We start from the raw sequence: 44,078 nt of genomic DNA, 5'->3' as shown, positions 1-44,078 counted from the left end.
GCAACCGGGCGGTCAGGATCACCGGCGCGCAGACCGGGCTCGACACCGTGGCGATCAGGTGGTTCAGGCCGCGGACACCGTTATAGGCGAAACCGCTGCCCTGTTTGGCATGCCCGTAGGTTTCCTTGATCTTGGCGTCGATATCGATGAACGCCAGCCCCTCCACACCGGCCAGCAACGACGGAACCCGCCGCGCCAGCCGGACCACCGCCTCAGCCGCCACCGACGCGAGCTGACCGGCATGACCATGGGTGAACCCCCGCAGCCACGACCCGCACGTCGAGGGCGCCCGAAGACCCGTGAACAACCGGCGCATCCCGCCATGCCGGACCACATCCAGACCCTCGATCGAGCCTGCCCCGGCCACCATGCCCGCCACGACCGACAATGAGGTTCCCCCCAAACCGTGGAGGCATGGACTTAGAGGATCATGAGTTGTGCCTGAGAAGCGAAGGAAGTTCGATGCGGAGTTCCGTGAGGGAGCGGTCCGGATCGTGCGGGAGACGGGGAAGTCGGTTCCCGAGGTAGCTCGTGACCTGGGGATTGTCGAGCAGACCCTGCGGAACTGGGTCAATAAGGACAAGGTCGAGCGGGGCGAGGCCGAAGGGGTGACCGGCGACGAGCGCGCGGAGCTGGCGCGGTTGCGGGCGGAGAACGCCGAGCTCCGGATGGAGCGTGATGTGCTCAAGCGATCCGTGGTCCTGTGGGTGAAGGAGGCGACGCGGTGAGCCTGGCCGCGTTCATCGCCGACCAGAGGACCAGTCATCGTGTGCCGCACGCGGTCGCCTGCCGGGCTCTGGAGGTGTCGGAGTCGTGGTTCTACAAGTGGAACCACCGCGAGCCCACGGTGGCCCAGCGGCGCCGCGCCGAGGTGGACGAGGCGGTCAAGGCCGCCTTCGACGCCTCGGGTGGTCTCTATGGTTCGCCCCGGGTGCACGCCGAATTACGCGACGACGGATGGGAGGTGAGCGAGAAAACGGTTGCCAAGTCGATGACGGAACAAGGCTTGATCGCGCGCGGCAAGAAACGGCGGAAGAACCTCACCCGCCAGGATAAATCGAAGATTCCGTTCCCGGATCTGGTGCGACGTGACTTCACCGCGGACGCGCCGGACCAGAAATGGGTCGGGGATATGACCGAGATCCCCACCGATGAGGGGAAACTGTATCTGGCGACGGTGATTGACCTGTACTCCCGACGATTGCTCGGTTACCCCACCAGTGCGCATCCGGACGCCGAACTCGCTGGTCAGGCTATCAAGATGGCCGTCGCCACCCGCGGTGGCGACGTCGCGGGAGTCATCTTCCACACCGACCGCGGCTCCACATACACCGCGACGAGTTTCACCAAGCTGTGCACGAAGATCGATATCCAGCAATCCATGGGACGAGTCGGATCGTGCTTCGACAACGCCGCCGCGGAATCATTCTTTTCCACGCTCGAGCACGAGGTGCTCTCGCGACACCACTTTAGCACGCGCACGGAAGCGAAAACTGTGGTTGTGAAATGGATCGTCGACTTCTATAATGGGAAACGGCGACACAGTCGATGTGGACTGATATCCCCGATCGACTACGAAAACACCGCCACCAACCCCGAACAGCAAGCAGCATAGTGGAGTCCTCCACGCTACGGGGGGGGAAAGCTCACAACGCTTTCGCGTCCGGGTTCGCGCCGACAGGAATCCCCAGGTCAACCCGCTGATCAATCAACTCACCCAGGCCAACGTCCTCGGCCAGCCGCAGCACCGGCACCAGCCCCGCGCACGACACGAGACCCTCATCATCGAACCTCACTGACACCGATCCGGCAGTATGAGATGATCGCATCCAGCAGATGCCCTCTCGCTCCGTGGATTTTGTTCCGTCGCAAGAACAATCATCCCAAGCCAGAGGGCATTTGCGTGCCCGGACACACCCCAAACACCCACATCACACCGGTGGATCCAGGTTGAGTGTCCCAAATCCTTCATAGACGACCCCTCCGGCAGACGGCCCTGCCCGCGTCTGCGGTCGACCCTCCTGCGGTATGTCGAGCGGAACGAGGACACGGACTACTACGTTTGCGGGTGGCTCGACCAGAGTGAGCAGGAGGCCGCCAGTGGACACCGTCGCGCGACTCGCCCGGGACGAACGGGCGGACTTCGCCGCCTTCCTGCGAACGCTGTCCCCCGAGCACTGGGACGCACCCACGTTGTGTTCGGAGTGGACGGTCCGGCAGGTGGTCGCCCACGTTGTCGACTACGACGCCCAGCGGTTCCGTGATCTGCTCGGCCAGGCCGTCCGCGGCGGGCTGCGGCTGAACCGGATGAACGCGCTGGGTGTCGCACGGAAACCCGGCCGGACCCCGGACGAGCTGATCGCGTGGTTCGAGGAGCACCTCGAACCACGCGGCCTCACCTCGGCGTTCGGCGGACGGGTGGCGCTGCTCGACGGCCTCCTCCATCACCAGGACATCCGGCGCCCGCTGGGGTTTCCCCGCGAGGTGCCGCCGGAACGGCTGCGGCACGCCCTGGCTTTCGCCCGCTACGCCCCGCCGATCAAGGCGCGCAAGCGGGCGCGCGGGCTCCGGCTCGTCGCCACGGATCTCGGCTGGTCGGCCGGATCCGGACCGGAGGTCCGCGGCCCCGGTGAGGCGCTCCTGCTGTCGATCGCCGGCCGGGCCGTGGCACTGGACGAACTTTCCGGGCCCGGCGCGGCGATCCTCGCGTCCAGAGTGGACGGTCGTTGAGGCCGAAGGCTCAGAGCGCGGTGGAACGGCTCAAGGACTCCCAAGCAGCCAACTCCGCCGCCCTGGCCTCGTGCACGGCTCGCAACCCGTCGACAGCGTCGTCGCCGAGCGCGAGCCGGAGCGGCGGGGCATCGCTTTCGAGCACCTTCAAGATCGCCGCCGCGGCCTTCGCCGGGTCCCCGGGCTGCGAGCCGTCCATCCCCTCGACGAAGTCCCGGATCGCGCCGGTCGATTCGCGGTACGCCTCGATCACCCGCGAGCGCTGCAACCGGCTACCGCCGAACGCGGTCCGGAAGGCGCCAGGCTCCACGATCAGCACTTTCACGCCGAACGGCGCGACCTCGGCGGCCAAGGACTCCGACATCGCCTCCAGGGCGAACTTCGCCGAGCAGTAGGCCCCGAAGCCGGGCGGGCTCTGCTGCCCGCCCATCGAACTCATCTGCACGATGGCTCCGCTCCTCTGTTCACGCAGGTGCGGCAGGACGGCCTTCGTCACCTCGACGGCGCCGAAGAACATCACGTCCATCAGCGATCGCAGGTCGGGCATGGTCAGTTCTTCGACCGCACCGACCGAACCATGCCCGGCGTTGTTGACCACGACGTCGATCCGGCCGAACTCGGCGAGAGTCGCCTGCACGGCGGCTTCGACCTGCGCCGGATCGGTGACGTCGAGCGCCGCGGTGCGCACCCGGCCCTGGCCGAACTCTTCCAGATCGGCCAGTGTCTCCGGACGGCGTGCCGTGGCCATCACGCGGTCACCGGCGTCGAGCGCGGCCAGGGCGAGGTACCTGCCGAATCCGGACGAGCAGCCCGTGATCAGCCAGACGCGGCCCTCGGTTTCCTTCATCATTCCTGTTTCCTCCAGTGAAGTTCCTGGGGTCCATCGTGCGAAGACCGCGCCTGGGCCGCCAACACCGGCTTCCTGGTGCGGCTACAGTCAGAGCCTGTGACCCCCGAGTCGCGGCAGTTGCGCTATTTCGTCGCCGTCGCCGAGGACGCGAGCTTCACCAAGGCGGCGCGGCGCCTGCACATCGCCCAGCAGTCCCTTTCGCAGCAGATCACCGTGCTGGAACGGGTCCTCGGCGCGAAGTTGCTGCAGCGTGACACCCGCGGGACCCGGCTCACCGAAGTCGGTTCACTGTTCCTGCCGGAGGCCCGCGCCGTCCTGGCGCGCAACGACGAGGCGCTGTCGGTGCTTAGCCGGGCGGTTCGCGGCGAAATCGGCACACTGCACCTCGGTTTCCTCACCACCACGGCCAACTACCTGCTCCCCCCGGTGGTGCGCGCGGTCCGTGAGCGGCTCCCCGACCTCACCCTCACCACGGACGACACCCAGATCGCGTCCCTCGTCGACGGGCTCACCGGCGGACGTTACGACCTGATCTTCACCCGGCCTCCGCTCGTCGACGGGTTCGAGACCCGCACCCTGATCACCGAGGAGGTCTGCGCCGTCCTGCCGGAGGGTCATCGGCTCGCGGCCGCGACCGAACTGAAGCTCGCGGATCTGGCCGACGAATCTTGGGTGCTCACCCCGCGAAGCTCGTGGGAGCCCTGGCATCGCCACTATGACGACGAATTCGAGGCGGCCGGCTTCACGCCGCGGGTCGTCCAGCGGGCGGCGACCGTCCAAGGCCTGCTCGGTCTGGTCGCCGCCGGCGTCGGGGTCACGAGACTCGCCAGGTCTTCGCACAGCCTGCGCCGGAGCGGCGTGGTGTTCGTGCCTCTGGCGGGCGACACCGCCCGGACGGTGGTGGCCTGGTCGCCGGCGAACGGCAAGCCCACGCTGCCCGGCGTGCTCGAAATCGTGACAGAACTGGCAGCTGGAACGGATCTGACGGAGGCGGGCTGACCGGACATCGCGACCGTCACACCGCCATGATCACCCTGTCGGGCCGCGGTTCCGTAGAATCCGGTGACGATGCGACGTTTCCGGTGGTGGTGGGGTGCTCTGGCGCTCACGTTCGTGGTGGTTCTCGTCGGGTTCATTGCCTTTACCGGGTCGGAAAGCCGCCCAGGGCAGCCGTCCCCGCGCCAAGGCCCACCGGGGACGGGGCCGCTGACGGTCGTCTCCATCGGCGACAGCACCGTGTCCGGTGAGGGCGCGGGCGACTACACGCCCACGACCAACGGGCAGGGCGGCAATTGGTGCCACCGCTCCCCCAACGCCTTCGTCGAGCAGATCAAGATCCCCGACGTCACCGCGCGCGTGAACCTCGCGTGTTCGGGGGCGCCCTCGGAGCAGATCGCCCTCGGCGACGCCAAGCAGTGGACCGAGCCGTCACAGGCTCAACAGCTCGCGAACCTGATCAAGGACCATCGGGTCGCGGCGGTGGTGATCGCGATCGGCGCGAACGACGAGCCCAAGTTCTCGGCTCAGGTCAACGAATGCTTCAAGGCTTGGTTCTCCCCGCAGAACCCGCCGTGCAGCGTGGCTCTCCGCACCACTTGGAAGTCCAAAGTGGACGCCATGGTGCCGAAGGTGACCAACGCCGTCGCCGACGTGAAGAAGGTGCTCGCGCAGGCCGGTTACGTCCCGGCGGACTATCAGCTCGTGCTGATGTCGTACGCCTCGCCTGTCGGCCCCCAGATCCCGGAGGCCCTGCGCAGCCTCAATGGCTGCCCGTTCCGCACCGAGGACCTGGAGTGGATGCGCCGCGACGGCGTCTCCGTTCTGTCGGACGGGCTCAAGCAGGCGTCGAGGGCGACCAGCGCACGGTTCCTGGACCTTTCGCGGGCGGGCGCCGGGCACGAGGCATGTAGCAGCGACCCGGCGAACGAGTGGTTCAGCAGGCTGACGCTGCAGCTGCGTGACCTCGGCCAGGTGGACCGCGCGAGCCACGCGTTGCAGGAGTCGTTCCATCCCAACGCGAACGGCCACGCGCAGATCGCGAACTGCCTCAACGAGTTCCTCGCGGCCCGCGGGGGCAACGCGTCGTGTCTCTCCGGCCCCGACGGCAAACTGCACGCCGCGCCCGAGGTGATCGCGCGTTAGAGGTCGAGTGCGGCGCGCAACGCGATGTCGATGCGCTCCTGGACCTCTTGGTCGATCTCCGCGATCTTCTCGTCGAACCACGGCCGGTACAGGCGCGTGAGGTTCAGCGTGGAGACCCAGTACCGCGCGTCGACGGCGACGCCGAGGATGTCCTGCGGATCACGGTCCAGCAGTTCGGTGCCGAGCAGCCACGGCCGCTCGGATTCGTTCACCCCGTCCGAGGACAGCAGGACGACGGTGCGCTGCCGTGCCGGTTCGGTCGGGGGGTGGTACGTCCAGACTTCACCCCTGTGCACGCAGATCCTTCTCCGCGGCGGTCAGCTCGGCCTCGTCCGATTCGGCGGACGGTTCGACCGGGGCGCGCTGCGGGGTGTATCCGGTGCGGACGGCCTCCCTGCGGGCCGCTTTGGACAACCACGACGAGACCGAGATCCCGTGTGCCTTCGCGGCCCGCTCGGCGAACTCGAGCGCACCACTGTCGAGTGAGAGAGTGACCTTACGTGTTGCCATACCTTTTATCGTACCAGCGTCGCGCAAGCCCACCCGTTTTCCCGTTTCACAGGGTGGGCGAACGGCCCTCGAACGGCGTCGACAGCACCACCGTGGTCCTGGTCGAGACCTTGGCGGACTCCCGGATCCGGCGGAGCAGATCCTCCAGGCCGAGCGGCGAAGCCACCCGGACCAGGAGGATGTACGACTCGTCCCCCGCGACCGAGTAGCAGGACTCGATCTCCTTGATGTGCTCGAGACGCTGCGGGTAGTCGTCCGGCGCGGCCGGATCGTTCGGCGTCAGCGAGATCAGCGCCGTGAGCGGCAGCCCGATCTGCTCGCCGTCGAGCCGCGCGGTGTACCCGAGGATGACCCCGCGCTGCTCCAGGCGGCGCACCCGCTGGTGCACCGCCGACACCGAAAGCCCGACCCGCTCCGCCAGATCGGTGAAACTGCGCCGTCCGTCCGCGGCCAGTTCCTGCACGATGGCCTGATCCAGCGGCTCCAGGGAACCCGTCATGCGTCGAGCACGATCAGGTCGTGCGGGCGCTGGTTGACCGACTCGACGCCGTCCTCGGTGACCACGACGATGTCCTCGATGCGGGCGCCCCAGCGGCCGGGCTGGTAGATGCCGGGCTCGACGCTGAAGGCCATGCCCGGTTCGAGCGGCAGCGCGTTGCCCTTGATGATGTAGGGCTCCTCGTGCACGTCGAGGCCGATGCCGTGGCCGGTGCGGTGGATGAAGTACTCGCCGTACCCCGCCTCGGCGATGATGTCGCGCGCGGCGGCGTCGATCGACTCGGCGGTGACACCCGGACGGACGGCGTCGACGGCGGCCTTCTGCGCCCGCTGCAGGACGGCGTAGGTCTCGGCGACGTCGGCGTCACGCGGCTCGCCCACCGCGTACGTGCGGGTGGAGTCGGAGTTGTAGCCCTCGGCGATCGGGCCGCCGATGTCGACCACGACGACGTCGCCGCGCTCGATGACCCGGTCGGAGACGTCGTGGTGCGGGCTGGCGCCGTTGGGGCCCGAGCCGACGATCACGAAGTCGGCGTGGGTGTGGCCCTCTTCGACGATCGCGGCGGTGATGTCCGCGCCGACCTCGGCCTCGGTGCGGCCGGGGCGCAGCCATTCGTGCACGCGGGCGTGTACGCGGTCGATGGCGGCACCCGCGTCGCGCAGCGCCTGGATCTCGGCCGCGTCCTTGCGCATCCGCAGTTCGCGCACGATCGGCCCGGCGAGCGTCTGCTCCGCGTCGCCGAGCGCGCCGCGGAAGGCGAGCACGTGCAGCGCCGGGGTGAAGTCGCTGACCGCCACGCGGCCGGGCTTGCCCAGCCGGTCGGCGACCAGTTCGTAGGCGTTGTCGCCGTCGACCCAGGTGACGATCTCGATGCCGAGTTCGTCGGCGGGGACGTCGGCGTAGCCGGGGGCTTCCAGCTTCGGCAGGACCAGCGCCGGGACGCCGTCGGCCGGGATCACCAGCGTGGTCAGCCGTTCGAAGGAGCCCCCGGCCTGGCCGATGAGGTAGCGCAGGTCCGAGCCGGGTGCGATCAGCAGGGCGTCGGTGTCGGCGGCGGCCGCGGCGGCGCGCGCCCGGTCGAGGCGGGCGCGGAGGCTGGCGGCGTCGGGGGCTGGGTTGTGAAGGGAACGGCGCGACATGATGGCGAGCCTAGTCGGTCCGCGCCCCTTGGCTCACCGGCCGGTCACCCCCGATCGGAGCGGGATCGTCGAGTCCGCGCCAGACCCGGAAGATCGCCGGGAAGGTGCCGGCGATCAGGTACAGAGCGCCGAACACGGCGAGCGCGCCGACGAGGCCGATCCCGTCCAGCAGCAACCCTGCCGCCATCGAGCCGAGCGGCATCGCGGCGAGCACCCCGCCCACGAGAAGGCTGAGCACGCGGCCGCGGACGGCTTCGGGAACCCGTTCGTAGACCGCCGGGAGCACGATCGGATTCAGCGCGCCCGCCCCGATCCCGGCGACCACGAGCCCGGCGAGCAGGACCGGCGGTGCGGGTTCCAGCGCGAGCAAGGCGAAGCGTGGCGCGCCTTCGATCGCGACGGCGACGAGGATCGCCGTCCGCCGGGAGAACCGGTGGCCGATCCAGCCGTAGATCGCCGAACCGAGCAGCGCGCCCGCCGCGACCGCGGTGATCATCGCGCCGATGAGCGCGGTGCTGTGCAGGACCTGGTCGCCGTACGCCGGGTACAGGACGCCGAGCAGCCCGAAATCGAGGCTGTTGGTGAGCATCAGCATGCCGACCACCGCGCGCAGTACCGCGTCACGCTTGACGTATCCGAGCCCTTCGCGCAGTTGCCTGAGGTATCCGCCCGACGGCGGCCTCGGCGGACCGGCCGCGGCCGGGATCAGCGCGAACACCAGCGCCGAGGACAGCAGCAACGCGCCCGCGTCGACGAACAGCACCGGCATCGGGCCGATCAGCGCGATCAGCGCGCCGGCGGCGGGCCCGCCCACCATCCGGCCGGTTCTCATCGCCGCTTCGACGGCGCTCGCCGCCCGGCTCAAGCGGACACCGCCGAGTTCGGCGACGCCGGGGAGCAGCACCTGCTTGGCCGTGTCCGCGGGCCCCCGGGAAACCCCCATCACGAACGACAGCACGATCAGCCCGGGCAGGCTGAGCCCTGTCGTGCCCATCGCGAGCGGGATGAGGAGCACCGTGACGGTGGTCAGCAGGTCCGCACCGACGCTCGCCCGGCGTGTGCCGACGCGGTCCACGATCGGCCCGCCCAGCAGCGCCGCGACCATCAGTCCCAGCACCTCGGCCGCGGTGACGAGACCGGTCTTGGTGCCGCTGCCCGTGCTCTGCAGCACGAACCAGGGAATCGCGAGCAACGTCATCATCACCCCGGCCGAGGAGATCCCCGAAGCCACGACCAGAGCCCCCAGTGGCATCCGGCTCATGGCGTCTCCGGCCGGGACTTCCTCGGGAAGGCCGCCCAGTGCACACGGACCTGGGTGTCGCCGTCCTTCTCCGGACGGCGGTACCGGCCGATCACCTCGAGGATTTCGTCGCTCAACGCGGCGGCCTCGTCCGGTGTCAGCGACAGCGGCGAATCGTGGAAGCTGACCTTGTCGATCCACTCGTCGGCCCAGTCCCGCACTTCGGCGACGAACTGCGCTTCGGCCGCGTAGCGCCGCTCGATCATCGTGTGGGCGTAGGCGTTGAAGGGACCCGCGAGGTCGGGATCGTCGATGAAGTCCTTGGCGCGCATCTGGTCCCCCTCGTGCACCGCCCTCCACCACCGGTCGCGCCTGCTGCCGCGCTCGGTGTCCTCCGTGATCAGCCCGGATTCGGCCAGCTGACGCAGATGCCAGCTCGTGGTCCCGGAACTCTCCCCCACCCGTTTCGCCAGTCCGGACGCCGTCGCCGGTCCGTCCTCCCGCAGCAACTCCAGGATCTTGACGCGCAGTGGATGCGACAGCGCCCGCAGGATGCGGCCGTCGACCCGCGCGAGATACCTCTCGCCCTCCCCCATGTGCTCCACCCTACGACCGCAGAGAGTTCTTTGCAAAGAGTTCTCTGCGAATGACTCTTGAAGTGAGACCATTCTGGAGTTTGACTTCAAGTTAAGTGCAGGTTTTACGGTCTTGGGCATGACAACGAACTCGCCTTACCAACTCGCCGTCGTGATCAGCAGCGTCCGCGAGGGCCGCTTCGCTCCCGTCGTCGCGAACTGGTTCCTCGACCGCGCCAAGCAGCGCGACGACGTCACCCTGTCCGTCATCGACCTGGCCGAAGCCCCCGGTGATCTCTCCCCCGGCGTCGCCGCCGCGGACGCCGTCGTCGTGATCGTCCCCGAGTACAACCACAGCTACCCCGGCCCGCTCAAGACCGCGCTCGACGCCACCGGCCCCGAATGGCACGGGAAACCGGTCGCCTTCGTTTCCTACGGCGGTATCTCGGGCGGCCTGCGCGCGGTGGAGCACCTGCGTCCGGTCTTCGCCGAACTCCACGCCGCGACGATCCGCGAGACCGTGAGCTTCCCCTACGCCTGGAACCACTTCGGCCCGGACGGTGAGCACGACGACTTCGAAGGCGCCTCCGCCGCGGCCACCACGCTGCTGAATCAGCTGAACTGGTGGGCCAACGCCCTCCGCGACGCGCGCCGGGTGCGGCCCTACGCGGCCTGACGTGTCCGTGGAGGACCCGGCTGGGGGTCGGGTCCTTCACGGACATCCGGGGCGGGACATGGCAGGCTGTCCGCGTGACCGGACCACTCGCTCTCCTCGATTCCGCGAGCCTCTACTTCCGCTCGTTCTACGCACTGCCCGATTCGATGACCGCCCCCGACGGGACACCGGTCAACGCGGTGCGCGGGTTCACCGACACCGTCGCGCGGATCCTCGTCGACCGGCGGCCTTCCCGGCTCGTGGCGTGCCTCGACGCGGACTGGCGGCCGAAGTTCCGCACCGACCTGCTGCCCAGCTACAAGGCGCACCGGGTGGCCGAAGAGGTCCCGGAAGGCAGCGATGTCGAAGAGGTGCCGGACACCCTGACGCCCCAGGTGCCGATCATCCTGGAACTGCTGGGGGCCTTCGGGATCGCGACGGCCGAGGCGGCCGGGTACGAGGCCGACGACGTCATCGGCGCGCTCGCGATCCGCGAGCAGGTGTCACCCGTCGAGGTCATCACCGGCGACCGCGACCTTTTCCAGCTGGTCCGCCATGAACCGACGCCCACGGTCGTCATCTACGTCGGCAAGGGCTGGAACAAGGCCGAAGTCCTCGGCCCGGACGAGATCGCGGAGAAGTACGGGATCCCGGCCGGGAACGCCGGGCCCGGCTACGCCGACATGGCGGCGCTGCGCGGAGACCCCTCGGACGGGCTGCCCGGCGTCGCCGGGATCGGCGAGAAGACGGCGGCGAAGCTGATCACCCAGTTCGGTTCGCTGCAGGAGCTGATCGAGGCGTCCGACGCAGGCGACTCGCGCGTGCCGCTCAAGACCCGGCTCCGGCTGACCGACGCCGCCGACTACCTCGCGGTCGCCCCGACCGTCGTCCGGGTCGCCGCCGACGCACCGGTCGAACAGTCCCGTCCGGACGTCGTCCCGTCCGAGCCCGCCGACCCGGACAAGGTCGCGGAACTCGCGGAACGCTGGAATCTCGGCCGTTCGGTGGAGCGTCTGCTGGCCGCGCTCCCCAAGCCGTGAGCAACACCGAGGCCGACCCGGCCGAGCTGCGGTGCCGGGAAAGGCCGGGCGAAGGCGTCACCGTGCTGACCCCGCGCGACGTCCCGCTCGGCGGTCCGCGCGCCATCCGGGTCCGGCGGACACTCCCGCAGCGCCAACGGTCCCTGATCGGTGCCTGGTGTTTCGCCGACCACTACGGCCCGCAGGACGTTTCGGAGTCCGGCGGGATGGACGTCGCGCCGCATCCGCACACCGGATTGCAGACCGCGAGCTGGCTGTTCAGCGGCGAGATCGAGCACCGCGACAGCATCGGCACCCGGGCCATGGTGCGGCCCGGCGAGCTCAACCTGATGACCGCCGGGCACGGCATCGCGCATTCCGAAGTGTCCACACCGGACACCTCGACGCTGCACGGCGTCCAGCTCTGGATCGCGCTGCCGGACGAACATCGCGACACCGCTCGGGACTTCCGGCACTACGCGCCGCCACTGCTCGACCTGCCCGGCGCGACCGCCCGGGTCTTTCTCGGGAGTCTCGCCGGGACCACGTCACCGGTCCCGGCGTTCACTCCCCTGCTGGGCGCCGAACTCACGGTGGAGCCCGGAGCGACCCTGGCGCTCGATGTCGACCCGGCCTTCGAGCACGGTGTCCTCCAGGACATCGGCTCCGTCACGGTCGCCGGAGTGGCGCTGGGAACCGGGGAACTCGCCTACCTCGCACCGGGCGCGGAGCGGCTGGAACTGAAGAACTCCGGTGGCGAACCGGCTCGGGTGCTCCTGCTCGGCGGGACTCCGTTCACCGAGGAACTCGTCATGTGGTGGAACTTCGTGGGCCGGAGTCACGAGGAGATCGCCGGGTACCGCGAGGCGTGGCAGGCACAGGCCGACCGATTCGGTCGGGTGGAGGGCTATCAGGGCACCACCGCGTGGCTGCCCGCGCCAACGCTGCCGCAGGTGCGGATCAAACCTCGCCGTAACCCGGCTTAGCAGCGCGGCCTCGGGGCCGCTAGGGATGGACTGAAGTCCGTGAAGGGCCCCTTCACTACCTTCAGGGTAGGCAAGGAGGCCCTCACGGACACACGATCGCCCTGCGGGCAACCCGACTTAGAAGAACGTTCCGCACCAAGGCGTGCGCGCGGTGTGGAACAGCGCGTCGGCACGGGCGGCCGCTGCCTCGTCCAGTACCTCGACCCGGCCGGACAAGGCCAGATCGCCGAACAGGCCGTGGCCGAGGTACAGCGACGACAACGTGGCGACGTCCAGCCGCAGATCGGCCTCGGCGGTCGTGCGTTCCACGCCGTCCGGGCCGACGACGTAACGGCCGTTGTTGTCCGGAAGCTGCTTGTCGTGCACTTCGAGTACCACGGGATCGGCGGTGCCGTAGGAGCGTGCCCGCAGCGCCGCGAGGACGTCGACGAGGCGCAGCCACAGGTCGTCGATGACTTCGGTGATGTTCACCGCGCGCGGGTCGGTGAGCAGTTCGGCGAGCGGCTCGTCCAGCGGGCGGCCACGACCGGCGACGGCCGAGACGAGGTCGATCGACAGCAGGAAGCGCCACAGGCCCGCCCAGGCCTGTGGCGTGGCGGCATGAAGTTCACGGATGTCCAGGAGCGCGCCACGCTCCGGCGCCTGCCGGTCGCGAGTGTCGATGGTCTGGTAGACGACGAAACCGTCGTCGCCGTCCGGTCCACTGTGGACGGCGACGCGATACCCGTCGTCCCCGGTGACCACTCGTTCGAAGAAGCCCGGCCACCAGTTGGCCGGCCGGGTCACGAAACCCGGCCGCGTTCCCTCGAATCGGCTGTACAGCGCGGGAACACGCTCGACCGCTTCGGCCGGGGTGACGAACCTGACCACGCCGTCCCGCCCCACGCCGTCGCGAAGCCGGGCGCGGGGGCGTTCGACGGAAACACCTCTGCAGAAAGTGGCCGCGCCGTAACCGAAGCGACCGTAGATCACCGCTTCCGACGCGTGCAGCGCGGCGAGCGGGACGCCGCGCGCCGCGAGGTCTTCCAGCTGTACGGCCATCATCGCGGTGAGGATCCCGCGGCGGGTCCAGTCTGCGCGAACGCCGACACCGTCGACGGCGGCCGTGACGAGCTTCCGTCCACCCGGGACGGTCAGCTCCACCTCGAAGGAACTGGCGATGCCGACCGGGGTGCCGTGGTCGTCGAACGCGGCGAATTTCCCGGCGGCGGGCCAGGACGGGGCCATCTTCGCCCAGACCTCGTCCGAAGCAGGCTTGCCGTGCAAGGACTCCGCCAGGACTCCGAGACACGCCCTCTGTTCGCCTTCGGCCACGGCACGCACATGGAATTCGCTCATACCCGCCGATCCTGCCGCGCGGACCGGCCGAACCCAACCCGTTTTCAGGCGGGCGCGCCGACCTCGTAGCGGCCGTCGTCCCCGGTGACGGTGATCGTCACGCTCTTGCCCTCGTCGCCGACCTGGACGGTGCAGGTGAACGTGCTGCCGTCCTTGACCGTCTGGTTCGCCGGGCAGAGCACGTCGCCGACGTCTCTCACCTGATAGGTCTCGGTGAGGATCTTCCGCACGTCCGCCTGCATGGTCCGCGGGTCGAAGACTCTGCCCGGAGCGGCGGAGGACGAACCGCCGGACGTGGCGGGCGTGCCCGGCGCAGCGCTCGTCGTCGGCGGGACCGTGACGGTCTTCGTCGCCGGCGTGGGCGCCGGGGTGTCCGAACACGCCGCCAGCATCGCGAACGCGGCACAGCACAGACCGACCGTCGCGACGGCTCGCCTGCTCAAGCTTCTCCACCCCCACCGGTGTGATCATCCAACGTCAGAAGAAGGTACCGCACCAGGGATTGACCCGCGTGCCGAACAGCAGGTCCGCACGCTCCAGAGCGGCCGCACCGGTGGCACGGACCCGGCCGGCGGCCGCGAGATCCGACGGGCGCCAGCCACCGAGGTACACCATCGACAGGGTGTCGGCGTGCAGTTCGAGATCCGCCGGGTCGGTGGTGCGGACGGCGCCGTCCTCGGACAGGCGGTAGCGGCCGGAGTTGTGGTCCAGGAAAGGGTCCGTGACCTCGATGACGACCGGCTCGCCCCGGTACGTGCGCGCGTCGAGCATCCTCGCGACGTCGACCAGCCGGAGCCAGCCTTCGTCCTGGATCTTCTGCACCGTCACGTGCCGCGGGTCGCTGAACAGCAACTCGACCGGCTCGTCGAGCGGCCGCTTCTCGGCGGTGATGAGGTCGACCAGGTCCACGGACACCAGGTAGCGCCACAACCCCGCGAACGCGTCAGGACTCGCGTAGTGGAACGACTGGACCTTCAGGAGCGCCGGAGCGCCGAAATGAGCCCTCTCGACGGTGTAGGTGACATAGCCGTCGACCCCGTCCTGGCCGCGATGCACCGCGGTCGTGACCGGCGTGGTCGCCCGGCGCAGTTCCCGTTCGTAGCCCGGCCACAGATGCGGGCTCCGCGCGATCATCCCCGGCCGGGTGCGCGGCAGCGCGTCGAAGAGCGAAGGCCATTGCTCGACAGTGCTTTCCAGATCCAGCAAGGAGATCTCACCGCCCGTGGGCGCCTCGGGCCGGAAGCGGGCCCGGTGCCTGTCGACCTCGATCGACTTCGCCCGCACGGCGACGCCGTACCCGAACCTGCCGTAGATGGCGCCTTCGGACGCGTGCAGCATCGCCGCGGGAACGCCCCGAGCGGCGAAATCCTCGAACTGCGCGCGCATCAATCCGGTCAGCACGCCGCGGCGGGTCCGGTCGGCGCGGACGCCGACGAGGCTGACCGCGGCGAGCGGCGTGGTGCCGCCGCCGGGCAGGGTCACTTCCGAATCGAACGACCGGAGGGTGCCGATCAGCTCCTGGTCGAACGCGCCGAACCCGCGGTCCGGCTGCATCGACGGGGCGATGGCCGACCATTCCTCGTCGGTCATCTCCTTGGCGTGCAAGGCGCGCCTGAACAAATCGGTCGCGGCCCGTTCCTCGTCGGACCGCAGCCGCCGCACTGAGAAGTCGCTCATGACACGATCATGCAGGATCGACCGCGCGCGGCGCCCGCCGTTATTTGATGGCGGGCGGAGAGACCTCGTAGTTGCCGGTGTCACCCTTCACGGTGATCGGCACCTCCTGTGGCTTGCCCTCGATCGTGGCGGTGCAGGTGAACTTCACGCCGTCCTTGACCTCCTGGCCGGAGGGGCAGGTGACCGCGCTGATCTCCTTGATCCCGTAGGTCTCGGTGAGCAGCTTCTGCACGTCGGTCTGCATCTGCGTGTTGTTGAACACCTGGGTGTTGAACCAGCCCGGCGTGACGAAGCCGAGGATGCCGACCACGGCGATGATCACCACGAGCGCGCCGATCCCGACGAACAGGCCCTTCTTGGACTTCGGCTTGTCCTGCGCCTCGCCCTGGGTGCCTGGGAACTGGCTCTGGCCGTAGTCGTACTGGCCGGGCTGCTGCTGCCCGTACTGCGCCTGTTGCTGCGGGCCGCTCTGGGGGTAGCCGGGTTGCTGCTGGGGCCCGCTCTGCGGATATCCCGGCTGCTGGCCGTACTGCGGCTGCTGACCCCACTGCGGCTGCTGTTGCTGCGTCTGCGACGGGTCCTGCTGCTGCGGGTAGCCCGGCTGCTGCTGGGACGGGTCGTAGGGGGCGGGCTGCTGACCCCACTGCGGCTGTTGCTGCTGGGTCTGCGACGGGTCGTACTGCGGCTGCTGGCCCCACTGCGGTTGCTGCTGCGGGCCGCTCGGCGGTTGAGCGCCGCCCGGCTGTTGCCCGTAGCCCGGCTGCTGCCCCCACTGGGGCTGCTGCTGCGGGTCGTTGCCGCCATACGGCGTGCTCATCGTTCGCCTCCGCCTGTTCCGCCATCGTCACCGGCCGACCTGCATGGCCGTCGTGGGCGATCCAACCACAGGTCGGCGCCCCTGCCCACTGTTCCCGGCCGGTGTCGGGGCAACTCGCCGCGACCGTGCTCACACCGGACGCGCTTCCATTCCGCCGGTCAGCCCAACGCCTGGGTGTGGAGATGGGCTCTCCGCGAGGGGTGGTGGTCTCGCGCGTAGTGAAGGCCTCCTTACCTACCCTGAAGGTAGGCAAGGAGGCCTTCACGGACGGTCACGCGCCGCCGGCCGCCACGACTCCACGCCGCAACGCCTTCACCGCGTCCGAGGCCGCCGCTCCGACCGGGTCCGCCTTCCCGAGGACGTCGCGGATCTGGTCCAGCAGGTCGATGACCTGCCGCGCCCAGCGCACGAAGTCACCGGCCGACAGCTCCTGCCCGTTCGCCTCGGCGGCGGTGAGGACCTTCTCCAGCGATTCGCCGCGCGCCCATCGGTAGACGGGCCAGGCGAAACCGGCGTCGGGTTCGCGGGTGCGGTCCAGTTTGTGGCGCCGCTCGTCCTCGGTGAGCTCCATCCACAGCCGCGTGGTCGCCTGCCAGGCGTCGAGCACCTTGCCCGCGGGCAGGCGGGGCTCCCCCGCGGTGTCCCGACGTGCCTCGAAGACCAGCGTCGAGACGACGGCGGCGAGTTCGGCGGGCGCCAGTCCTTTCCAGACGCCATGCCGGATGCACTCGGCGGCGAGCAGATCGGACTCGCTGTAGAGCCGGGTGAGCCGTTTCCCGTGTTCGGTGACACGGTTCTCGCCGTCGCCCTTCGACTCGGGGCCGAGGTACCCGCGTTCGCCGAGGAGCCGCAGGATGCGGTCGAAGGCACGCGCGAGCGAGTGCGTGGTCGCCGCGACCTTGCGTTCCAGTTGCTCGGTCTCGGCCGTGAGCCGCTGGTACCGCTCGACCCAGCGCAGGTTCGCCTCGCGTTCGGCGAGGCCGTGGCACGGATGCGCGCGCAGCGCCCGCCGCAGCGCGGCCAGCTCACCGTCCTCATTGGCCCCAGCGCGGCGCTTTTGCCTGCCAGGCAAGGAGATTCCCGCGTTGCGCAGACTCGAAGCGATATCCCGCCGGGTCTTGGGCGAGCGCAGCTCGATGTGCTTCGGCAGCTTGATGTTCCCCAGCGCCTCGACCGGCGACGGGAAGTCGGAGACCGAGAGCGGCCCGGACCAGCGGTCCTCGGTGACCACGACGGGCCGCGGTTCGCGGATCGGGTCGAGCCCCGGGTCGACGACCACCGCCAGCCCGGCGCGCCGCCCGGCGGGGACGGCGATGACATCGCCCTTCCGGAGCTTCTCCAGCGATTCGGCGGTTCCCGCACGGCGGGCGGAGGTGTTCTGACGCGACAGCGCCTTCTCCCGGGCGGAGATCTTCGCCCGCAACTCGACGTACTCCAGCATCTGGTCGAAATCGCCGGTGATGGCCGAGGTGTAGCCCCGCAGGGCCTCCTTGTTCCGCTCGATCCGCCGGGCCGTCCCGACCACCGACCGGTCGGCCTGGAACTGCGCGAACGACTGTTCCAGCAGGTCACGGGCCTCTTCGGCGCCGACCTGGGCGACCAGGTTCACCGCCATGTTGTAGCCGGGCCGGAAGGAAGACCGCAGCGGGTACGTCCTGGTCGAGGCCAGCCCGCCGACCTGCTTCGGGTCGATTCCCGGCTGCCAGGCGACGACCGCGTGGCCTTCGACGTCGATGCCGCGCCGTCCGGCCCGCCCGGTGAGCTGCGTGTACTCCCCCGGCGTCAAGTCGACGTGCGCCTCGCCGTTGTACTTCACCAGCCGCTCCAGCACCACGGTGCGCGCGGGCATGTTGATGCCGAGCGCGAGCGTCTCGGTGGCGAAGACGACCTTCACCAGGCCCTGGACGAACAGCTCCTCGACGGTTTCCTTGAACGCCGGGAGCAGCCCGGCGTGGTGCCCGGCGATACCGCGTTCGAGCGCCTCACGCCATTCCCAGAAGCCGAGGACGCCGAGGTCGCCTTCGGGGAGGTCCTTGGTGCGCTCGGCGACGATGCGGCGGACCTTCTCGACCTCTTCGGGGCCGTTGAGCCGCAAGCCGGACCGGACGCACTGACCGACGGCGGCGTCACAGCCGGCGCGGGAGAAGATGAACACGATGGCGGGGAGCAACCCGGCGTTGTCCAGCCGCTCGACCGTGTCGGTGCGGGACGGCGGCCGGTACCGCGGCATCCGCGACGGCGCCCCTCGCCGTCCTCTCGGCCCGCGCAACCCGGCCGGGGCGAAACGCCCGCCGATCTCCTCGGTGCGGCGAAGCAGGCTGGGGTTGATCCGCAGTTCGGCGCCCGGCGCGTGTTCCTCCTGGCCTGCGAACAGGTCCAGCAGCCGGTTGCCGACCAGCATGTGCTGCCACAGCGGCACCGGCCGGTGCTCGTCGACGACGACGGTGGTGTCGCCGCGGACCTCGACGAGCCATTCGCCGAACTCCTCGGCGTTGCTCACCGTGGCCGACAGGCCGACGACCCGGACGTGTTCGGGCAGGTGGAGGATGACCTCTTCCCAGACGGCACCGCGGAACCGGTCGGCGAGGTAGTGGACCTCGTCCATCACCACGTACGCGAGCTCGCCGATGGTCGAGGACCCGGCGTACAGCATGTTGCGGAGGACCTCGGTGGTCATGACCACGACCTGCGCGTTGCCGTTGATCGAGGTGTCGCCGGTCAGCAGGCCGACGGCGTCGGCCCCATAGCGGCCGACGAGGTCGGCGTACTTCTGGTTCGACAACGCCTTGATCGGTGTCGTGTAGAAGCATTTGCGACCCTCGGCGAGGGCGAGATGCACCGCGAACTCGCCGACCACGGTCTTCCCGGCGCCGGTGGGCGCGCAGACGAGCACGCCGTGACCGTCTTCGAGCGCCTCGCAGCCGCGGACCTGGAAGTCGTCGAATTCGAACGACGATTCCGCCGCGAAGCGGGTCAGCTGGGGGTATCGAGCGCGGCGCTGGGAGGCCGCGTAGGCCTCGGCCGGGGTCTGAGAAGGGCTATTGACCACTTCGTCAGGGTTCCATACCCCACCGACAGTTCGCACTCGGTGTGACGATCTCGGGAACGGCCGCCACCCCTGTGTCATCCAAGGGCCGGATCCGAGATCGAGAGGGGACCCATGGAGATCGCTTGCCCGCAATGCGCGCAGGTCGACCAGGTGCAGAGTGTGCCGGCGGTGTTCCAAAGCGGGCAGACGACCTACCGGGTGCAAGGAGGCATGACGGCCATCCCGGCGGGCGACGACGTGGTCTACACCGCGACGACGCACACCGGCGTGTCGGTGACCGCGACCGCGGCGTCACTCAACCCGTATCCGGTGCTCCGCGGTGGCGGGTGCTTCTTGGCACTCGCGCTGGTCGCGCTGTTCGCCGTGCTGTTCGTGCTCAGGCTGCGGCGCAACGCGCGGATCCGGCGGGGCATCCCCGACGCGCTGGAGTACTGGCGGCAGGCGTGGTTCTGCCACCGCTGCGGCGGGGTGTTCTTCCCGCGCGGCGAACTGATGTCTGCCGCGACGTTCCGCGGACTGGTGTGGCGAGCGGGTGACTACGCCGGGCTCACCCGACGACGGTGAGCGCGCCGGGAACACAGGTGACGTCGATCGGCAGCCTGCCCAGCGGCTCGCCGTCGGCGTACACGGGCAGGTCGCTGCCCGCCAGATGGATCTGACTGGCTTTGAGGGTCCGGACCGCCGGATGCGCGATGTGCTGCCCGGACCGGACTCCGGGCAGCATGCGGAGCAGGTCGCGCCGGGTCGCGTTGCCGACGACGGTGACGTCGAACAGACCGTCTTCGGGGTCCGCCCCGGGGCAGATCGGCATGCCGCCACCGTAGAACGGGGTGTTGCCGACGGCGATCATGGTGGCGTCGAGTTCGAGTGTCTCGACGTCCGTGCGGAGCACGACCGGCCGGGGCCGGAAGGCGGCGAGTTCGGCGAGGATCGCGACGTCGTAGCGGCGCGGGCCGCGAGGCCAGGTCAGCCGGTTGGCTCGTTCGGTGACGAGGGCGTCGAAACCCGAGCACAGCACCGTGGCGAACCATTCGCCACCCGCCCGGCCGAGATCGATCCTCCGTCGTTTCCCCTCCGCGATCCGCCTCGCGACGAGATCGGCGGCGGCGTGCGGCCGATCGGGGATGCCGAGTGCCCTGGCGAAGTCGTTGCCGGTACCCGCGGGGACGAGCCCGAGTGCGACGCCGGATTCGGCGCAGAACTGCACACCTTGGTGCGCCGCACCGTCACCACCGAGGACGACGAGGACGTCCAGCCCGGCCGCGCGCGAGTCGGTCGTCAGCGCGCGGGATTCCTCGACCGTGTGGGCGACGAGGACGTCGAGCCGGTCCACGACGGGCCGCAGCCGCGCCGCGACCGACTCCAGCAGCCGTCCCGCGGCCCCGTCACCGGAGGCGGGGTGGACGGCCAGCGCCGCGTGCATCCCCGGCTCAGGTGACGTCGTCGGTGCTGGTGCGCTTGCCGTTCGTGGCGGCCGACGGTTCCTCGTCGATGGTGCTCGGCGTGTAGTCGAACGGCGCGGCCTCGTCGTCGGCGAGCTTGTCCCAGCCCTCGGTGCCGCGCTCCTTGTCGAGCTTGCGGTCGTGGAAGCGCGCGATCTGGATCGAGAGCTCCAGGAGCACCACCAGCGCGCCGGCCAGGGCGAGCATCGAGAACGGGTCCGAACCGGGCGTCGCGAAGGCGGCGAAGACGAACACGACCATGATCAGGCCGCGGCGCCACTTCTTCAGCGTCTGGTACTTGAGGACGCCGACGCGGTTCAGCATCACCACGAACAGCGGGAGTTCGAAACTGACGCCGAAGATCAGCAGCAGCGACAGGATGAACGAGATGTACTTGTCACCGGTGAGGGCGGTGATGAACTGGTCGCCACCGAAGTTCATCAGCAGCTCGAGAGCGTGCGGGATGAGCAGGTACGCCAGCACGGCGCCGGCGGCGAACAGGATCGACGCGAAGAAGACGAAGGTGAGCGCGTACTTGCGCTCCTTCGAGTAGAGGCCGGGCGCGATGAACGCCCAGATCTGGTAGAGCCACAGTGGGGCGAGCAGGACCGCGCCCGCGGCGAGACCGACCTTCAGCTGGATCATGAAGGCTTCGAACGGAACCGTCTGGAGCAGCTGGCAGGGACCGTTGGGTTCCCCGCCGAGCCTGCGCTGGTACGGGATGCCGCAGTACGGCCCGGTCATGATCTGGCCGAGCGACGGGATCGGGCCCACCTTGGTCTGGAACCAGAGGAAACCGATGATCCCGCCCGCCAGGATGGCGAGCAGCGCGAAGCCCAGACGGCGCCGGAACTCGTAGATGTGCTCGATGAGCGTCATCGTGCCGTCGGGGTTGGCCCGACGGCTGCGCTTGCGCCGCTTCGTGCCGCGGCGCTCCTCACCGGAGGCGGAATCCGCCACTGGACAGTCCGTTCTCGTCAGGGTCCACCATGAGCGCGCCGCGACTTCGGCGCGCTCATCCGCGAACAGGCTCCGCTTGGCTAACTAAAGACCGCTCAGCTGGCGTTCTTCTGCGCCTGCTCGGCCGGAGCGGGCGCGGCGGCCTGCTGCTTCTTGAGCTCGTCGAGCTGACGCTGGAGGTCGGCGACCTGCTTGTCCTGCGCGGTCGCGGCGGGCGCGGGCGTGGTGGCCTGCGGCAGCTGCTTGGTCTCGACCTCTTCGGCCTCGGCGGCCTTGTCCTTGTCTCCGGCCATGTCCTTGGTCTCGGCCTTGAAGATCTTCATGGACTTGCCGATGGACCGCGCGGCGTCCGGAAGCCTCTTGGCGCCGAACAGCAGAACAACGACGAGCACCAGGATGATGATGTGCCACGGCTGCAGCGCGTTCATCGTTTGCGGCCTCCTTCTCGAGTCTCTCGTGTGTGATGTTACCGGTCTTCGAGCCCACGTCGTTGCGCGATCGCCACGCGCAGCGCGGCCGACCGGGCGCGAAGGAGCCCTGTCCGTTTTCGGGTGTTCGTAGCCACCATGCTCATCGTATGGGTGAGTACGCGCAAGACTCTGCGTAATTTGATTAGCAGAGCAAAGAGCAGGATGAGCCCGGCGACGGCGAGCGCGATGCTCGGCAGGTACGACACGGCGTCACCCTACTGCTCGTAGGTTGACGTTAGGTGACGAGCCCGGGCCAGTGCGTCGGCCGCCCGTTGACGAACTGCCTCTGCGAGCGCGACCGGGCTTTCGACCTGCGCGTCTCCGCCCAGCCCCAGAATGAGCCGGACCATCCACGATTCGTCGGCGTACCGCATCCGGATGCGCAGCCGCCCGCCGTCGAGCTCGTCGAGCTCCTCACAGGGGTAGTACTCGGCTACCCAGCGTGCGTCGGGGTCGAGGACGAGAACGGCTTCCTGCTGATCGGGACGCGGGCGGAAAACACCATCGGAAATGTCAGTGGGCTGTGCGTGCGCCGGCGGGACGGCGGGTTCGTCCAGCACGGTGAGCTCATCGATCCGGTCGAGGCGGAACAGCCGGACACCCTCGGCGCGGCGGCACCACGCTTCGAGGTAGCCGACCGCCTGGACGATGAGCAGCCGCATCGGATCGACGGTGCGTTCGGTGATCTCGTCCTTCGACGCCGTGTAGTACCGGATCCGCAACGCGCGCTTCGCCGTGAGAGCGGCCCGGACGGCTTCGCGCGTGCCTGCCGTCTTCTTGCCTTCCCGCACTCCCCCACCGACGACGATCCCCGACGGCTGAGCCTGCCCCGCGGCCACCTCGATCTTCGCGATGGCCCGGCGGACCGCGTCGGCGTCGACCACCCCGGGCGTCTCGGCCAGCGCGCGCAGCGCGACGAGCATGGCCGTCGCCTCGCCGCCGGTGAGCCGCAGCGGGCGGTTCATGCCCGCGTCATGCGTGACGACGATCGTGTCGCCCTCGAAAGAGAGGTCGATCAGGTCGCCGGGGCCGTAGCCGGGCAGCCCGCACATCCACAGCAGTTCGAGGTCCTTGCGCAGCTGCTTGGGTGTGACGTCGAAGTCGTGGGCGGCGTCGTCGATCTTGATCCCGGGCCGCGCGAGGAGATACGGCACGAGCGCGAGCAGCCGCGGCATCCGTCCGGTGGTGCTCATCGGGCACCACCGGCGTGCGCGATGGCTTCGAGGCGGCCGAAGACAGACTTCGCGAGCACCTCTGGTTCGAGGACGAGGACGTCCGGCCCGTGCGCGGTGAGCCAGTCGGCGGCGGATTCAGGGTAGTACAGCTCGATCTCCACGAGATCGCCTTCTTCTCCCCCGGCGTCGCTGCGGCCGACCACCCGGCCGCGGCGGCGGACCCCGGCGGCCCGGCCGTCGGCGACCCAGACACTGGCGGTGGTCGGCGCGGACGGGTCCTCGCCACTGCTGGCGGAGACCATCCGCAGCAGGTTGACCCCTTCCGGGCGTTCGACGACGCCGGTCGCGCCGAAGGCGTCGACCTTCCCGGTCACGCGCGAGAGGCGGAAGCACCGGGGCGCGCCGCGGTCCCTGTCGTGCCCGACGACGTACCAGCGGCCCTTCCACGACACCACGCCCCACGGTTCGAGGGTGCGGATCTTGCGTTCGGCCGAACCACTGCGGCGGTACTCGAAACGCACCGCCCGCCCGGCTTGGACGGCGGCGAGCAGCGGGCCGAACGCCGGTTCGGCGCGGACGCGGGGTTCGACGACGGTCGGGGCGTGGTCGTCGACCTCGACCCCGGCGGCGCGGAGTTTCACCAGCGCGCCTTGCGCCTCACCGGTCAGTTCCGGGGAATCCCACAGCCGGACGGCGAGGCCGACCGCGGTCGCCTCGTCGGGTGCCAGGTCGATCTCGCCGAGTTCGTAGTCGCGGCGCGCGATGCGGTAGCCGTCGATCGCGTCGAAGGCGGAGTTGCGGCCGGTCTCCAACGGGATGCCGAGTTCGCGCAGTTCGGTCTTGTCGCGCTCGAACATGCGGAAGTACGCCTCGTCGCTGGCCGCGTCGGCGTACCCGGGCACGATGCCCCGGATCCGCTCGGCGGTGAGGTACTGCCGGGTGGACAGAAGGGCCAGAACCAGGTTGACCAGACGTTCGGCGCGTGCGGTGGACACCCGGCTACCCTAGCCCGCGCCGTCCGACCCGATGGTGACAGCCGCCGATCGCGCGTCGTAACGATCCCTGGCGGTCTCGACCTCGTCGAACCGGGTCTCGGCCCAGTCCTTGATCCCGGCCAGCAGCTGCCGGAGGCTCCGGCCGAGCTCGGTCAGTTCGTAGTCCACGCGGACCGGCACGCAGGGGGTCACCGTGCGGGTCAGGAGGCCGTCCCGTTCGAGGGTCCGCAGGGTCTGCGTGAGCATCTTCTGGCTGACGCCGGCGATCCGGCGCGAGAGGTCGCTGTAGCGCTGGGGTCCGTCGCCTAGGGCGACGAGGACGAGGCTCACCCATTTGCCCGAGACCTCGTCGAGCAGTTTCCGGGCGGGACAGGCCGCGAGGTAGGCGTCGTAGGCCCGTTTCTGTTCGTCCCGGCGTTCCTGTGCCGTGCGCGTGACCACGGTGCGCGTACCTCCGTGTGGGTTGGGCACCTCGAGGTGCGTACTTCCCGAAGGAGAGTAACTCCCCATACGTTCGCCGTGAACGATTCCCGGGAGGAGAACGATGCGCGCAGTGGTGGTCCGCCGGTTCGGCGGGCCGGAAGTCCTGGAGTTCGCCGAAGTCCCGGTGCCGGCACCGGGGCCCGGTCAGGTACGAGTGAAGGTGGCCGCGGCCGGGGTCAACCCGGTCGACGCCGGGACCCGGTCGGGTTTCCTGACCGAGGCGGGGATCATCCCGCCGCGTGAGCGGGTCGGGATCGGCTGGGACGTGGCCGGGACTGTCGACGCCGTGGGCGGCGGCGTCACCGGGTTCGCCGCCGGCGACAGCGTGATCGGCCTGCTGGACCGGCCGTCAGCCGCGCTCGGCGCGTATGCCGATTTCGTCGTACTCGACGCGGACGCGATCGCCGCCGCCCCGCGGACGGTGTCCCTCGCAGAGGCCGCGACGTTGCCGCTGAACGGTCTCACCGCGGTCCAGGCCCTCGACCTGCTCGACCTGCCATCGGGTTCGACGGTTCTGGTGACCGGCGCGGCGGGAGCCGTCGGCGGCTACGCGGTCGCCTTGGCCAAGGCGAGGGGATTCCGCGTGGTGGCGGTCGCCGGCCCGGCCGACGAGGCGCTGGTTCGAGGCTTCGGCGCGGAGGTTTTCGTGTCACGTGGCGATTTCCTCGCCGATCGCGTGCGGACGGTGGTCCCTGGCGGCGTCGACGCGGCACTCGACACGGCGCTGCTCGGGCTCGACGCGGTGGACGCGGTGGCGAACCGCGGCCGGTTCGTCGTGTTCGCCGCCGGAGCCGCCCCGATTCCGTTGCGGGGTATCAAGGTCGAGCACGTTTGGATAGCCGCCGACGGCGCGGCGCTCGCCGGGCTGGCGACCTTGGTCGACGACGGCGCGCTCATCCTCCGGGTCGCGGACACCTTGCCCTTGGCCGAGGCGGTGAAGGCGCACGAACGCCTGGCGGAGGGCGGGCTCCGCGGGAGGCTGGTCCTGACCAACGAATAAGTTGACGCTTAATTAAGCCTACGGTTATCTTCGCGTCATGGACAACGAGGAGACCCGGCTCGAACTCCGGCGCGAGTACCCGGACCCCATCGAGGACGTCTGGTCGGCGCTCACCGATTCCGAGCGCACGGCCCGCTGGATCGGCACCTGGACGGGCGAAGCCGGAGTCGGCAACACGATCATGCTGTCGATGACCGCCGAGGAGGGCTCCGAGCCGGGTCCCGCCGTCATCCGCGAATGCGATCCGCCGAAACGGCTGGTCATGGATCTGCACAACACCGGCGAGCCGACCTGGCGAGTGGAGCTGACCCTGACCCCGCGCGGCGACGGAACAGTGCTCGACTTCGTGCACCAGATGCCCAAACCGGACTGGGACACCTCGGATATCGCCAAGGGCTGGCATTTCTACCTCGACCGGCTCGGCGCTTCCCTCGCCGGCGAACCGGTGCCCGAATGGGACGGCTACACGCCGCCTAGTTTGGAGGCATGAACGAGCGAGTACTGCTGATCACCGGTGCTTCCCGCGGCATCGGCGCGGCCACCGCGCGCCGGGCCGCGACGGCCGGATTCCGGCTGGCGTTGCTCTCCCGCGACCGCGAGGCGCTGCTCCCGCTGGTCGCCGAGTTCGGCGAGGAGCGGGCCCTCGCGGTCGCGGCGGACGTCACCGAATGGGGATCGATCTCCGCGGCCGTCGAGACGGTGGAGAACACCTTCGGCCGGCTGGACGCGGTGTTCGCCAACGCGGGACAAAGCGTCGTCGTCTCGTTCTTCGGCGACGGCGGCGCGGACCCCGAACAGTGGCGGGACATGGTGCTGACGAACGTCTACGGCACCGCCCTCACCGCGCGGGCGGCCCTTCCGTCACTGGCGGATTCGAAGGGGCACCTCGTGCTCACCGGCTCGGTCGCCGGGCGCTACCACCGGCCCGGGAACCTCTACTCGGCCACGAAATGGGCGGTGACCGGGCTCGCCGGGTCCATCCGCGAGGAGGCCATCGGCACCGGCGTGCGGGTCACCGTCGTGCAGCCGGGACTGGTCGACACCTCGATGATCCCCGAGGACTCGAAGTCCAAGCCGAAACTGGAACCCGACGACATCGCGAGGGCGGTGCTCTTCGCGCTGGAGCAGCCGCCCTCGGTCGACATCAACGAGGTCGTGGTCCGCCCGACCGGCCAGGTCCGCTAGCGCGGCAGCAGCGAGTCGGCCAGCCGCCGCCAGTGCGGCATGGCCGATTCGCCGGGTCCGATGCCGATGACCTGGACGCCGACGTGGTCGGCGCCCGCGTCGAGGTGGCCGTGCAGTTTCGCGGTGACGGTGTCGAGGTCGCCCCAGAACACGAGATCGTCGACGAGCCGGTCGCTGCCTCGACCGCCGTCGATGTCGGCTTCGGTGTAGCCGAGGCGGAGGAACTTGGCCACGTTGTACTTCGACGTCAGGTAGGCGTGCAGATGGTCGCGGGCGATCGCACGCGCCTTGCCCGGGTCGGTTTCGAACAGCACGGCGTGCTCGACGCCGAGGAAGGCCTTCTCCCCCAGCACTTCCCTCGCCTGGGCGGTGTGCGACACCGGCACGTGGTAGGTGTGCGCGCCCTCGGACCGGTCGCGGGCGAGCCCGAGCATTTTCGGCCCGTACGCCGCCAACAGCCGCCGGATCGGCCGAGCGGGCAGCGGGTTCGCGCTGGTGACAGTGTCGAGTTCGTCGAGGTAGGTGTTCATCGCCTCCAGCGGCTTGACGCCGGGACGCGCGCCACCGAAGCCGAGCCCGAGGACATGCCTGCCCGGATACGCGTCGGCGAGCAGGAGCGCCGCGCCACGGGTCCAGCGGGACCCACGGGAGTCGATGCGCGCGATCCCGTTGACCACGACCATCTGTTCGGTGGACGCGAGCAGGAATCCGGCGTGGGTCAGCGCTTCGCGGCCGTCCCGTTCCGGGATCCAGATCGCGGGCCAGCCGAGTTCTTCCAGTTCTCGCACCGAATCCCGGATCATGCTCGCGGGCTGATCCTCGAAGTCGAACGTCCAGATCCCGAAACGCCCCAGTTCCATCTGTCTCTCCTCAAGTCGGGTCCAACGTATCGAAGTATCGCAGATTTTCGATACGTTATTCCCGGCCGGACTCAGATGGAGCGTCCCAGCAAGTCGACCAGCTGCGCGATCCGCTGCTCGTCACGGCGATAGTGCGTCCACTTGCCCACCCGGGTGGACCGGACGAGCCCGGCGCGATGCAACAGCGCCATGTACGCCGACACCGTGGACTGCGCGAGCCCCAGCTTCGCCTGGAGATGACTGACGCAGACCCCGACCTCGTTCTGGTCGGCGATCGCGTTCTCCGGCGGGAAGTGCCGGTCCGGTTCGCGCAGCCACCCGAGCACCTGGAGCCGGATCGGGTTGGCGAGCGCTTTCAACACCTCGACCAGATGATCGGTGGTCTCCGGGACTGGTTCGGCTTGTGCGGTCATAGTCCTCAGAAGCTCGCGGGTCGGTCGTGAGTGGCGATTCGTGTTCTAACCCTACTTGCCACTCACGACCAGGGCACCCACGCGCTTTTGCTCAGGCCGTGCCGAGTCGCGCGGCCCTGCCGTTGGCCCCACTCGCCCAGCACGCGCCACGAGCGCAGTCGACCGAGTCGAGCGATCCGGTGTCGAACGACTTCCAATGCCGTCCGCCGTCCGGGCTCAGATCGCTCCCGCCGGGGCCGACGGCGATCACGGTGTTCCCCAGCCACGCCAGGCCGGAGCGGTAGCCGACCGGGGCCTCGGGCGGTGTCCGCCAGGTGCGCCCCCTGTCCGCACTGAGCGCCACCGCCGGACCAGGAGCGTTCGGCGCCGCGTAGTCGCCGCCGATGGCCACGCCGTGCCGCGGATCCCGGAACGTCACCGAAAAGACCCCGGCTGAGGCGCCGCTCGGCAACGGGGTGTCCGCGGCTTCCCACGTCATCCCGCCGTCGCCGGAGTGCAGGACGCGGGCGCGGGCCCCGCCACCGGTGGCGATCCAAGCGTCACGCGGGCCTGAAGTGGTGAGGCACTGGCCGCTGGCGGCGAACCCGAACTCGCCGTCGAGCGCGGGGACCATGCCCTCGGCGGGGACCGGCTTCCACGTGCGACCGCCGTCCGAAGTGGACTGTAACCGGAACTTGCCGTCCACCGGATCGCTCATCGCGAGACCGCGCCGGTGGTCGAAGAACGCGACACAGTCGTAGAAGGCGGCAGGGTCACTGTTCCTGAAGGACAGTCGCCAGCTCTTGCCGCCGTCGTCGGTGCGGTAGATCCGGGACGCGTCGCCGGGCCCGATCGACAGCGCGACCGCGTGATCGGCGTCGAAGGCCTCGATGTCACGGAAGTCGAGCGCCTCGGTGCCCGCCGGGGCGACGGGCTGCCAGGTACGGCCGCGGTCGGTGGTGCGCAGGACGGTGCCCCTGCTGCCGCTGACCCACGCCGTACGGGAATCCACCGCGGACAGGCCGCGCAACTGGGCGTCCGTGCCCGTCGGAGTCTCCGTCCACGCGGGCTCCGGACATTCCGGTGCGGCGTGCGCGACGCCGGTGAACGCCATCGGGACGACCGCACCCAGCAGGACCAGCAACGCACGGCGCATCGGCGCACCTCTCCCTCGAAGATCCGTGAAGGCCACCTTAGAGGGCGCGGAGCTTTCCAAGATGGCCTTCACGGAGTAATTCAGAGCGAGGAGATGAGCCTCTCGACGCGTTCGTCCACCGAGCGGAACGGGTCCTTGCACAGCACGGTCCGCTGCGCCTGGTCGTTGAGCTTGAGGTGCACCCAGTCCACGGTGAAGTCACGCCCGGCGGCCTGCGCGGCTGCGATGAAGTCACCGCGCAGCTTCGCCCGCGTGGTCTGCGGCGGAGTGTCCTTGGCCAACTCGATCTCGCCGTCGTCGGTGACCCGCCGCACGAGCCCCTTCCGCTGCAGCAGGTCGAAGATGCCCCGCCCGCGCCGGATGTCGTGGTAAGCCAGGTCGAGTTGCGCGATCCGCGGGCTCGACAGGTCGAGGTCGTGCTTGTCGCGGTAGCGCTCGACCAGTCGGTGCTTGATCGCCCAGTCGATCTCGGTGTCGATCTTGCTGAAGTCCTGCTGCTCGACCGCCTCCAGCGCCCGGCCCCACAGCTCGACGACGCGCTCGGACTGCGGCGACGAACCGGTCTCCTTGACGTGCTGGACGGCCCGGGCGTGGTACTCGCGCTGGATGTCCAGCGCGGACGCCTCGCGGCCGCCGGCGAGCCGCACCTGTCGGCGGCCGGTGAGGTCGTGGCTGATCTCGCGGATGGCCCTTATCGGGTTGTCCAGCGTGAAGTCGCGGAACTGGACGCCCGCTTCGATCATCTCCAGCACCAGGTTCGCCGATCCGACCTTGAGCATCGTGGTCGGCTCGGCCATGTTCGAGTCGCCGACGATCACGTGGAGGCGCCGGTAGCGTTCGGCGTCGGCGTGCGGCTCGTCGCGCGTGTTGATGATCGGCCGCGAGCGCGTGGTGGCGCTGGAGACGCCCTCCCAGATGTGTTCCGCTCGCTGGGACAGGCAGTACACGGCGCCGCGGGGCGTCTGCAGCACCTTGCCGGCGCCGCAGATGAGCTGCCGGGTCACCAGGAACGGCAGCAGCACGTCGGCGATCCGGGAGAACTCACCCGCCCGCGTCACCAGATAGTTCTCGTGACAGCCGTAGGAGTTGCCCGCCGAGTCGGTGTTGTTCTTGAACAGGAAGATGTCGCCGCCGATGCCCTCGTCCGCCAGCCGCCGCTCGGCGTCCACCAGGAGGTCCTCGAGGATCCGCTCCCCCGCCTTGTCGTGCGTGACGAGCTGGACGAGGTCGTCGCATTCGGCCGTCGCGTACTCCGGGTGGGAACCCACGTCGAGGTAGAGCCGCGAGCCGTTCGACAGGAAGACGTTCGACGAACGCCCCCAGGACACGACACGCCGAAACAGGTAACGCGCCACTTCGTCCGGGGAGAGCCTGCGTTGCCCGTGAAAGGTGCACGTGACCCCGAACTCGGTCTCGATGCCAAAGATCCGCCGCTGCATCCCACCAGAGTAGGCGGTGAAGACCCACTGAAGGTGCGCCGTTCGGGCGGCGACACGCGGTCGGTACGTTGCATTCGGTGAAAGGTGTGCGGGACGTCCCGATCGGGTCTCACGCGCATGACGTTCCGGGCCGGAAGTGGGGAACCCGTGTTAAAGCAGCTCAAGCGCCCTTTCCGCAAGGTCGGGCGAACCGATCGGCGGCTGATGGCGCGGAGTGCTGCCCTGCCGAGGACCAGGGCCGACGACGTGATCACGTCGCTCTCCAAAAGTGCGGACAAATCCAAGCTTTGGTGGTGTGTCGCGGTCCTGCTCGCGACGAAGAAGGGGCCGACGCGCCGGGGAGCGCTCCGCGGCGTGGCCGCCATCGCCGGGGCCAGCGCGGCGGCGAACCTGATCGGCAAGCCGCTGTTCCCCCGCCGCCGCCCCGCGGCCGAAGAGGTGCCGATGCACCGGCGGCTCGTCCGGCGGCCGACCTCGTCGTCGTTCCCGTCCGGGCACTCGGCGTCCGCGGCCGCCTTCGTCACGGCCGTCGCGATGGAGTCGCCCAAGGCAGGCGCCGCCCTCGTACCGCTGGCCGCCGCCGTGGCCTATTCCCGGGTCCACACCGGCGTCCACTGGCCCAGTGACGTCGGGGTGGGGATCGGGATAGGCGTCGGCGCCGGCCTCCTCACGCGGCACTGGTGGCCGCTGAACGACGACGTCCCCGGCCGCACCGCGCACACCGCCGAAGCGCCCGAAATGCGCGACGGGGAGGACATGCTCGTCCTGGTCAACCCGCATTCGGGGATCGACGGCCAGGATCCGACCGAGGAAGCCCGGTTCGCCTGGCCCAAGGCCACCATCCTGTATCCGGACGCGAAGCGTGACCTGCGCGATCAGCTCTGCGACGAGATCGCTGCCCGGGACAACACCGTACGCGCGCTCGGTGTCGCCGGGGGTGACGGGACGGTCGCCGCGGTGGCCGCCGTCGCGGCCGACCACGACCTGCCGCTCGCGCTCATCCCGGCGGGCACTCTCAACCACTTCGCCCGGGACGTGGGCATGCGCTCGATGCCCGACGCGGACGCCGCCACCGAAGCGGGCAACGCCGTCGGCGTCGACCTCGGCGAAGTCGAGATCAACCACGACGACGACCACCGCTACTTCGTCAACACCGCCAGCCTCGGCGGCTACCCGGAAATGGTCCGGATCCGGGAAAAGCTGCAGAAGCGGCACCCGAAGTGGCCGTCGGCGGCGATCGCGCTCGCCCGCACCCTCCGGCGCGCGAAGCCGCTGGAAGTGACCCTCAACGGCAAGCACATCAGCATCTGGCTGCTGTTCGTCGGCAACGGCACCTACTCGCCGAAGGGGTTCGCCCCCTCGCGCCGCCCGGCGCTCGACACCGGCCTTCTCGACGTCCGGTACCTGCGCGCCGACCTGCCGTACTCGCGAGCGCGCTTCATCCTCGCCACGATCACGAACAGCCTCAACGCCAGCCACGTCTACCAGGAACTCGACGTTCCGGAGCTGCACGTCCGGCTGCTGAACGGCAACCGCCGCGTCGCCACCGACGGCGAGGTCGGCCCGCTCGGCAACGACTTCCGCTTCCGGTCGCGGCCCAGCGCGCTCACCATCTACCGGCTCTAGGCGCTGCCCTCCGGGCCGAACACGCGCCGCCGCGTCCACTGTGTACAACGCAGCCCGCAAGTTCATGAAGGCCCCTTCATTGCGCTGAACGCCAGGGCTCGGCGAAGTCGCATAGACGCTGGTCAGCGTCGCTGTTGGTGATTCGAACGGGGCGGACGACAGCGGGCTTGAACGGACGGTGTCCACAAAGGACGCCAGCTGACGGGTGGATGTCCGTTTGATGCGCATCTGCACGGTTCTCGGTCGGGGCCGTGAGCGACAAAGAGGGATTGGAACCCAATCCCACGTAGCTTAAGTTGATCTTGGATGGGGGCCTGGATCGTAAGCGGTGAAGATTGCCGCAGGTCACGCGCTCGGTTGCCCTGGCCGACAGGAGCCGACCGCGCCCCTGAGTGTCCATCAAGAACACTTTTCGCCGGCTCAATGTCTGGCTGAAGCCCGGATGGGGGTCGTGAGTGGCGTTTCGGGTTAGAACCCGAAACGCCACTCACGACCAACCCGACCCACGACCAGCCCTTCGTCGCATCAGACACAGCGAAGGGAGCCTTCACCCCACCTGCCAACCTCACCCAAGATCAACTTAAGCTACGTGACAATGGGTTCTAACCCTCTTTGCCACTCACGACCCCGCACAAAACGCCCGAACCGGGCACGGTCGTCCCGAAAGTGGCCCCCGTGGACAGTCGAGAAGGTGCCCGGCCACTGTGACGAGCCCCATCCGGCACCCGCTTGACCAGCGGATAGCCGACTTTGCCGGGACCCTGACCCTCACGGTAGGCAAGGAGGCCTTCACGTACTTCGAGAGGCTCAGTCCTTCTTGGACTCACCATCGGGCTTGTCGCCCTCGGCGTCGTCCTTCGGCTCCTCCGGCTCGGCGGGCAGCAGCGCGTCCAGCGCGGCACCGGCGACCCGGCGGAACTTGCGGCCACGCCGTTCCCGCTCCAGGACGGCGACCTCGAGCTTCACCGGGTCCGAGTCGCCGTTCGCGGGCGTGGGGGTGTTGGCGCGCAACGCCTTCACCGCGACGCCGAGCGCCGCTTCCAGCTCCATGTCCGACTCGAAGCTCTCCTTGAGCTTCGTGGTGAGCGTGTCGGCCTGACCGCCCATCACGACGAACTTCGGCTCGTCGAAGATCGAGCCGTCGTAGGTCAGCCGGTACAGCTGGTCCTCGGCGGCGGTCGCGCCGACCTCGGCGACGCAGACCTCCACCTCGAACGGCTTCAGCTGCTCGGTGAAGATGCTGCCCAGCGTCGCGGCGTACGCGTTCGCCAGCGCACGCGCGCTGACGTCCCGCCGGTCGTACTGGTAGCCCTTCAGGTCCGCGTGCCGGATGCCGGCGACACGGAGGTTCTCGAACTCGCTGTAGCGGCCCACGGCCGCGAAACCGATCCGGTCGTAGATCTCCGACACCTTGTGCAACGTCGCCGAGGGGTTCTCGGCCACGAACAGCACGCCACCGCGGTACTTGAGCACGACCACGCTCCGGCCACGCGCGATGCCCTTGCGCGCGATCTCGGAACGCTCCCGCATCAACTGCTCGGGAGAGGCGTACAACGGCATCGTCACTGTGGTGCTCCGCTCTTTCGGGCTCTAATCGGGAAGGGACAGGGAGGGACGGCTAGCGCCCGCGCTCGGCTCGTGCGGCCACGACGGCCTCGGCCACCGCTGTCGTCTGCTCGAGCGGCAACGCCACCGCACCCTGCTCCGCGGTGACCGTCACGATCGTCGGGAAGATCCGGCGCACCAGATCCGGCCCGCCGGTCGCGGTGTCGTCGTCCGCCGCGTCGTACAACGCCTCCACCGCCGTCCGAATCGCGGCTTCGGCGTCCGCGTCCGGGTCGTACAGCTTCTTCAGCGAGCCCTTCGCGAACAGCGAACCCGAGCCGATGGCGTGGTAGCCCGCGTTCTCCTCGTAGCGGCCGCCCGTCGCGTCGTACGAGACGATCCGGCCCGCGTGCTTCGCGTCCTCGGCGTCGAGGTCGTACCCGACGAACAGCGGCAGCACGGCCAGCCCCGCCATCGCCATCTCGAGGTTGGACTTCACCAGCCCCGCGAGCTTGTTCGTCTTGCCGTCGAGCGAGAGCGAAACACCCTCGATCTTCTCGTAGTGCGCCAGTTCGACCGCGTACAGCCGCACCATCTCGATCGCCAGCCCGGCCGAGCCCGCGATGCCCACGGCCGAGTACTCGTCGGTGACGTGGACCTTCTCCATGTCGCGCGAAGCGATCAGGTTGCCTGACGTGGCCCGCCGGTCACCGGCGATCAGCACCCCGCCCGCGAACTTGACCGCGACGATCGTCGTCCCGTGGGGGGCGTCCAGCCCGCCCGCCCCGGTCGAGACCCGCCGCTCCGGGAGCAGCTCGGGCGCCTGCGCCCGGAGGAAGTCCGAGAACGACGAGGTCGCCGACGAGAAGTACGCGGCGGGCAGCGCCGACTTACCCGAGGTGTGTTCCATACGTGCTCAAAGTTCCAATCTGTGTGATCCGCCGGCTCCGCACAGGCGGCCCCGGCCCGGGGCCGCCGGAAAACGAGCTACTCGCCGCCCTTTTGCACGTAGGCGCGGACGAAGTCCTCGGCGTTCTCCTCGAGCACGTCGTCGATCTCGTCGAGGATCGTGTCGACGTCCTCGCCGAGCTTCTCGCGCCGTTCCTGACCCGCCGGACCGCCGTCCTCGAACTCTTCGTCCGAGTCGCCGCCGCCGTGCTTTTCGATCTTTTCCTGAGCCATCTCGCCTCCCGGTGTGGCCGATGTTTCCTAGCCTACCCAGCGGTCCCGACAATCCGTGGGATCCGTGATCGCTTAACCCCGATGAAAGGAAATCCCGCTAGTCCGAACCGGTGAGCGCCTCCACCAGCTCCTCGGCGGTCGCGGAGTCGTCCAGCAACTTCCCCACGTGGGCCTTCGTGCCCCGCAACGGCTCCAACGTCGGGATCCGCACCAGCGATTCCCTGCCGACGTCGAAGATGACCGAATCCCACGACGCCGCGGCGATGGAGTTGGCGTACTTCTCCAGCGTGCGGCCCCGGAAGTAGGCCCTGGTGTCCGAAGGCGGGGTCGTGACCGCCTCCAGCACCTCCTCCTCGGTCACCAGGCGCTTCATCGAACCCCTGGTGACGAGCCTGTTGTACAGGCCCTTGTCCAGCCGGACATCCGAGTACTGCAGGTCGACCAGCCGCAACCGCGGCGCGCCCCAGGCCAGCTGGTCCCGCGCGCGGTAGCCCTCGAGCAACCGCAGCTTCGCCGGCCAGTCCAGCCTGTCCGCGCATTCCTGGGGGTCCCGCGCCAGCGCGTCCAGGATCTCGCCCCAGACCCGCAAGACCTCCTTGGAGGCCTCGTCCGCGCCGGTGCGCTCCAGGTTCGCCGACGCGATCTCGTGGTAGGCGAACTGGAGGTCCAGCCCGGTGTACTTGCGCCCGTTGGCCAGCGACACCTTCGCCTTCAGCGTCGGGTCGTGGCTGATCTGGTGGACGGCCCGCACCGGTTCGTCCAGTTTCAGGTCGTCGAACCGGATGCCCGCTTCGATCAGGTCCAGCACCAGCGCCGTCGTGCCGACCTTGAGGTACGTCGAGTACTCGGCCAGGTTCGCGTCGCCGATGATGACGTGCAGACGGCGGTACTTGTCCGCGTCGGCGTGCGGCTCGTCGCGGGTGTTGATGATCCCGCGTTTGAGCGTGGTCTCCAGGCCGACCTCGACCTCGATGTAGTCCGAGCGCTGCGAGAGCTGGAAACCCGCTTCTTCGCTCTGCTGCCCGACACCGACGCGGCCTGAGCCCGTGATCACCTGGCGGGACACGAAGAACGGCGTCAGCCCCGCGATCACCGCGGTGAACGGGGTCGACCGCTGCATCAGGTAGTTCTCGTGCGTGCCGTAGCTCGCGCCCTTGCCGTCGACGTTGTTCTTGTACAGCTGCAACGGCGGCTGTCCCGGCACGGTGGCGGCCTTGCGCGCCGCCTCCTCCATGACCCGTTCGCCCGCCTTGTCCCAGATGACCGCGTCGCGCGCGTTCGTCACCTCGGGCGCCGAATACTCGGGGTGCGCGTGGTCGACGTACAGCCGCGCTCCGTTGGTCAGGATCACGTTCGCCGCGCCGAGGTCCTCGACGTCCGGGTCGTGTCCCGGGCCGCTCGGGCCGGTCAGGTCGAACCCGCGCGCGTCGCGCAGGGGCGATTCCACCTCGTAGTCCCACCGCGCCCGCCTGGCCCGCGGAACGTCCGCCGCGGCCGCGTAGGCGAGCACGACCTGGGTCGAGGTGAGTACCGGGTTCGCCGTCGCATCGCCCGGCACCGCGATGCCGTACTCGACTTCGGTTCCCATGATCCGCCGCATACCCACCACCCTACGGGGTCCGGGCCGTGCGACGATGCCCCCCATGTCAGGCAGTGACGAACTCGTTGCGCTCTATGACCTCGGCGGAACCGTGGTGGGAGCGGCCACGCGCTCCCGGGTTCGCGCCGAAGGGCTCTGGCACGCGGCGGGCGTGGTGTTGGTCCGTTCGGGTGACGGAGACTCCGTCTACGTGCACCTGCGTACTCCCACGAAGGACGTCTATCCCTCCACTTGGGACTGCTGGGCGGGCGGCATCGTCGCGGCGGGTGAGACACCGGAAGAGTGCGCGCGCCGGGAACTGGCTGAAGAACTGGGTGTTCACGGAGCGGAACTACGGCCGCTTTTCGTTCATGTCACCGACGACGACACGATCCGCTGCCACAACTTCGCGTTCGAAACGCGTTGGGACGGCCCCTTCGTCCATCAGCCGTCCGAAGTCGTCGAAGGGCGTTGGCTGACGTTGGCCGAATTGCGTTCGTGGCTCGACGATCCTTCGAGCGCGTTCGTGCCGGACGGCCGTCTCGGTGCGCTGGAATGGTTCCGGCGGGAGAACGCCCGCTAGGCGGAACGGAGGCGCTGCGCGACGATCGGCAACAGCCGCTTCGCCGCTTCCGTTGCGCGCGCCTCGGTTCCGGCCGTCACGCTGAGGGCGGAGACGAGCTTCCCCTTGGCGAGTAACACCGTGCACGTCGTGCCGTCGCACCAGGCGCGCTGGACCTCGACGCCGGTTTGCTTCGCGAGGGTGAGTTTCTTGCCGTCGCAGTCCGCCCGGAGGACGACGTCCGAAGCGTCACGGTCGGGGTACTCGGTGACCTGATGTTCCAGCGTCGAGCCGCTGGGGTACGACCACGTGGCCGAGCGGCTCGTGCCCCGGGTGAGACCGGCCAGACAGCCGGACACCTTGCTGTCGCCGGGGACGACCTCTTCCTCGGCGACGTCCTCGTCGGTCAGCAACGCGGCCGAAACGGCCGCGGGGACGGGAGGCCGGGTCGACGACGGCGGCACCGGGTTGGCCTGCGGTTTGACCGAGGGCTGTGACGGCTCGGCCGCGGGCGTCGGTGTCGGGTCGTCGTAGTAGGTGTCGAGGTCGTTGGGACGGTCGGCGCATCCCGACAGACCGAACAGCGCGACCGTCGCCACCGCGAGCACCTGCCGATGACGCACCCCGAGCCCTCCCGGCTTCCGCCTGACGTTTGCCGCGAGACTAGTCCAGCCCCTCAATGCCAGCCGAGGCAGGATCGGTGCCGCCAGTAAGCGACCGGTTCCTCCGCGAGCGCGGCCAGCTCCGCGAGTTCGTCTTCGGCGAGTTTCACCTTCGCGGCAACGAGATTCTCCGCGAGCTGGGCGGTGCTCGACGGGCCGACGACCGCGATCGGACGCCAGTCCTGCGCCAGCACCGCCGCGATGGCCACCGCGTCCGGGCCCGTCCCGTGGTCCCGCGCGATCCGCGCGAGCGGCGCAGGCGGCTCGACCACCAGCCGTCCGTTCGCGACGGTTTCCTTGAGCAGCACCCGTTTCCCGGCGGCGTGCGCCTCCGCGAGCGCCGGGCCGACGGACGGTTCGAGCAGGTTCCACGTCGACTGCACGGCACTGAAGACCGGCGTTCCGGACACCTCCAGCTCGAACGCCCGGCGGACGGCGTCGGCCTGCGACGGTCCGGACGTCGAGAACCCCACCGGCACCCCGTCCGCGGCGAGTTCCGCCAGCGCTCCGATCAGCCGGTCGTCGGTGAACAGTGGACTGTCCACAGTGAGCGAATGGACCTGGTAGAGCGAGATCGCTTTCCCCAGCAGCCCGGCGGATTCGGTCCACTGCTCGGCGAACCGCGCCGCGGTGTGCTCCTTGACCTCGTGCACCTCCGCGTCGAGCTTCCACTCCCCCACGTAGCGGTAGCCCCATTTGCTCGACACGGTGACGCCCGGGTGGCCGCGGTCGGCGAGCCAGCCGGCGAGGAACTCCTCCGAAGAACCATACGAACGAGCGACGTCGATCCAGCGGACGCCCGCGCGATACGCGTCGTCCAGCACGTCGTAGGTCGCCGCGCGCATCGCCTCGAACTCGCGTCCTGGCGGCAGCGCCTCGACCCGGCCGAGGTTGATGTACGCGGGCCTGCCGAGCGCCGCCAGTCCGACGGCGATCCGGTCGCCGACGGGGGTTTCCGAGTCTGTCACCGGGCTCCTTCGTTCTTGTGGCGGAGGATCGCGAGCCACTGGCTCGAGTTCTGCGCCTGCCGATGGAGCTTTTCGAGGCGCGCCGCCGGAGCCCGAACGTAACCCTTGCCGAAGACGGGCGCGATCTGACGGAGACTGGCGCCCTCTTCTCTGGCGGCGAGCAGTGCCCAGTCCGACGCGTCGGCGCAGGCCGCGGAGGCGCGGCGCAACTCCCCCAGAATCTCGATGAGTTCGGGGGCGCTCACCTCCCCCGCCCGTACGGCGGCCGCCGTCGTTTCCAGCCAGGCCAGGACATCGGCTTCGGTGATCGGCGCGCGCGGGCGCCCGGAGGATTCGCTCACAGCCCGGAAGTATAGGTCGTTATACAGACGGTTCGGGTGGCCGCCACGCGCGAGTCTTCGGACACATCGTCCGAAAACCGCTGGAGCGCAACGGGATTCCGGGATTCACTGAGCCCCGGCTTGAGGATTCAGGAGAAGGACAATTGGGACGTTTCGGTATCGCGATCCGGTTCGCGGCGCTCGCGGTCGTATGGGGTGCGAGTTTTCTGTTCATCAAGGTCGGTCTCACCGGCCTGTCGCCGGCTCAGGTGGCGCTCTCGCGCGTCTGCCTCGGCGCCGTGGCGCTGATCGCCATCGCCGCGTGGCGCCGTAAGCCGCTCCCCCGCGATCCGGCGCTCTGGGGCCATCTCGCGGTCGTCTCCGTGCTGCTGTGCGTCATCCCGTTCCTGCTGTTCTCCTGGGCCGAGCAGTACATCTCCTCCGGGCTCGCCAGCATCTTCAACGCGACGACCCCGCTGATCACCATGCTCATCGCCGCCGCGGCCCTGCCGTCGGAACGCTTCACGAAGGCCCGCACGACCGGACTGGTCCTCGGATTCCTGGGAGTGCTCACCATCGTCGGGGTCTGGCAAGGGATCGATGTCTCCCACGAGCTGACCGCGCAACTGGCGTGCCTGGGCGCGACGACCTGCTACGGCATCTCGTTCGTCTACGTGCGACGGTTCATTTCCTGGCGGAACCTCGACGCGCCCACTGTCGCGCTAGGACAGGTCTGCTGTGGTGCCGTCGTGATGCTCGTACTCGCGCCGTTCATCGCGACGACTCCGGTCCGCCTCGACACGCCGATCGTCCTCAGCATGATCGCGCTCGGAGCACTGGGCACCGGGCTCGCCTACGCCTGGAACGCGTCGATCATCGCGGCGTGGGGCGCGTCGAACGCGTCAGCCGTGACCTACCTCACACCTGTCGTGGGTGTGCTGCTCGGTGTTCTCGTCCTCGACGAACCCTTGGCGTGGAACCAGCCCGTCGGCGCGTTGCTCGTCGTCCTGGGGATCCTGGCCGCGCACGGGCGGCTAAGCGTGCGCAAGAAGGTCCGGGAACCCGTACCCGCGTGACACGAAAGGGCCCTTCGCCGCAGGTGCTGCGGCGAAGGGCCCTTTCGGCTTGTCCTACAGGTACTGACCGGTGTTCGTGGCGGTGTCGATCGCCCGCCCCGAATCCTGGTTCTTGCCGGTGACGAGCGTGCGGATGTACACGATCCGCTCGCCCTTCTTACCGGAGATCCGGGCCCAGTCGTCCGGGTTGGTGGTGTTGGGCAGGTCCTCGTTCTCCGCGAACTCGTCGACGATCGCGTCCAGCAGGTGCTGCACGCGCAAACCGGGCTGCTGGGTCTCCAGCACCGACTTGATCGCCGACTTCTTCGCCCGGTCCACGATGTTCTGGATCATCGCGCCCGAGTTGAAGTCGCGGAAGTACAGGACTTCCTTGTCACCGTTGGCGTAGGTGACCTCGAGGAACCGGTTCTCGTCCGTCTCCTCGTACATCCGCTCGACCGTGTGCTGGATCATCGCGTCGAACGTCGCCCTGCGGTCCCCGCCGAACTCGGCGAGGTCGTCCGCGTGGATCGGCAGGCCATCGGACAGGTACTTGGAGAAGATGTCCTTCGCGCCTTCGGCGTCCGGACGCTCGATCTTGATCTTGACGTCGAGCCGGCCCGGCCGCAGGATCGCCGGGTCGATCATGTCCTCACGGTTGGAGGCGCCGATGACGATGACGTTCTCCAGGCCTTCCACACCGTCGATCTCCGAAAGCAGCTGCGGGACGATCGTGGTCTCCACGTCGGAGGACACGCCCGAACCGCGGGTGCGGAAGATCGAGTCCATCTCGTCGAAGAACACGATCACCGGGGTGCCTTCGGAGGCCTTTTCCCGAGCTCGCTGGAAGATCAGGCGGATATGCCGCTCGGTCTCCCCGACGAACTTGTTCAGCAGTTCCGGACCCTTGATGTTCAGGAAGTAGGACTTCCCGTCCGCCGAGTCGCCGCGGGCTTCCGCGACCTTCTTGGCGAGCGAGTTGGCCACCGCCTTGGCGATGAGGGTCTTACCGCAGCCAGGAGGCCCGTAGAGCAGGACGCCCTTCGGCGGCCGCAGCTGGTACTCCTGGTAGAGATCAGCGTGCAGGAACGGAAGCTCGACGGCGTCGCGGATCTGCTCGATCTGCCGGGTCAGGCCACCGATGTCCTCGTACCGGACGTCGGGCACCTCCTCCAGCACGAGATCCTCGACCTCCGCCTTCGGCACGCGTTCGTAGGCGTAACCGGCTTTCGAGTCCACCAGCAGGGAATCGCCCGGCTTGAGGGGCTGTTCGGACAGCGGATCGGAGAGCAGGACGACCCGCTCCTCGTCCGCGTGCCCGACCACGAGCGCACGGGGGCTGCCGCCCTCGACGTCCGGGGCCAGCACCTCGCGCAGCGCGCAGACCTCGCCGATCCGCTCGAAGTCACCGCCCTCGACGACGGTCAGCGCCTCGTTGAGCCGCAACGCCTGTCCGCGCTGAAGCGACGAGACCTCGACCGCGGGTGAGACCGAAACCCGCATTTTGCGGCCCGCGGTGAACACGTCCACCGTGTTGTCCTCGTACGCGGTGACGAACACGCCGTAACCGCTCGGAGGCTGGGCCAGCCTGTCGACCTCCTCCCGCAACGCGAGCAACTGACCACGCGCCTCGCGGAGCGTCTCGACCAGTTTCGTGTTGCGTTCAGTGAGTTGGCTCACGCGTTCCGACGCCTCGGCGAGTCGCTGCTCCAGCACTCGGTTCTGACGTGGGGAATCGGTGAGCTTCCGGCGCAGCAGGGCGACTTCCTCCTCGAGGAAGCGGATTTGACGTGCCTGCTCGTCGGACGTGGTTCCAGCTCCGGTCGTTTCTGAAGGGTCGGCCTCCTCGCGCCGACCTCCGGGAAGGTCATGATGCATCGGGCACCTCCTCGGAGTGCTTTTCATTCCACGGTACCGGCGATCACCGACAATAAAAGGCCTTTCCGCATCACAAGATCGGCGCGTCGCGTTCCGGACGACCCGCCAGCACGTACCTTCGCGACGCGCAAGGGGCCATCCCGGTGCCGGGTCCGGCACACTCATGGTCACAATCCGTCCACCTGGCCTGACCTGCGACGGAATACCCGGCTCCGTCCGGGTGCAAACGGGTTTCCGGTCTCAGTTCGGCCCTAATCGAGCGGCGATCCGGCTCGATGGCTAGCATCGGGCGACGTTCGCCGGGGAGGCGGACCGGCACGTCATGTTGAGCATTTTCGCAGAACAGCTAGGGGGCACCAGCCATGACTTACCCGCCGCAGCAGCCCGGCGGCTACGGACAAGATCCGTACGGCCAGCAGGGCGGGTACCCGCAGAGCGGCCCCCAGCCGCAACAGGGATACCCCGGTGGCGGCCAGTACGGACAGGATCCGTACGGCCAGCAACAAGGCGGCTACCCGCAGAGCGGTCCTCAGCCCCAGCAGGGATACCCCGGCGGCACGCAGCAGTTCGGCCAGCCGGACCCGTACGGGCAGCAGGGCGGCTACAACGCCTACCCGCAGGAAGGCGGGTTCGGCGGCGGAGAGCCACCCAAGAAAAAGAAGACCGGCCTGATCGTCGGCATCGCGATCGGCGCGGTCCTGCTGGTCGGTGGCGGTGTCACCGCGCTGGTCATCGCGCTGAACTCGGGTGACGACAACCCGACCGCCGCGCCGCCCACCAGCAGCGCCGCCCCGTCGGAGGCCCCGTCCTCGTCGTCGCAGAAGCCGAGCTCGACCCGTACGAGGTCCAGCTCGCCGAGCACGTCGTCGACGAAGAGCTCAGGTCCGGCGCCCGGCGGCAAGGCCACGCCGCAGGAAGTCTTCGAAAGCGCCGCGACCTCCTACAGCGCGGGTGACAAGAAGACGTTCCTCGACCTGATCTGCCGCAGCGAGAACACCAAGGACGAGGGCAAGCCGCTCGACCCCATCAAGCTCGAGATCACCGAGCCAGCCAAGGAAAGCGGCGACCGGGCGACCGGCCGTTACCGCGCCACCCAGGGCACCAAGATGGCGGAAGGCACCATCACGGCGGCCAAGGAGTCGGACCTGTGGTGCCTCAAGGACATCAAGGCCGACAAGAAGTGACCTGTCCGTGACGGTGAGCCACAAGCTGATCGCCGTGGCGGTGGTTTGTGGCGCGGTCGTGGCCGGGGTCGTGGTGGGGCTGCTCCTGGTGGCCCCCTCCGGCTCCGACCCGGCCGCGTCGAGCACCGGCACGCCCACTCCACCGCCGGTGTCGTCCCGTCCGGTTCCGGTGGATCCGGACGTGGCCGCGGTCGAGGTGGTCGGCAAGGCGATCGCCGCGGCCATCGTCAACCACGACGCGACGGCGTTCGGGAAACTCACCTGCGTCCAGCAGTCGTCGGCCGATCTGGCCGAGCTCGGCCGGAAATGGGCGGCGGCGGGCAAGGTGACCGCGACCGTCCCGGATCCGCCGGTGGTCAGCGGCGACTCCGCCACGGTGACCGTCCACGTCGAAGGCGTGGGCGGCCAGAAGGACACGCCGTTCCCGCTCAAGAAGCACGACGGCAAGTGGTGCGTGCCCTGACGTCGTGAGTGGCGTTTCGGGTTATTGAGGGGTTAGGCAAATGTGGCGTGCTGCGCGCTGGAGGCCCGGCCTGCCGGACTGATCGCGACCCCACTGTCCGCAAGGGACACAAAGACACCCCCGCGTGCCCGATTTGGGTGCTTTGCGTGGGGGTCGTGAGTGGCAATGATCATTCTAACCGTCTGTCCTGTTTCAGGACCTCACGGACAGATGTGTTTCAGGACATGTCGGACAGTTTTGGGTTGGTCAGTGGTTGGTAGCGTATTGCTCT

Annotated in this window: 49 protein-coding genes and 1 pseudogene; 17 read left to right on the top strand and 33 right to left on the bottom strand. The window is 69.1% G+C overall.

What is annotated here, in order from left to right; genetic code table 11:
* A pseudogene (locus AC069I_RS43840) lies at positions 1-379 on the bottom strand (IS1380 family transposase); the annotation flags it as partial.
* A 58-nt stretch (positions 380-437) separates the two neighbouring features.
* Between AC069I_RS43840 and AC069I_RS43835 the strand changes: the two are divergent.
* Both AC069I_RS43835 and AC069I_RS43830 read left to right on the top strand, forming a co-directional pair.
* The gene (locus AC069I_RS43835; protein ID WP_478230853.1) at positions 438-728 is read left to right on the top strand and encodes a transposase; all 291 of its coding nucleotides are present in this window, start codon (positions 438-440) and stop codon (positions 726-728) included.
* Entirely contained in the window at positions 725-1,615 is an 891-nt protein-coding gene (locus tag AC069I_RS43830; RefSeq protein WP_478268038.1) for an IS3 family transposase, read from the top strand. The genes AC069I_RS43835 and AC069I_RS43830 overlap by 4 nt, the downstream gene beginning before the upstream one ends.
* Before the next feature lie 31 nt (positions 1,616-1,646).
* Here AC069I_RS43830 and AC069I_RS43825 read toward each other — a convergent pair whose 3' ends face one another.
* Complete coding sequence (locus tag AC069I_RS43825) at positions 1,647-1,796, bottom strand: hypothetical protein (RefSeq protein ID WP_478268037.1); 150 nt, start codon at positions 1,794-1,796, stop codon at positions 1,647-1,649.
* Positions 1,797-2,100: 304 nt separating this feature from the next.
* Between AC069I_RS43825 and AC069I_RS43820 the strand changes: the two genes are divergently transcribed.
* Entirely contained in the window at positions 2,101-2,730 is a 630-nt protein-coding gene (locus tag AC069I_RS43820; RefSeq protein WP_478268036.1) for a maleylpyruvate isomerase family mycothiol-dependent enzyme, read from the top strand.
* 10 nt (positions 2,731-2,740) lie between these two features.
* Here AC069I_RS43820 and AC069I_RS43815 read toward each other — a convergent pair whose 3' ends face one another.
* Positions 2,741-3,577 (bottom strand): oxidoreductase, encoded by an 837-nt coding sequence (locus tag AC069I_RS43815; protein ID WP_478228370.1) that lies wholly within the window; start codon positions 3,575-3,577, stop codon positions 2,741-2,743.
* Between the two features lie 99 nt (positions 3,578-3,676).
* Between AC069I_RS43815 and AC069I_RS43810 the strand changes: the two genes are divergently transcribed.
* On the top strand, positions 3,677-4,579 hold the full coding sequence (locus AC069I_RS43810) for a LysR family transcriptional regulator (RefSeq protein WP_478268035.1): 903 nt from the start codon (positions 3,677-3,679) through the stop codon (positions 4,577-4,579).
* Positions 4,580-4,648: 69 nt separating this feature from the next.
* Entirely contained in the window at positions 4,649-5,722 is a 1,074-nt protein-coding gene (locus AC069I_RS43805; RefSeq protein ID WP_340682065.1) for a GDSL-type esterase/lipase family protein, read from the top strand.
* Here AC069I_RS43805 and AC069I_RS43800 read toward each other — a convergent pair.
* Genes AC069I_RS43800 through AC069I_RS43775 form a run of 6 tightly spaced genes read right to left on the bottom strand, consistent with a single transcriptional unit; the run spans position 5,719 to position 9,706 of the window.
* Positions 5,719-6,018 (bottom strand): hypothetical protein, encoded by a 300-nt coding sequence (locus AC069I_RS43800; protein ID WP_005150941.1) that lies wholly within the window; start codon positions 6,016-6,018, stop codon positions 5,719-5,721. The two genes, AC069I_RS43805 and AC069I_RS43800, sit on opposite strands and share 4 nt — an antisense overlap.
* Positions 6,005-6,232, bottom strand: a complete 228-nt coding sequence (locus AC069I_RS43795; RefSeq protein ID WP_007035425.1) for a hypothetical protein — start codon at positions 6,230-6,232, stop codon at positions 6,005-6,007. Before AC069I_RS43795 ends, AC069I_RS43800 begins: the two co-directional genes overlap by 14 nt.
* Positions 6,233-6,278: 46 nt before the next feature.
* Positions 6,279-6,731, bottom strand: coding sequence for an Lrp/AsnC family transcriptional regulator (locus tag AC069I_RS43790; protein ID WP_016334198.1), 453 nt, complete (start codon positions 6,729-6,731; stop codon positions 6,279-6,281).
* Positions 6,728-7,870, bottom strand: coding sequence for a M24 family metallopeptidase (locus AC069I_RS43785; protein ID WP_478228360.1), 1,143 nt, complete (start codon positions 7,868-7,870; stop codon positions 6,728-6,730). Before AC069I_RS43785 ends, AC069I_RS43790 begins: the two co-directional genes overlap by 4 nt.
* A gap of 10 nt (positions 7,871-7,880) precedes the next feature.
* The gene (locus AC069I_RS43780; protein WP_478228359.1) at positions 7,881-9,131 is read right to left on the bottom strand and encodes an MFS transporter; all 1,251 of its coding nucleotides are present in this window, start codon (positions 9,129-9,131) and stop codon (positions 7,881-7,883) included.
* Positions 9,128-9,706 (bottom strand): ArsR/SmtB family transcription factor, encoded by a 579-nt coding sequence (locus AC069I_RS43775; RefSeq protein WP_478232674.1) that lies wholly within the window; start codon positions 9,704-9,706, stop codon positions 9,128-9,130. Before AC069I_RS43775 ends, AC069I_RS43780 begins: the two co-directional genes overlap by 4 nt.
* A gap of 118 nt (positions 9,707-9,824) precedes the next feature.
* Between AC069I_RS43775 and AC069I_RS43770 the strand changes: the two genes are divergently transcribed.
* The 3 genes from AC069I_RS43770 to AC069I_RS43760 all read left to right on the top strand — a co-directional run bounded on the left by AC069I_RS43770 (position 9,825) and on the right by AC069I_RS43760 (position 12,345).
* Positions 9,825-10,361: an NADPH-dependent FMN reductase gene (locus AC069I_RS43770; RefSeq protein ID WP_478228357.1), complete on the top strand. Its 537-nt coding sequence runs from the start codon at positions 9,825-9,827 to the stop codon at positions 10,359-10,361.
* 74 nt (positions 10,362-10,435) lie between these two features.
* Positions 10,436-11,380: a 5'-3' exonuclease gene (locus AC069I_RS43765; protein ID WP_478268034.1), complete on the top strand. Its 945-nt coding sequence runs from the start codon at positions 10,436-10,438 to the stop codon at positions 11,378-11,380.
* A complete protein-coding gene (locus AC069I_RS43760) occupies positions 11,377-12,345 on the top strand; it encodes a pirin family protein (protein ID WP_478228355.1) in 969 nt (322 codons plus the stop codon). Before AC069I_RS43765 ends, AC069I_RS43760 begins: the two co-directional genes overlap by 4 nt.
* Positions 12,346-12,462: 117 nt before the next feature.
* Here AC069I_RS43760 and AC069I_RS43755 read toward each other — a convergent pair whose 3' ends face one another.
* From AC069I_RS43755 to AC069I_RS43735, 5 genes are all read right to left on the bottom strand, one after another.
* On the bottom strand, positions 12,463-13,683 hold the full coding sequence (locus tag AC069I_RS43755) for a GNAT family N-acetyltransferase (RefSeq protein ID WP_478228354.1): 1,221 nt from the start codon (positions 13,681-13,683) through the stop codon (positions 12,463-12,465).
* Positions 13,684-13,727: 44 nt separating this feature from the next.
* Complete coding sequence (locus tag AC069I_RS43750) at positions 13,728-14,126, bottom strand: DUF4333 domain-containing protein (protein WP_478268033.1); 399 nt, start codon at positions 14,124-14,126, stop codon at positions 13,728-13,730.
* Positions 14,127-14,160: 34 nt separating this feature from the next.
* A complete protein-coding gene (locus AC069I_RS43745; protein ID WP_478228352.1) occupies positions 14,161-15,360 on the bottom strand; it encodes a GNAT family N-acetyltransferase in 1,200 nt (399 codons plus the stop codon).
* 40 nt (positions 15,361-15,400) lie between these two features.
* Positions 15,401-16,177, bottom strand: a complete 777-nt coding sequence (locus AC069I_RS43740; protein ID WP_478228351.1) for a DUF4333 domain-containing protein — start codon at positions 16,175-16,177, stop codon at positions 15,401-15,403.
* 271 nt (positions 16,178-16,448) lie between these two features.
* Positions 16,449-19,226, bottom strand: a complete 2,778-nt coding sequence (locus tag AC069I_RS43735; RefSeq protein ID WP_478228350.1) for a DEAD/DEAH box helicase — start codon at positions 19,224-19,226, stop codon at positions 16,449-16,451.
* A gap of 111 nt (positions 19,227-19,337) precedes the next feature.
* Here AC069I_RS43735 and AC069I_RS43730 point away from each other — a divergent pair, with 111 nt between their 5' ends.
* Positions 19,338-19,790: a hypothetical protein gene (locus AC069I_RS43730; protein ID WP_478228349.1), complete on the top strand. Its 453-nt coding sequence runs from the start codon at positions 19,338-19,340 to the stop codon at positions 19,788-19,790.
* Here the strand turns inward: AC069I_RS43730 and AC069I_RS43725 are convergent.
* The 7 genes from AC069I_RS43725 to AC069I_RS43695 form a co-directional block, all read right to left on the bottom strand.
* Positions 19,774-20,649 (bottom strand): diacylglycerol/lipid kinase family protein, encoded by an 876-nt coding sequence (locus AC069I_RS43725; RefSeq protein ID WP_478228348.1) that lies wholly within the window; start codon positions 20,647-20,649, stop codon positions 19,774-19,776. The two genes, AC069I_RS43730 and AC069I_RS43725, sit on opposite strands and share 17 nt — an antisense overlap.
* 7 nt (positions 20,650-20,656) lie before the next feature.
* The gene (gene tatC / locus AC069I_RS43720) at positions 20,657-21,628 is read right to left on the bottom strand and encodes a twin-arginine translocase subunit TatC (protein WP_478228347.1); all 972 of its coding nucleotides are present in this window, start codon (positions 21,626-21,628) and stop codon (positions 20,657-20,659) included.
* A 95-nt stretch (positions 21,629-21,723) separates the two neighbouring features.
* A complete protein-coding gene (gene tatA, locus AC069I_RS43715; protein WP_034306661.1) occupies positions 21,724-22,056 on the bottom strand; it encodes a Sec-independent protein translocase subunit TatA in 333 nt (110 codons plus the stop codon).
* A 38-nt stretch (positions 22,057-22,094) separates the two neighbouring features.
* Positions 22,095-22,304: a bacteriophage holin gene (locus AC069I_RS43710; RefSeq protein ID WP_478268032.1), complete on the bottom strand. Its 210-nt coding sequence runs from the start codon at positions 22,302-22,304 to the stop codon at positions 22,095-22,097.
* Positions 22,305-22,313: 9 nt separating this feature from the next.
* Positions 22,314-23,291, bottom strand: a complete 978-nt coding sequence (locus AC069I_RS43705) for a helix-turn-helix transcriptional regulator (protein WP_478228346.1) — start codon at positions 23,289-23,291, stop codon at positions 22,314-22,316.
* Positions 23,288-24,268: a helix-turn-helix transcriptional regulator gene (locus tag AC069I_RS43700; protein ID WP_478228345.1), complete on the bottom strand. Its 981-nt coding sequence runs from the start codon at positions 24,266-24,268 to the stop codon at positions 23,288-23,290. The genes AC069I_RS43705 and AC069I_RS43700 overlap by 4 nt, the downstream gene beginning before the upstream one ends.
* Before the next feature lie 9 nt (positions 24,269-24,277).
* Positions 24,278-24,709, bottom strand: coding sequence for a winged helix-turn-helix transcriptional regulator (locus AC069I_RS43695; protein ID WP_478228369.1), 432 nt, complete (start codon positions 24,707-24,709; stop codon positions 24,278-24,280).
* A gap of 103 nt (positions 24,710-24,812) precedes the next feature.
* On the opposite strand from AC069I_RS43695, the gene AC069I_RS43690 reads away from it, so the two are divergent.
* The 3 genes from AC069I_RS43690 to AC069I_RS43680 are packed head-to-tail and all read left to right on the top strand — an operon-like array spanning position 24,813 to position 26,936.
* The gene (locus AC069I_RS43690; protein WP_478268031.1) at positions 24,813-25,751 is read left to right on the top strand and encodes an NADP-dependent oxidoreductase; all 939 of its coding nucleotides are present in this window, start codon (positions 24,813-24,815) and stop codon (positions 25,749-25,751) included.
* Positions 25,752-25,788: 37 nt separating this feature from the next.
* Entirely contained in the window at positions 25,789-26,241 is a 453-nt protein-coding gene (locus AC069I_RS43685; RefSeq protein ID WP_478268030.1) for an SRPBCC family protein, read from the top strand.
* The gene (locus AC069I_RS43680) at positions 26,238-26,936 is read left to right on the top strand and encodes an SDR family oxidoreductase (protein WP_478268029.1); all 699 of its coding nucleotides are present in this window, start codon (positions 26,238-26,240) and stop codon (positions 26,934-26,936) included. Before AC069I_RS43685 ends, AC069I_RS43680 begins: the two co-directional genes overlap by 4 nt.
* Here AC069I_RS43680 and AC069I_RS43675 read toward each other — a convergent pair.
* The 4 genes from AC069I_RS43675 to pafA form a co-directional block, all read right to left on the bottom strand.
* Positions 26,933-27,796: a TIGR03620 family F420-dependent LLM class oxidoreductase gene (locus AC069I_RS43675; RefSeq protein WP_478268028.1), complete on the bottom strand. Its 864-nt coding sequence runs from the start codon at positions 27,794-27,796 to the stop codon at positions 26,933-26,935. The two genes, AC069I_RS43680 and AC069I_RS43675, sit on opposite strands and share 4 nt — an antisense overlap.
* 71 nt (positions 27,797-27,867) lie before the next feature.
* The gene (locus tag AC069I_RS43670) at positions 27,868-28,209 is read right to left on the bottom strand and encodes an ArsR/SmtB family transcription factor (protein WP_478228341.1); all 342 of its coding nucleotides are present in this window, start codon (positions 28,207-28,209) and stop codon (positions 27,868-27,870) included.
* Positions 28,210-28,300: 91 nt separating this feature from the next.
* Positions 28,301-29,344, bottom strand: a complete 1,044-nt coding sequence (locus tag AC069I_RS43665; protein WP_478228340.1) for a WD40/YVTN/BNR-like repeat-containing protein — start codon at positions 29,342-29,344, stop codon at positions 28,301-28,303.
* 80 nt (positions 29,345-29,424) lie between these two features.
* Positions 29,425-30,783 carry a Pup--protein ligase gene (pafA, locus tag AC069I_RS43660; protein WP_478228339.1) on the bottom strand — a complete coding sequence of 453 codons (1,359 nt, stop codon included), beginning with the start codon at positions 30,781-30,783 and terminating at the stop codon, positions 29,425-29,427.
* A gap of 147 nt (positions 30,784-30,930) precedes the next feature.
* Here pafA and AC069I_RS43655 point away from each other — a divergent pair, with 147 nt between their 5' ends.
* Entirely contained in the window at positions 30,931-32,409 is a 1,479-nt protein-coding gene (locus AC069I_RS43655) for a phosphatase PAP2 family protein (protein ID WP_478268027.1), read from the top strand.
* Positions 32,410-33,216: 807 nt separating this feature from the next.
* Here AC069I_RS43655 and prcA read toward each other — a convergent pair.
* The 4 genes from prcA to dop form a co-directional block, all read right to left on the bottom strand.
* Entirely contained in the window at positions 33,217-33,975 is a 759-nt protein-coding gene (gene prcA, locus AC069I_RS43650; protein WP_478228337.1) for a proteasome subunit alpha, read from the bottom strand.
* 52 nt (positions 33,976-34,027) lie between these two features.
* Positions 34,028-34,864, bottom strand: a complete 837-nt coding sequence (gene prcB, locus AC069I_RS43645; RefSeq protein WP_378441607.1) for a proteasome subunit beta — start codon at positions 34,862-34,864, stop codon at positions 34,028-34,030.
* Between the two features lie 77 nt (positions 34,865-34,941).
* Positions 34,942-35,136 (bottom strand): ubiquitin-like protein Pup, encoded by a 195-nt coding sequence (locus tag AC069I_RS43640; RefSeq protein WP_037319666.1) that lies wholly within the window; start codon positions 35,134-35,136, stop codon positions 34,942-34,944.
* 97 nt (positions 35,137-35,233) lie between these two features.
* Positions 35,234-36,736: a depupylase/deamidase Dop gene (dop, locus tag AC069I_RS43635; RefSeq protein WP_478228336.1), complete on the bottom strand. Its 1,503-nt coding sequence runs from the start codon at positions 36,734-36,736 to the stop codon at positions 35,234-35,236.
* Positions 36,737-36,779: 43 nt separating this feature from the next.
* On the opposite strand from dop, the gene AC069I_RS43630 reads away from it, so the two are divergent.
* A complete protein-coding gene (locus AC069I_RS43630; protein WP_478228335.1) occupies positions 36,780-37,298 on the top strand; it encodes an NUDIX hydrolase in 519 nt (172 codons plus the stop codon).
* On the opposite strand, the gene AC069I_RS43625 is transcribed toward AC069I_RS43630, so the two are convergent.
* The 3 genes from AC069I_RS43625 to AC069I_RS43615 are packed head-to-tail and all read right to left on the bottom strand — an operon-like array spanning position 37,295 to position 39,248.
* A complete protein-coding gene (locus tag AC069I_RS43625; RefSeq protein ID WP_478268026.1) occupies positions 37,295-37,900 on the bottom strand; it encodes a hypothetical protein in 606 nt (201 codons plus the stop codon). The two genes, AC069I_RS43630 and AC069I_RS43625, sit on opposite strands and share 4 nt — an antisense overlap.
* 53 nt (positions 37,901-37,953) lie before the next feature.
* Positions 37,954-38,907: an aldo/keto reductase gene (locus tag AC069I_RS43620; protein WP_478268025.1), complete on the bottom strand. Its 954-nt coding sequence runs from the start codon at positions 38,905-38,907 to the stop codon at positions 37,954-37,956.
* Complete coding sequence (locus tag AC069I_RS43615; protein WP_125678154.1) at positions 38,904-39,248, bottom strand: hypothetical protein; 345 nt, start codon at positions 39,246-39,248, stop codon at positions 38,904-38,906. Before AC069I_RS43615 ends, AC069I_RS43620 begins: the two co-directional genes overlap by 4 nt.
* Positions 39,249-39,391: 143 nt before the next feature.
* On the opposite strand from AC069I_RS43615, the gene AC069I_RS43610 reads away from it, so the two are divergent.
* A complete protein-coding gene (locus tag AC069I_RS43610) occupies positions 39,392-40,303 on the top strand; it encodes a DMT family transporter (RefSeq protein WP_478228332.1) in 912 nt (303 codons plus the stop codon).
* Between the two features lie 54 nt (positions 40,304-40,357).
* Here AC069I_RS43610 and arc read toward each other — a convergent pair whose 3' ends face one another.
* On the bottom strand, positions 40,358-42,160 hold the full coding sequence (gene arc / locus AC069I_RS43605) for a proteasome ATPase (RefSeq protein ID WP_478228331.1): 1,803 nt from the start codon (positions 42,158-42,160) through the stop codon (positions 40,358-40,360).
* A gap of 362 nt (positions 42,161-42,522) precedes the next feature.
* On the opposite strand from arc, the gene AC069I_RS43600 reads away from it, so the two are divergent.
* A complete protein-coding gene (locus AC069I_RS43600) occupies positions 42,523-43,344 on the top strand; it encodes a hypothetical protein (RefSeq protein ID WP_478228330.1) in 822 nt (273 codons plus the stop codon).
* A 7-nt stretch (positions 43,345-43,351) separates the two neighbouring features.
* Positions 43,352-43,807: a hypothetical protein gene (locus tag AC069I_RS43595; RefSeq protein ID WP_478228329.1), complete on the top strand. Its 456-nt coding sequence runs from the start codon at positions 43,352-43,354 to the stop codon at positions 43,805-43,807.
* Positions 43,808-44,078 lie beyond the last annotated feature (271 nt).

This window comes from Amycolatopsis sp. NPDC043885, from assembly GCF_056435685.1.
Note: the sequence above shows the minus strand (reverse complement) of the source record. Positions and strands in the feature narration are given on the sequence as shown.

What these genes read in the sequence shown, in the direction of transcription:
- AC069I_RS43815 (WP_478228370.1), bottom strand. Translation starts at nt 3,577, where the DNA reads ATGAAGGAAACCGAGGGCCGCGTCTGGCTGATCACGGGCTGCTCGTCC.
- AC069I_RS43805 (WP_340682065.1), top strand. Translation starts at nt 4,649, where the DNA reads ATGCGACGTTTCCGGTGGTGGTGGGGTGCTCTGGCGCTCACGTTCGTG.
- AC069I_RS43795 (WP_007035425.1), bottom strand. Translation starts at nt 6,232, where the DNA reads ATGGCAACACGTAAGGTCACTCTCTCACTCGACAGTGGTGCGCTCGAG.
- AC069I_RS43790 (WP_016334198.1), bottom strand. Translation starts at nt 6,731, where the DNA reads ATGACGGGTTCCCTGGAGCCGCTGGATCAGGCCATCGTGCAGGAACTG.
- AC069I_RS43785 (WP_478228360.1), bottom strand. Translation starts at nt 7,870, where the DNA reads ATGTCGCGCCGTTCCCTTCACAACCCAGCCCCCGACGCCGCCAGCCTC.
- AC069I_RS43780 (WP_478228359.1), bottom strand. Translation starts at nt 9,131, where the DNA reads ATGAGCCGGATGCCACTGGGGGCTCTGGTCGTGGCTTCGGGGATCTCC.
- AC069I_RS43775 (WP_478232674.1), bottom strand. Translation starts at nt 9,706, where the DNA reads ATGGGGGAGGGCGAGAGGTATCTCGCGCGGGTCGACGGCCGCATCCTG.
- AC069I_RS43770 (WP_478228357.1), top strand. Translation starts at nt 9,825, where the DNA reads ATGACAACGAACTCGCCTTACCAACTCGCCGTCGTGATCAGCAGCGTC.
- AC069I_RS43755 (WP_478228354.1), bottom strand. Translation starts at nt 13,683, where the DNA reads ATGAGCGAATTCCATGTGCGTGCCGTGGCCGAAGGCGAACAGAGGGCG.
- AC069I_RS43745 (WP_478228352.1), bottom strand. Translation starts at nt 15,360, where the DNA reads ATGAGCGACTTCTCAGTGCGGCGGCTGCGGTCCGACGAGGAACGGGCC.
- AC069I_RS43740 (WP_478228351.1), bottom strand. Translation starts at nt 16,177, where the DNA reads ATGAGCACGCCGTATGGCGGCAACGACCCGCAGCAGCAGCCCCAGTGG.
- AC069I_RS43730 (WP_478228349.1), top strand. Translation starts at nt 19,338, where the DNA reads ATGGAGATCGCTTGCCCGCAATGCGCGCAGGTCGACCAGGTGCAGAGT.
- AC069I_RS43725 (WP_478228348.1), bottom strand. Translation starts at nt 20,649, where the DNA reads ATGCACGCGGCGCTGGCCGTCCACCCCGCCTCCGGTGACGGGGCCGCG.
- tatA (WP_034306661.1), bottom strand. Translation starts at nt 22,056, where the DNA reads ATGAACGCGCTGCAGCCGTGGCACATCATCATCCTGGTGCTCGTCGTT.
- AC069I_RS43705 (WP_478228346.1), bottom strand. Translation starts at nt 23,291, where the DNA reads ATGAGCACCACCGGACGGATGCCGCGGCTGCTCGCGCTCGTGCCGTAT.
- AC069I_RS43690 (WP_478268031.1), top strand. Translation starts at nt 24,813, where the DNA reads ATGCGCGCAGTGGTGGTCCGCCGGTTCGGCGGGCCGGAAGTCCTGGAG.
- AC069I_RS43685 (WP_478268030.1), top strand. Translation starts at nt 25,789, where the DNA reads ATGGACAACGAGGAGACCCGGCTCGAACTCCGGCGCGAGTACCCGGAC.
- AC069I_RS43680 (WP_478268029.1), top strand. Translation starts at nt 26,238, where the DNA reads ATGAACGAGCGAGTACTGCTGATCACCGGTGCTTCCCGCGGCATCGGC.
- AC069I_RS43675 (WP_478268028.1), bottom strand. Translation starts at nt 27,796, where the DNA reads ATGGAACTGGGGCGTTTCGGGATCTGGACGTTCGACTTCGAGGATCAG.
- AC069I_RS43670 (WP_478228341.1), bottom strand. Translation starts at nt 28,209, where the DNA reads ATGACCGCACAAGCCGAACCAGTCCCGGAGACCACCGATCATCTGGTC.
- AC069I_RS43665 (WP_478228340.1), bottom strand. Translation starts at nt 29,344, where the DNA reads ATGCGCCGTGCGTTGCTGGTCCTGCTGGGTGCGGTCGTCCCGATGGCG.
- pafA (WP_478228339.1), bottom strand. Translation starts at nt 30,783, where the DNA reads ATGCAGCGGCGGATCTTTGGCATCGAGACCGAGTTCGGGGTCACGTGC.
- prcB (WP_378441607.1), bottom strand. Translation starts at nt 34,864, where the DNA reads ATGGAACACACCTCGGGTAAGTCGGCGCTGCCCGCCGCGTACTTCTCG.
- AC069I_RS43640 (WP_037319666.1), bottom strand. Translation starts at nt 35,136, where the DNA reads ATGGCTCAGGAAAAGATCGAAAAGCACGGCGGCGGCGACTCGGACGAA.
- dop (WP_478228336.1), bottom strand. Translation starts at nt 36,736, where the DNA reads ATGCGGCGGATCATGGGAACCGAAGTCGAGTACGGCATCGCGGTGCCG.
- AC069I_RS43630 (WP_478228335.1), top strand. Translation starts at nt 36,780, where the DNA reads ATGTCAGGCAGTGACGAACTCGTTGCGCTCTATGACCTCGGCGGAACC.
- arc (WP_478228331.1), bottom strand. Translation starts at nt 42,160, where the DNA reads ATGCATCATGACCTTCCCGGAGGTCGGCGCGAGGAGGCCGACCCTTCA.
- AC069I_RS43600 (WP_478228330.1), top strand. Translation starts at nt 42,523, where the DNA reads ATGACTTACCCGCCGCAGCAGCCCGGCGGCTACGGACAAGATCCGTAC.